Below are 57,671 nucleotides of genomic sequence, written 5' to 3' on the forward strand. Positions count from 1 at the left end.
TCGCCCCGGTGGCAATGGAAAAGCAGCTCCGCTTCGCAATCCGCGAAGGTGGCCGTACCGTTGGCGCTGGCTCCGTAACCGAAATCATCAAGTAATCGGATAATAAAATGCCCAGAGAACTCATCACGCTCGAATGCACCGAATGCAATCAGCGCAACTATGACTGCGACAAGAACAAGCGTCTTCATCCCTCCCGCGTGGAGTACAAGAAGTACTGCCCGTTCTGCCGCAAGCATACTGTTCACAAGGAAACCAAGTAAGGAAGTCCGAATAGGTCGGTAGCTCAATTGGTAGAGTCACGGTCTCCAAAACCGTTGGTTGGGGGTTCGAGTCCCTCCCGACCTGCTCACTTCCTGGAGTCATTATGCGCAAGATCCAGCAATATGTCAAGGAATCCATCGAGGAACTGAAGAAAGTTACTTGGCCTACTTGGGAAGAACTTAAGGGTTCGACTTTGGTAGTGATGCTCTTTAGCGTCATTATGGGTCTGTACATTGCCGGACTCGACGTTGGTTTCTCTTGGATTATTGACAAAATTATGGGAAGAGGTTAATTAGTATGCTTTGGTATGCCATTCACACCTTTTCCGGTCAAGAAAACAACATTAAGAAACGTATCGAGCAGATGATTGAACGCGAAGGCGTTCAGGAAAAGTTCGGCCGTATCATTGTTCCGACCCGCGAAGTGGTTTCCACCGTTCGCGGTCGTCGTCATGTATCGGTGCAGAACGCAATGCCCACTTACGTTTTCATCGAAATGGTGCTGGACGAGCTCACCCAGCATTTGGTGATGAACATCAATGGCGTCACCCATTTCTTAGGAATGACACCCACCAAGAGGGTGGCTATTCCTTTACAACAGAGCGAGGTCGATCGTCTTCTTGGAGTTGATCCTAGTGGCTCCGCGGAAGGCGAGATCCAAAATCCGTACACAATTGGCGAAAATGTCCGCATCAAGGAAGGTCCTTTCAAGGACTTTGTGGGCGTCGTAGACGAAATCATGGAAGACAAGACCAAGATCAAGGTCATGGTCACGGTCTTCGGTCGTTCTACGCCTGTCGAACTCTCCTACAACCAGGTAGAATCAGACATCGCTTAAGACTACGGTTTTGAAACGGAGATAACACAGTGGCAAAGAAAATCACAGGTTATATTAAGCTCCAGATTCCTGCAGGCGCCGCAAACCCGGCTCCTCCGGTGGGTCCCGCCCTTGGTCAGAAGGGTGTGAACATCATGGAATTCTGCAAGCAGTTCAACGCTAAGACCCAGAACGACAAGGGTATGATTATCCCGGTCGTTATCACGGTCTATGCCGATAAGAGCTTTACCTTCATCACGAAGGTATCGCCGGTTCCGGCCCTCATCAAGAAGGCTGCCGGCATTGAAAGCGGCTCTGGCGAACCCAACCGTAAGAAAGTTGGTAAGCTCACCAAGGCCCAGGTCCAGGATATCGCCCAAAAGAAGATGCCGGATCTAAACACAATCGACCTCGAAGCCGCTATGCGCATGGTCGCGGGTACTGCTCGCTCCATGGGCGTTGAAGTGGTTGACTGAGGCAGGTAATTCACCGTTACGTATCTGACAGGAAACACCATGTTCAGAGGAAAAAAATACAAGAAGATTGCTGAAAGCATCGACCGTAACAAGGCTTACGATCTTGCCGAAGCAGTCCAAATCCTTAAAAAGTCCGAATTGAAGTTCGACCAGACGGTCGAAATCCACTTCAATCTCGGTGTGGACCCAAAACATTCCGACCAAGTGGTTCGTGGCACTGTCGTGCTGCCGCATGGTACCGGTCGTCAGGTCCGCGTCTTGGTTTTCTGCAAGGACAATAACCTTGAAGTTGCAAAGAACGCAGGCGCAGACTACGCTGGTGGTGCTGACTTGGTTCAGAAGATTCAGGAAGGCTGGCTGGACTTTGATTCCGTCGTTGCTACTCCCGACATGATGCCGGTGATTAGTAAGGTCGCTAAGGTCCTCGGTCCTCGCGGTTTGATGCCTTCTCCGAAGGCCGGCACGGTTACGGTTAACGTGGCCCAGACGGTTAAGGAACTCAAGGCTGGTAAGATTCAGTACCGCGTTGACAAGGGCGCCAACGTCCATGCCCCCGTAGGCAAACTCTCCTTCGGCGTCGATCAGCTGGTTGAAAACACCAAGGCTGTGATCGATTCCGTTGTCAAGAACAAGCCTCAATCTTCTAAGGGCACCTACATTAAGAGCCTTACGTTGTCTGCAACGATGGCTCCGGGCATCAAACTTGATATGGCACTGACGCGATAGGAGACACCATGAAAGCTGTAGTTAAAAAACAACAGACTGTGGACGCGCTCGTCGAGTCCTTCAATGGCGCTACCGCCGTTTATCTGCTCAATTATCAAGGCATGACCGTAGAAAAGGACAATGCCCTTCGCAAGGCACTCGCATCTAAGGGTGTGAAGTACCACGCTGTGAAGAATACTCTTCTCAAGCGCGTGCTCGCTGCTCTTAAGGTCGAAGGTCTCGACGATTTGCTGACCGGCGCAACTTCTGTGATGGTCGGCTTCGAAGAAGATCCGCTTCTGCCTGCTCGCGAAATTGAAGCATTCCACAAAGCAAACCCCGATTTCTTGGTTGCCAAGAGCGTGTACCTTGATGGCAAGGCGATGCCTGGCTCCGAAGTCGTGAACCTCTCCAAGATCCCGGATCGTAAGGGTATGATCGCTCAGATCGTCTCCATCGCTCTCGGACCTGGCTCCACGATCGCCGGTCAAATCAAGACACTCCAGGAAAAGCTGGAAAAAGAATCGGGCTCCGAAGCTGCTCCCGAAGCCGCTGCGGAAGCTTAACAACAAACCACAAACCAAAAAATTTAAACGGAATAATCGGAGAAACACATCATGGCAACTGATATCAAGGCACTGGGCGATCAAATCGTTGGTCTTACCCTTCTCGAAGCCAAGGCTTTGGCTGACTACCTTAAAGAAACCCACGGCATCGAAGCTGCTGCCGGTGGCGCCGTCGTAATGGCCGCCGCTGCTGCCGCTCCTGCTGAAGAAAAGACTGAATTCGACGTGATCCTCGTCGAATGCGGCGCTAAGAAGATGGACGTCCTCAAGGCCGTTCGCGCTATCACCGGTCTGGGCCTCAAGGAAGCTAAGGACCTGGTCGAAAAGGCCAACAGCGTGGTTAAGGAAGCAATGCCGAAGGCCGACGCTGAAAAGCTCAAGAAGGACCTGGAAGATCTCGGAGCAAAGGTCGCTCTGAAGTAATGCTTTCACTTCATTGACTTATTATATGCCAACTGCCTGCACTGTATGTGCGGGCTTTTGGTGTATAATGTTTGTCACTATTTTTTGCTATTTTTAGATAAAAAAGCTCTTCACCGGATGAGGTATTTCAAATGACCACGGAGCGAAAAAGCTATTCCTCCAATAAGTTCCAGCTGGAACTCCCGTACCTGATCGAAGTCCAGAAGGCTTCGTACGAGCAATTCCTCCAGAAGGAAATCTCGCCAGAAAAACGTCTCAAGGTAGGGCTGGAACGCGTGTTCCAGGATATTTTCCCGATCACTGACGTCAAGGGTCTTTATTCCCTTAATTATGAAGGTTATTATTTCGGTATCCCGAAGTACAGCATCCCCGAATGCCGTGAGCGTGGCCTCACGTATTCCATGGAGCTTTACGCCACTCTTTCTCTTCAGATTTTCGAAGAAGATGGCGAAGACCGCAAGCTCAAGGAAGAAGTCAAGAACGACGTCCTTATTTGCGAACTCCCGATCATGACTGAAAACGGAACGTTCATCGTCAATGGCGCTGAACGCGTTGTCGTTTCCCAGTTGCACCGTTCCTACGGTATTAGCTTTGACGAAGAACTCCAGCCCAGCGGCCGCTCCGATTACAAGAGCCGTATTATTCCGCACCGTGGTGCCTGGGTGGAATTCAATACCGAAGGCGACACCCTTTACCTCATCATCGACCGCAAGAAGAAGCTCGCCGCAACGACCATGCTCCGCTGCATCGGTTTCGAAACGACTCAGGAAATCCTGAAGCTGTTCTACAAGAAGAGCGAAGAAGTTTCCGTTAGCGACCTCTCCAAGGAATTTGACGAAAATGGTACTTGCGTCCTCATCGACCGCATCATTTTCGAAGACGTTATCGACAAGGATTCCGGCGAAGTTATCGTTCACGCCAACGACGTGATCGACGAAAAGAAGCTCGAATGCCTCATCGAAAACAAGGTGGAAACGGTTGTGCTCCTCTCCAAGGACGAAGACAATCTCCTCATCCACTACACCCTCGCTGCCGACAAGTCCAAGTCCCGCGAAGACGCCCTCAAGGCGATCTACTCCGTGACCCACCAGCAGCAGGACGAAGCTCCGGATATGCGCACTGCCGAACTTTACTTCGACAGCCAGTTCATTTCCGACCCGCACAAGTACGATCTCGGCGAAGTTGGCCGTTATCGCTTGAACGCTAAGATTTACAGCAAGCCCGAAATCTTGAAGGTCCTCGAAGAACAGGGCGACGAATTCAAGATTCCGTCCCTCACCACGATGACCATGAGCAAGGCAGACTTCCTTGCCATCATCGAATACATGGTTGGCCTCTACAGCGATACCGAAGGTTACACCCTCGACGATATCGACCACTTGGGCAACCGTCGTACCCGTTCTGTGGGCGAACTCCTTGCTAACCAGATTTCCGTGGGCCTCTCCCGTATGTCTCGCGTCATCCGCGAGAACCTGAACCTCCACGGCGAAGACGAACAGACCACTCCGCGCGACCTCGTGAATACCCGCATGGTCAGCTCCACGGTGCAGTCCTTCTTCGGTTCTTCTCAGCTTTCCCAGTTCATGGACCAGATGAACCCGCTTTCTGAATTGACTCACAAGCGTCGTCTTTCCGCTCTCGGTCCTGGTGGTCTTTCCCGCGAACGCGCAGGCTTCGAAGTCCGTGACGTGCACTACACGCACTACGGCCGTCTCTGCCCGATCGAAACACCGGAAGGCCCGAACATCGGTCTTATCAACTCTCTCGCATCTTTCGCCGTGGTGAACCACTTCGGCTTTATCGAAACCCCGTACCGTATTGTGGGTCTCATTGACTTCAAGGATGCCAAGGGCAACATCGTGAAGATTCCGGAAGCCAAGTGGCACTTCGGTATCTTCAAGGCTTTCGTGCATGACCCGCACCTCTTCTTGGAACTTGAACTTTCCAAGAAGCAGATCGATTCCGTGCGCATGAACCTCGACATCAAGCAGCGCGACCTCTTCGAAGGTTTCGTGAACAAGGTGTTTGCGTTCAAGGATGCCGAAGGCAACGTGACTTACTACCGTAACGGTTTCACCGTCGATGATTTCAACGGCAAGGCCGATTACGAACAGGTGGGCACTGTGGTCGAACAGATCGTGTCTGACTACATCACCTTCCTCACCGCCGACGAAGAAGACGCTTTCAAGGTGGCTCCGGCTTCTACCGAACTCACCGATGACAACCGCTTCAAGGGCGACATGGACGGCTACGTGATCGTCCGCGACAAGAGCGAATACCCGCACCTCATGCGCCAGGACAGCTTCGCTCTCGACGATACCGAAACCGAACGCATTGACCTCATGGACGTGGCCCCGATGCAGATCGTGTCTGTGGCTGCCGGTCTTATCCCGTTCCTCGAACACGATGACGCTAACCGTGCATTGATGGGTTCCAACATGCAGCGCCAGGCGGTACCTCTGCTCCGCGCCGAAGCTCCGATCGTGGGTACGGGTCTCGAACGCCGCGCCGCTCTCGACTCGGGTACGGTTGTACGCGCCAAGCACGACGGTAAGGTGACCTTCGTTGACGCTCGCAACATCACCGTGCAGCGTGGCAACATGGTCGACGGCAACTTCGTGCCGCTCACCGGTCTCGGCGAAGACTACGAATTCCTCGGCAAGGATCCGATTGACAACTACGTTCTGCGCAAGTTCGAACGTTCCAACCAGGATTCCTGCATCAACCAGAAGCCTATCGTGGATGTGGGCGACTTCGTCAAGGCTGGCGATGTGCTCGCTGACGGTGTGTCTACCGACCACGGCGAACTGGCTCTCGGTAAGAACATCTTGATCGGCTTCCTCCCCTGGAACGGTTACAACTACGAAGACGCCGTTATCATTTCGGAAGAACTCGCCATCAAGGACACCTTTACTTCTATCCATATCGAAGAATACGAATTGGAAGTCCGCGACACCAAGCGCGGTCCGGAAGAACTCACCCGCGAAATCCCGAACGTCGGCGAAGACGCTCTGCGTAACCTCGACGAAAACGGCGTGATCCGCGTGGGTGCCGAAGTTTCCGCTGACGATATCCTCGTCGGTAAGGTGACTCCGAAGGGCGAAACCGAACTCTCTCCGGAAGAACGTTTGCTCCGCGCTATCTTCGGCGAAAAGGCCGGCGACGTGCGCGATTCTTCTCTGAAGGCTCCTCCGGGAATGAAGGGCGTCGTGCTCGAAACCCGTATCTTCAGCAAGAAGGACAAGGCCGACAAGAACAGCAAGGAAAAGGATCAGGAAACGATCAACGAAATCCGTTCCAACTTCCAGGCTCAGATCGACAAGATCAAGGCTTCTTGCTCCGAACACTTGTTCGAACTCTTGGGCGGCAAGGCTGCCGGTAAGGTCATGGACAACGAAACCCATGAACTCCTGATCCGCGAAGGCCAGACTTATACTGAACAGAACCTCTCCGTCATCGACGTGACGAAGGTTTCTCCGGCTTCCACTTTCGTGGTGGGCGACGACGAACTCCAGGAAAAGGTTCTTTCGCTCGTGCTCGTTGCACGCGACAACCTGGATACGCTTACCCGTACCATGGAAAAGGAAATCGACAAGGTCACTAAGGGTGACGAACTCAAGCCGGGCGTGCTCAAGAGCGTGAAGGTCTACATCGCCAAGAAGCGTTGCCTCTCTATCGGTGACAAGATGGCAGGTCGTCACGGTAACAAGGGTGTGGTCTCGAAGATCGTGCCTGTCGAAGACATGCCGTTCACCGAAGACGGTCGTCCGCTCCAGATTCTTCTGAACCCGCTGGGCGTGCCTTCCCGTATGAACATCGGTCAGGTGCTCGAAGTCCACTTGGGCTGGGCTGCCAAGACCCTCGGTTTCAAGGTTTCCACTCCGGTGTTCGACGGTGCCAAGTTCGAAGACATCTGCAAGGAACTCGAAAAGGCTTACCAGAAGAACCCGATCGTGAACTACGAAATGGATCCGGACAACAACAAGATTATCGGTAAGGCAAAGCTCTATGACGGCCGTACCGGTGAAGCATTCTTGAACCCGGTTACTATCGGTTACATGTACTACCTGAAGCTCGGTCACTTGGTGGACGACAAGATCCACGCCCGTTCTATCGGTAGCTACGCGCTCGTGACGCAGCAGCCTCTCGGCGGTAAGAGCCAGTTCGGTGGCCAGCGCTTCGGTGAAATGGAAGTGTGGGCTATGGAAGCTTACGGTGCCGCTTACACGCTGCAGGAACTCCTCACCGTCAAGTCTGACGACGTGCAGGGCCGTTCCAAGGTGTACGACGCTATCGTGCACGGCCAGAACACTCCGAAGCCGGGTGTTCCTGAATCCTTCAACGTTATGATCCGCGAAGTTCGTTCTTTGGGTCTCAATATTCAGACCAATGGAGATAAGTAATATGGTCGAAGAAATTGAACGCGACAATTCTGGCGATATTTCGATTCACCTCGCCGCTCCGGAAATGATCCGCAGCTGGTCCCACGGTGAAGTGACCAAGCCCGAAACCATCAACTACCGTTCCTTCAAGCCTGAAAAGGATGGTCTTTTCTGCGAAAAGATCTTTGGACCGGTGAAGAACTGGGAATGTAACTGCGGTAAGTTCAAGCGTATCCGTTACAAGGGTGTCGTTTGCGACCGTTGCGGCGTGGAAGTGACTCACTCCAACGTGCGCCGTAAGTACATGGGCCACATTGAACTTGCTATTCCTCTGACTCACACCTGGTTCGTCCGTAACCAGCCGTGCGTCATTGGTGCTCTGTTGAACCTTTCCACCAAGGATCTCGACAACATCATCTACTACGAAAAGTATGTTGTGATCGATCCGGGTGACGCTGACCTTGAACCGAATGCCTTGATTGATGAAGCCCAGTATCAGGACCTCACCAACGAAGGCCGTACGTTCGACGCCAAGATGGGTGCCTCCGCTATCAAGCAGCTGCTTGACCGCGTGGACCTCACTGCCCTTTCTGCAGAACTCCGCACTCAGGCTATGTCCAAGTCCAAGACCAAGCAGGAAGACGCTTTGAAGCGCCTCAAGGTCGTGGATTCCTTCCTCAAGTCTCAGCGCGACAGCTTCCGTAGCTACTACGAAGATCCTGAAAAGGCCCAGAAGGCCGACAGCCAGCAGCCCTGGCTCCGTGGCCTCGCCGAAGCCGTTGCTGAATTCAAGGCTAACTACGAAGCCAAGCACGACAACTTTGTGGTTGCCGACGCTTACGAAGAATTCCGCAAGATGTACCCGAGCGAAGCACGCCTTCTCGCTAACCAGCCGTCCTGGATGATTCTCGACGTGCTTCCGGTGATTCCGCCTGATCTTCGTCCGCTCGTACCGCTCGAAGGCGGCCGTTTCGCAACGTCCGATTTGAACGAACTTTATCGCCGCGTCATCAACCGCAACAACCGTTTGAAGAAGTTGATTGACCTCCGTGCGCCGAACGTGATTCTCTGCAACGAAAAGCGTATGTTGCAGGAAGCCGTTGACCAGCTGTTCGACAGCGGCCGTCGCACTGCCCGTACGGGTTCTGCACGTCCGATGAAGAGCCTCGCCGAACTCCTGAAGGGTAAGCAGGGCCGCTTCCGTATGAACTTGCTCGGTAAGCGCGTGGACTACTCCGGTCGTTCCGTGATCGTGGTGGGCCCGGAACTCCGCATGCATCAGTGCGGTCTCCCGAAGCGCATGGCTCTCGAACTTTATAAGCCGTTCATCATCCACCGTTTGGAAGAAGAAGGTATCGTTTATACCCTCAAGTCCGCTAAGAAGTACGTGGACGCCGAACGTCCGGAAGTGTGGGATATCCTCGAAGAAATTATCGAAGACCACCCGGTGATGTTGAACCGTGCCCCGACGCTTCACCGTCTGGGTATCCAGGCGTTCTACCCGCGCCTGATCGAAGGTAACGCAATCCGCCTCCACCCGTTGGTCTGTACTGCATTTAACGCAGACTTCGACGGTGACCAGATGGCATGCCACCTTCCGCTGTCTTTCGAAACGCAGCTTGAATGCCGCGTTCTCATGCTCTCTTCGAACAACATTCTTCACCCGGCTTCCGGTCAGCCGATTGCTGTGCCCGGCCAGGATATCGTGCTCGGTCTGTACTACCTGACCAAGCCGCGTCCGGCTCGTAAGGGTGAAGGCATGCACTTCTTCGACTCTGCCGAAGCCGTGCGCGCTTACGAAAACGGTGTTGTCGATCTGAACGCAATCGTTTACTTGAAGCTTAAGGCTGGTCAGAAGATTTACATGGGCGCCCTCGAAAAGGATGCCGTGTGCCTCCGCGAATCTGCCGACGATAACGGCAATATCGAACAGGCTGTCAAGGCTGGCGAAAAGATCAAGTTCCTTACCCTTAAGGAAGACAATGTTATCAAGACGACCGTCGGTCGTATCATCTTCAACGAATTCGTTCCGAAGGAACTTGGCTACGCCAACGAAACCTTCGGCAAGAAGGTGATTGCGAAGTCCATTGACGACCTGTACCGCCGCACCGGTAACCGCGTGACCGTGGATTACCTGGATGACCTGAAGGCCAACGGTTACAAGTGGGCTACCCGCGCTGGTTCTTCTGTGGCTATCGCCGAAATGGTGATTCCGAAGGAAAAGCAGGAAATGCTCGACAAGGCTGCCGAACAGGTTTCCCGCATCCGTAGCCTCTATGAAGACGGTGTGATTACCGACGGTGAACGTTATAACCAGACCATTGACGTGTGGTCCAAGACGACCTCCGAAGTTGCTGCCAAGCAGTGGGACTTGCTCTCCAGCGACCGTGACGGCTTCAACCCGGTTTACATGATGGCCGACTCCGGTGCTCGTGGTAGCCGCGAACAGATTAAGCAGCTGTCCGGTATGCGTGGTTTGATGCAGAAGCCGATCAAGCAGCTCGGTGGTCAGGAAGTTATTGAAAACCCGATTAAGTCCTGCTTCCGTGAAGGCCTTAACGTGATGGAATACTTCATCTCGTCTCACGGTGCTCGTAAGGGTTTGGCAGATACCGCTCTTAAGACGGCTGACGCTGGTTACTTGACTCGTCGTCTCGTGGACGTGGGCCAGGACCTCGTGATTACCGAAGAAGACTGCGGTACCACGAATGGTATTGAAGTGTCCGCATTCAAGGACGGCGACGATACCGTGATCGCTCTTGAAGAACGTCTCCTCGGTCGTGCTCCGGTGGACGACATCAAGCACCCGGTGACTGGCGAAGTGATCGTCAAGGCCGGCGAACTCGTGACCGAACGCGATCTTCCGAAGATCTCCGCTACGGGTCTTGAACACATCAAGATGCGTTCCGTGCTCACCTGCGATTCCCGCAATGGTGTCTGCTCCAAGTGCTATGGCCGTATGCTTGCTTCCGGTCGTCCGGTTGACCTGGGCGAAGCCGTGGGTGTGCTCGCTGCACAGTCCATCGGTGAACCGGGTACGCAGCTTACCCTCCGTACCTTCCACATCGGTGGTGCTTCTTCTCGTCTTACTGTCGAAAGCGACAAGAAGGCAACCGTCGATGGCCACATCGAACTCGAACAGGTCGAAACTGTCGAACACGAAGGCCAGAAGGTCGTTACCAGCCGCATGGCTGAACTCGTTATCTTTGACAAGACCGGCATCAACAAGGGTCGTTACCAGATTCCGTACGGCTCTATCCTCCATGTCGAAAACGGCGCCGCAGTTACTGCAGGCCAGGTAATGTTCGAATGGGATCCGTATAACAGCCCGATTATCAGTAACGTTTCTGGTAAGGTTGTTCTTACGGACATGGTTGAAAACCGCACCTACCGTTCCGAAACTGACGAAGTCACTGGCGTGGAAACCTGGACCGTGATTAGCGACAAGCAGCACGGCAAGAAGGACCTCCACCCGGCAGTTACCATCGTTGATTCTTCTAACACGAAGATTGGTAACTACATGCTTCCGGACGGCGCAATCCTTACCGTTAAGGCTGGCGAAATGGTGAGCGTCGGTCAGACTGTTGCAAAACTTCCGCGCGCTGCCGGTAAGACCCGCGATATTACGGGTGGTCTTCCGCGCGTGGCCGAACTCTTCGAAGCTCGCGTTCCGAAGAACAAGGCATTCATCGCTCCGATCGACGGTCTGGTCGAAAAGATCGAAGAAGTCCGCAACAACCAGGTAGTTTATATTAAGATGGATGACCAGGAAGAGAAAGTGCTGGTTCCCCGCGGCGTCCATCTGGCGGTCAACGAAGGTGACCGTGTCCACATTGGTCAGAAGATCAGTGAAGGCAGCGTGGATCCCCACGATATCCTCGACGTCCTTGGTCCTGAAGAGGTCCAGCGTCACTTGGTGAACGAAATCCAGGCGGTGTACCGCCTGCAGGGTGTGGCTATCGCAGATAAGCACATCGAATGTATCGTCCGCCAGATGATGCGTAAGGTGAAGGTCAAGGATTCCGGAGACTCCGAACTGCTTCCGGGCGAAGAAATTTCCAAGGCCCGTCTCCGCGCAGAGAACGACCGCTTGGTCGCACTCGGCAAGACTCCGGCGACCTTCACGCCGATGCTCCTTGGTATCACGAAGGCATCCTTGGCGACAGACAGCTTCATTTCTGCCTGCTCGTTCCAGGAGACCACCAAGATCCTTACCCGCGCTTCCATCGAAGGTAGCGTCGACCCGCTCCTGGGTCTTAAGGAAAACGTGATTATGGGTCGTCTTATTCCGTGCGGTACTGGCGCACGCCACCTGAGGAACGTCCAGGTGGTGGATGCCGATGCCGAACTGGATGCCGCGGCTCGGCCTATGGGTATCCAGGGCGATTACACCGGATCTGACGATAACGATATCCAGATGTTGGATAACGAAATCGGCATCAATGACGATGATGATTCGGATAATTAACCCGAGATACTTGAAAAAAATTGGAAAAGAAACTATATTTGCACTCCAAAATCTAGGAGATTAACAGTGCCAACTATTCAACAGCTCGTCCGCAACGGACGTGAACAGATCAGCAACAAGACCGCTTCCGTGGCCTTGAAGTCCTGCCCCCAGAAGCGCGGTGTTTGCACCCGCGTGTACACCAGCACCCCGAAGAAGCCGAACTCTGCTCTTCGTAAGATCGCCCGTGTGCGTCTTTCCAACAAGATGGAAGTGACCGCATACATTCCTGGTGAAGGCCACAACCTCCAGGAACACTCCATCGTGCTCATCCGCGGTGGTCGTGTGAAGGACGTCCCCGGTGTTCGTTACCACATCATCCGTGGTACTTTGGATACCCAGGCTGTGAACGGTCGTCAGAACGGCCGCTCCAAGTACGGTGTTAAGAAGAAAGGTGCCGCTCCGGCCAAGAAGTAAGGAAGGTAGAATATGTCTAGAAGAAGAAAGGCTCTCCATCGCTCCATCCTCCCGGATCCGCGTTACAAGTCCACGCTCGTTACCGAACTCGTCGGTGTCGTGCTGAAGCAGGGCAAGAAGACCATCGCTGAACAGATCGTCTATACCGCTCTCGAAAACCTCGGCCAGAAGCTCGAAGGTCCGGAATCTCCGCTCGAAAAGTTCGAACTCTGCCTCGAAAACATCAAGCCGCGTCTCGAAGTGAAGTCCCGCCGTATCGGTGGTGCCAACTACCAGGTTCCTATGGAAGTTGCACCGGACCGCGCCAAGGCCCTCGCTCTCCGTTGGTTGCTCGACGCTGCCCGTAACCGCAACGAAGCCAACATGGCTGACCGCCTTGCTGCAGAACTCGTTGCCGCCAAGAACGGTGAAGGCAACGCTGTCCGCAAGAAGAACGACACGCACAAGATGGCCGAAGCCAACAAGGCTTTCGCCCACTTCCGTTTCTAATTCTTGCATTAGCTGAGAATTATCCTAGAGGGAAGGCTCGCTGTAAACAGCGAGCCTTTTCTGTTTTGTGCAGTTAGGGTTTGCCGGAACACATACGTAGACTAAAATTCTAACACAAAAATGCCGAAATTTTGCGTAATTAGGCGTTTAAAACCGAACAACGCAAATAGTTGGACTTTTATTGCTTTTGTATACAGCGGGATTTATCTTTGCGGTAAAGGGTAAAAACAAAACACTAATGGGAGTGAAAATGAAAAAACACCTGAAATCCTTTGCCGGCATTTTGGCATCTGCCGCATGCCTTGGCGCATTCGCGACCACCACATCGATGGCTGCAGAAACCTACGCGGGAACCTTCTTTGACGAAAATGGAGCCTATTACGGTCCGGATTGCGACAAGGAAAAAAACTATTCCGGTGCTTATTACACGGGTAATTATGAGAGCCCGTTCAAGACAATCTTGGGTAAGACCGATGCAGAAATTCAGGAAAAGATGGATGCCCTCTGGAATCACTACTTTAAGGGTGATGATAATTCCAAGGTCTATTATGACAGGGGTAGCGAAGCCTACATCAAGGATATCAACAACAACGACGTCCGCTCCGAAGGCATGTCTTACGGCATGATGATTGCCGTGCAGACGGGTCACAAAGAAGAATTCGACAAGCTCTGGAACTGGGCGAAGAACCACATGTGGCACAAAAGTGGCGGCTGGGACGGCTACTTTGCATGGCAGCGTAACGACAGCGGTACTGGTGGCGATGACAACTGCGCACCTGATGGCGAAATGTACTTTATGATGTCTTTGCTTTTCGCAGCCAACCGCTGGAACGACAGCAAGTACATGGAAGACGCCCAGTACATCTTGAAAAAGATGTGGGACAACGGCCAGCATAGCCTTTTCAACCCGCAACACTATGTGATTACGTTCCAGCCGCAGGGCAACGAAAACAACTTCTCTGACCCGTCTTACGACTTGCCGGCATACGTCGATCTTTTCGCCCGCTGGTCCACCTCCAATCAGGACAAGTGGTCTAAGGCCGCGAAGGCTACGCGTGATCATTTGTACAAGTCCTCTAACACGAAGTCCGGCTTGTTCAGCGACTATAACAACTTTGACGGAACCCCGCACGGCGTAAGCTACAATGGTAACGCCGAAAAGTACATGTACGACGCCATGCGCTGCGCTATGAACTTCGGTATGGACTACTACCTGTTCGGTGTGGATTCTGCTCGTCAAGAAGAAATGGCCCGCCGCATTATCGATTTCTTTGAAAAGGATGGCTACAAGCACGCCCGCTTCAACTGGGATGGCTCTAATCCGCAGGAACAGTATACGCAGGGCGAAGCCGGTGCAAATGCAGTTGCAGCCATGGCTTTGATTAATGATTCCAAGTACGATGCCGCCGTCAAGAAAAACTTGGAGTTGGCATGGGATACGAAGTTCATGACCGGTCAGTACCGCTACTACGATGGCCTGGTGCATTACCTTGCCATGCTCCACTTGAGCGGCACCTTCAAGATTTGGAAGCCGAAGCCGACTGTCGAATCTGAAGAAAAGACCATCAACGAAACTGAAATCAACGGCGTGACCTATAATGACGGCGACAAGATCGATTACTTCGAAGGTTGCAAGCTCTACAAGGCGACTATTAAGGCTCCCGCCCAGACTGGCCCGGGTAATGATTCTACTGTTACCAACCCGGATTCTACGATTGCAATTCGTACAACCGTTGCCTTGAACAATAATGTTCGCGTGTGGTCCACCAACAGCGCAATCGTTATTGAAAACGCACCGGCAGGCACCAAGTATACGGTCACTGACCTCAACGGTCGCGTGCTCTCGGCATCGAAGATTGCAACTTCGACCCAGGAAGTCCGCCTCGCCAAAACGGGCCCGATGCTTGTCATTGTCGGCAACAAGGCATACAAGATTGTGAAATAGTAAAGTTTCTATTTAAGGCTTGTATATAAAAAGTCCCGGAAGGAAAATCTTCCGGGACTTTTGCTTTACAGGGGTGCTGAAAAAAAACGCCCCAAAAATTCGTTTGGTATTTCATTAATTTCTTACACAACGAATGGACATTTTAGGTTCATTTACTCCAAAGGAGATTCCTTTCCCATTGAACGCAACCAAATAAGAAGTATTCACATTTGCGGCCGTAGAAGTCCAATAAACGCATGAGGAGTATTCTCCAGAAACATTTCCATTCATTAGCCAATACCCGGCGGGCAAAGCATTATATCCACAATCATCTGTACCCGGCGTATAAAATGTTCCAAAGTCATCGGGACTTTTTAATCTAGACATAGCTTCTGCTCCCTCACCCATAGTAATTGACAATAATGTCCACTCATCTGTAGAAGGTACATGCCAACCTGTAGGGCAGATTGTATCTAGCAGTTCTTGATCAAATAAATCAAAAAGTTCACCATTTACATGCAACGAATAAAATCTTCCAAATGTGTCGCAGAACCCTTCAATTTTGTCATAGCACAAACTATAAGGCGCATCAAACTTCAGGTTCTCGGACATCCATACTTGGTTGCCGATAGTCGTGTACTTATAAACCTGGCCATCGCGGGCATCGGTAAAGGTACCACGGTTCGGTTCTCCGTAAGCGTTCATACCATCTGCCGGGCAAACCACCGCCGCATCGAAGGTGTCAACGGGCTCATTCAGAGCGGAGGAACTGTCGTCGCAGGCGGAAAACAGTGCGACTGAAAAAAGAGCGCTCCAAAATTTCGTTTGGTAATTCATTAATCTTTTAAGCAACGAATGGACATTTTAGGCTGATTTAGGTCACAGCCAAATTCTTTACTAGTAAGCCCGCAGCTATAAGAAGATCCCAAGTCTTTAGCTGTAGATGACCAATAAGTTGAACCCGAGTATTCAAAATAAAGATTCCCGTCCTTAAGCCAATATCCTGCAGGTAACGAGTTGAATTCACAGTCGTCAGAACCGGGTTTATAACGTTCTCCAAAATCAAGAGAACTCATTAATCTATGTCCAGCGTTATCAGCTCCTCCCATACTGTCTGCCAGTTTATTCCATTCCTCAACAGAAGGTACGTGCCAACCTGCAGGGCAGATTGTATCTAGTAGTTCTTGATCGAATAAATCAAAATATTCGCCATTTACATGCAACGAATAGAATCTTCCAAATGTATCACAAAATCCTTCAATTTTCCCATAGCACAAACTGTAAGGCGCATCGAATTTCAGGTTTTCCGCCATCCATACCTGGTTTCCGATAGTTGTGTACTTATAAACCTGACCATCGCGGGCATCGGTAAAGGTACCACGGTTCGGTTCTCCGTAGGCGTTCATACCATCTACCGGGCAAACCACTGCTGCATCGAAGGTGTCAACGGGCTCCTCGGGTGCGGAGGAACCATCGTCACAGGCAGAAAACAGTGCGACTGAAAAAAGTGCGCAAATGAGCGAGATGTTAATTTGCCTTTTCATAAGAGAATTAATGGATGAATGAGGACTATTTCGAAGAATTCAACGCGTCAAGTCTGGCCTTGGCCTCGGCAATCTTTTCCGGCGGAAACCCCATATCTTGCAACACGCTGATTGCATCGGCGTGTCCTTCGTTTTTTCCTTCGGATCGACCTGCGGCACGACCTTCGGCATGACCTTCAGCACGGGCGCGGACCCTCAGCGAGGCCAGATAATCGAGTTCTTCTTCCGTCATCACCATGTTCTTTGCCTGTTCCTTGAGAAGTTTTTCCGAGGCGGTTTTCACAAGAAGGCGCTTTATCGCTTGCGCGATGATATCGTCATCGAAATCGGGGAGGTCGTTGGATGTACCTGCGTTCTTGAGCAAGTAAAGCCAACGGTCTTCATCGGTTCTGATGTCGTCAAGCGTCTTGTTGAATCGCGTTAAATCATATAAAATATACTTCACTTTTTCGGTGATTGTCAAGCCTTTTTCGTTGCGGATAGCCCAGGTACCGCGATATTTGTCCTGTTTTTCTAGCGGAAAATCACAGACCCAAATAGCGAACGTAGGCGGTATTTCATAACGGGATGCTTCGCGTCGTGAGCGTTCTTCATCGGTGAGATCCTTTGACGATTGATTGAGGAATTCCTGATCCCATTCGTACTTGCTCTGGAGCATGAACGCACTATGCTGCAAGAGAATGCGTTCTATGAAGCGACTGTGCTTGGCCTTCTGCATTTCAACATTTATGCAGAATCCATTTGATGTCGTTGCACGGATATCGAGTTTGCACGTCTTGACTTGCGGGAAGATGATGTTGATTTCCGTATTCTTGATGGTAACAGAAGTAATGCGATTTTCGCCTTCGAATCGGAAGACTCCGTTCAAGAAACTGACCAAGGCCTTTTCGTCGTTCAGGAATGCCTTGAATGCGGCATCGTAAAGCGGGTCGAGATAGGTACGCTTCTTGATTTCTTCGTAGGTTTTCTGTTCCCAAAATTCACGGGAGGTGGTAATCGCAAATTCCGGTACACTATTTTCTAGCGTCATATGTAGTCCTTTGCCTTTTAAGGCTCGCTTTCTCAATGGAGAAAAACGGTTTAAGACCGAGTTTTGAAAAAACTCAGCCCGGTTGCAGCACGCTCCCTGTGCCATTATTTCTTGGGGGTGGGCCGAAACGTCGGCCTATCTAAAAATATCAGGTTGAAGAACTCATATGGTTCAAAAACTGATTGTGCTTAATTTAATAAAATGATTGTAGAAAAACAAGCGGATTGCTCTCGCAATAATTATTATTTTGAATGCGATTATGAAATATTTCAAAAGCATTTTATCTGCTAGCGTAGCGTTGTTTGCATCGTTGCTTTCGGCTTGTTCCGACAATGGATCTTCTGCTGAATATGTATTTGACGCTTCTGTTGTTTGTCCTGCTGAAGGGACGAATGCTTATGGCGATTCAAATCGTGGAACATTCACGGACGCCCGGGATGGACATGTGTACAAGTACACGACTATCGGGAATCGGGTGTGGATGGCGGAGAACTTGAATTACGACGATGGCGCAGGTGGTTCGAGTTGCGCGGTAAAAGATGATTGTTCTTCAAAGGGACGTTTTTACGGGTTGGCGAAATCGCTTGGTGTTTGTCCGGAAGGATGGCATTTGCCTAGCAATGACGAATGGTTCGAACTTTTTAATAATGTAGGGGGAGTGGACAGCGCCGGGCTTCGCCTTAAGGCAACTGCCGGATGGACGCCTTTGAACCCTGGACAACTTTCTAACGGAACTGACGATTGTGGCTTTACTTTGTTGCCTACACCGACTGTAGTTGTGTCTAGTAAAGGCTACGGTAGCAATGTGTATGATGGCTATGAAACTCAGTTGTGGGCGACTGATGTTGCACTTATCGAAGCACTCCTTAATGGTCGTTCACTTCGCGAAGATGATACAATGACCGGAGTGCTTTTTGAAACGCAAAATTTGGGTGTGCGGACATCTAGATATTATGGAGCGGCAATCCGCTGCATAAGGGATTGATGACCTTTATTCCTCGGCGGAAAATCTTCCGGGACTTTTGCGGATTGGTTATTTCTGTATGTGGAGCCTGTATACGCCTTGCATGTGGGTGTTGGGTGCGTCGATAGCGTGTACTCCCGGGGCAAAGTGCTGTACGGCGCTCTGCCACAAAATGCGGCCCTGGTAGTCGAATTGCACGACGCTTGCCTTTAATGCTTTGTCGGTTTGCATGTAGAGTTTGCCGTCTTGCAGGCGAAAGGAGTTGCCGGCGGCCCTCTCGGTAGGCTTGATAGCCGTGTTGCCGCTGTCGGGTTCTGCGGCTTTCATCTTGGCGATGCCGGCCTTCCAGGCGTCAACGGCGGCCTGCGAAGTGTTGAGCGCCCAGTCGCCTTCGTTGGCTTCCTTGCTCTGGCTGAACCACATCACCGCAAATACGCGGGAGAAGTCGGTGGCGAAGTGCTCGAACATGTCGGTAATCCATTCGGCCTTGTTGCCGCCCAGTTCGGAACTGGAGATTTCGGCGATGAAGAGTGGCTTGTCGATGTTCGCGAGCGCGTTGTACGCCTTCTTGAATACCTGCGTGAAAGTCTGCCAGCTGGACCAGCTCTGGCATTTGCCCCAGTTGTAGCCGTCGATGGAGATGTAGTCGACGTATTCGTCGCCGGGGTAGTTGCCGGTAAGCGTGGAGCCCTTTCCTGCGTTCGAGGCGTTGGTGGTCCAGACCCACTTGACGTTTTCGACATTTTCTTCGCGGAAGATTTTTACGATGTGGCGGAATGCTTCGGCCACGTTTGCGTCGGTGTTGCCGGCACCTTCTTTACCCACGCCCCAGTCGTACCAGTCGCCGTTTGCTTCGTGGAGAGGCCTGAGCCAGATTTCTTCACCATAGTTTTTTACGCCTTTCGCGTAGTCGCGAATATAGGTGTCTGCCTTGCCGTTCACCAGGTCTTGGGCGTTGTAGCCGTTCGCCATCCAGGTAACCACCAGCGTGGAGCCGTTGTTCTTGGCGACGTTGGCGTATTCTTCGGTTGCGTTCCAGTCGTTGATGTCGAAAAGTGCAAAGTAGCTGATCAGGTCGAGGTGCGTGCCCTGCAAATCCTGGAATGCCTGCACATTTTGCTGCGTGGGCTGCGGATACTGACCCGGGCCACCGACCCATGCGCCGACCTGGAATGCCATGGCCGCGACAGGTGCGACACACATAGAGAGGAATAATTTCTTGTTCATATAAACCCCGATAGGCATAAAATGCCAGTTGATGTTGTTTTACGTTTTAAAGATATGTTCGGGATTTTGTGAAAGATGATTTAATTGTTTATATTTATATTAAAGTGTATCTAGTGTTATAACGGAGGCGCCATGACTGTCGATGAATTTTGCAAGTGGATAGAATCGTCTGGATTCAAGGACGGCGCAAGGCTTCCATCTGTGCGCAAGGTGGCTGCGTCATTGCATGCCTCGACCTTTACGGTTTTCCAGGCGTACAAGCGCTTGGTGGAACAAGGGAAAATTTACGGAGAGCACGGTAATGGTTACTTTTGGGGCCAAAAGCCCGAAATCGTGGTAGACGCAAGCGAGCACGAGACGGAACGCCTGGAACGCCTGCTTTTAGAAGACTGGAAATCCGGCAAGATTTCGGTAGACAGTACGCTGCCGTCGATCAAGGACTTGTGCTTAGTTTACAGGACCACGTCGGGTTCCATGAGCCGTACCCTTGAAATGCTGCGTGAAAGGGGAGTGCTTGACCGCAAGGGTCGCGGGCGTTACTACTTCAAGAATACAAGGTCGTCTGCGGCCAACTTGAAGGAAATCCTCTTGATTATGCGTTGCAATCCGAATGGGGATTTTAACGGGCTTGGCGAACGTGAACTGACGTTCATGCAGAAGGTGTATGCCGAGGCGCGCCGCAACAAACTTAAAGTCAAGGCGCTCGGGTATTATGAAAAAGAGGGCCTTTTTCTAGATGCCGCCGGAAACCGGGTCAGGCTGGAGGACTGCGGCGAATACTTCGGTGCCGTCGTTTCGACCATGCTGGTGTTCAATATAAGCAAACTCTTTGCCTTGCTTGCTTGCACGCGGTTCCCGATTTCGGTGTGGTGGGAACACCCGCTGTACGACATTCCCCGCGCGTTGAAAAAAGAAAAACGCTACGCGTTCTTCAATTTGGCCTTTGGTGATTTCCCGGGGCGCGCGGTGGGGCATTTCTTGAAAGAAAAGGGAATGGAGCGTGTCGCCTTTATTTCGCCTTACCACATGAGCATGTGGTCGAGGGACCGTCTGAAAGGACTCAAGGAGGTGGGGCTCGAGGTAATCGAAGCGACCGATGCGAGCCATGCGAGCCATTTTGATTTTATGCAGGAGAAAGGGGCGCATGAACTTTTTAACCGTATTTTGCTTAAGCTGGTGAAAGAGATTCCGCCTGTAGATGCGTGGGTCGTGTCTAACGACAGGGTAGGGGTGGAACTTTTGTCGCTCGTGGAGCAGGGTAAGCTCAAACGCCCGCCTTACATGGTATCGTTTGATAATTCTAACGACAGTTACCGCAACCGTCTGGATTCCTTTGAGTTCAGCCTTGACGCCCTTGCGGAACAGTCCGTATTCCACTTGATTTCCCCGGGTGTTACTTTGTACAAAAAAGACGATTTTCGTGAACTTTCGGGGCATGTCGTGGAAAAATGACGGTTTTTTCTGCCAACCATTAATCACTAAATCTTCACATTTTTTCTTCCGACTGTCTACTTCCTACTTCCTACTTTTTTATATTTAAGGCACAAAAATTTTCACTTTAACAGAAGGTTAATAAAATGGCTAAAATCGCTAAAGTTTGGGCTCGTCAGATCCTGGATTCCCGTGGCAATCCGTCTCTCGAAGTCGATGTTACTCTTGACAACGGTATCGTTGGTCACGCTGCTGTTCCGAGTGGCGCTTCCACCGGCGAACGCGAAGCTTGCGAACTCCGCGACGGCGACAAGAAGACTTACTGCGGTAAGGGCACTCTCACTGCTGTGAAGAATGTGAACACCAAGATTGCTAAGAAGATCATCGGCATGGATCCGTCCAAGCAGACTGAAGTTGACGACGCCATGATCGCTCTCGACGGCAACCGCATGCTCAAGAACAAGCTCGGTGCAAACGCCATCCTCGGCGTTTCCATGGCTGTTTGCGTTGCTGCCGCTAAGGACGCTGGCCTTCCGCTTTACCAGTACATCGCCAAGCTCCATGGCACCAAGAAGCTCACGCTCCCCTGCCCGATGTGCAACGTGATCAACGGCGGTGCTCACTCCTCCGCTCCTATTGACTTCCAGGAATTCATGATCGCTCCGGTTGGCGCCAAGACTTTCTCCAAGGGCCTCCAGATGGTCACCGAAATCTTCCACGCCCTCAAGGCTGTGCTGAAGAAGGCCGGCTTCGACACCACCGTTGGTGACGAAGGTGGCTTCGCTCCTGGCGTTTCTATCAAGCCGGCTAAGAACAAGTTCGGTTACGAAATCACTGGCGTGATGACCCTCGAAAAGGCTCTCGACGCTTTGAAGGCTGCAACCACCAATGCCGGTTACAAGTTCGGCACTGACATCAAGATCGCTCTTGACGTTGCTTCTTCTGAATTCTGCGACAAGAACACCAAGGCTGGCAAGCCGGAAACCTACACCTTCAAGAAGAGCACCAAGAAGACTGTCAAGTCTGCCGACATGGTGAAGCTCTACGAAAAGCTCATCGACAAGTACTCCATCTTCTCCATTGAAGACGGTCTCGACGAAGCTGACTGGGCTGGCTGGAAGGTCATGACCGACAAGCTCGGCGGCAAGATCAACCTCGTGGGTGACGACCTGTTCGTTACCAACCCGACCATCTTCGACGAAGGCATCAAGGCTGGCATCGCCAACGCCATCCTCATCAAGGTGAACCAGGTGGGTTCTGTGTCCGAAACTCTCGCTGCTATCAAGCGCGCTCAGAACGAAGGCTATGCTCCGATCGTTTCTCACCGCTCTGGCGAAACCGAAGACACCTTCATCGCTGACCTCGCCGTCGGTACCGCTGCTGGCCAGATCAAGACTGGTTCCCTCTCTCGTACGGACCGCGTTTGCAAGTACAACCGCTTGCTCCGCATCGAAGAAGAACTCGGCAAGGCTGCCGTGTACGCCGGTGATCCGCGCAAGGCTTGCAAGGCCCCTGCTAAGGCTTGCAAGAAGTGCGGCTGCAAGAAGGCCAAGTAATTTCTTAAACCATTAGAATTACTAAGAGAAACCGTTCCTGGTTAACGACTAGGGCGGTTTTTCTTTTTTTTGTACAAACTAACTGTCGCATTGTGTTCTTGTTAATGGTAAAAATGCGTGATGTAATTCTCGTAATTTGTTTTTTTTACCCAATTTGCGCACGTTTCGGGAACGATATTTGTTTTAAAAAACTGTTTTTGCTTTGAAAATCGGGCTACAAAATTTATTTTTAGAAAGTAAACAGCCAATATTGGGGTTGGCGCATAAAAAGAGGTTTTATGAAACGTAAACTGTTCAAGTCCGTTCTTTCGGCCGGTGCGGTCGCCATGATTTGTGCTTGCGGCGATGACGCTGCATCTAGCAATCCTGTCAATCCGATTTCGGATAGCCCATGTGCAAGAGTTGTCGTGACTGCCAATGCGTGGGTCTTTAATACAGGTTCTGCCGACGTGGTCATTTATGCCGATGGCAATGTGACCAATGCTGTGGGACAACCGTTTGGCTACTTTGATCCTACCACGGGTGTTGTCATGGATTTGAATGGTGCACCGATTGCGACGGGTGTGGATGTTGCCGCTCTGACTGCTTGTGTGGCCAATGCGACGGTCGACCCGAATACGGGTGCAATTGAAAAGTTCAGCTCCTCCTCTGTGGCAACGAATCCGACAGATCCTACGGATCCGACAAATCCGACTTCGAGTGCGGGCATTTTCGATCCTACTGACCCGACGAATCCGACATCGAGTGCGGGCATTACGGATCCGACCGATCCTACAAACCCGACCTCTAGCGCAGGCGTTACCGATCCGACCGACCCGACTTCTAGCGCGGGCACCGAACCTGTAGAAGTGAGCTCTAGCAGCGCGGAACCTGTCAAGACGACCGGTAACCCCGAAGAAGACATCAAGAATTACCCCGTACCGACGCTCAAGAATATTCTTGGTAACGGCACTAGCGGCTGGAACACCCGCTACTGGGATGCCTGTAAGCCTCACTGCTCCCAGACGAGTACCGATGGCGAGGAAGGTAAGCCCAAAATTACTTCTCAGGAAGTTTACGAGGCTAGCCACTACACGGCACGCGTTTGCAATATTAACGATATTGAAATCCCCACCTTCACCTACAGCAAGGGCCTGGAACGTTACTGGGTAGGTATCCAAAACACCCCGAATGCATGCCAAGAAGCAGACCCAGCATCTGGCGGCGGCTTCACCTGTACCGACATGGCTCCTGTGGCTGTAAATGACACCTTGGCCTACGCCTTTGTTGCCGGTAGCGATGCGACCACCTCATGCGGCAAGTGCTTCCATTTGCAGTACGATGGTTCCTTCCATGATGCCAGCGCAAGCAATGGTGCCAAGGCAACACACAAGGCTCTTAAGGGCAAGCATATTATTGTCATGGCATCCAATATCGGTCACGATGTGAAGCCTGGCCAGTTCGATCTCATGGTACCGGGCGGTGGTCCGGGAATCTTCAATGCCTTGCAACTTCAGATTACCAAGCCCGGCATTGAATGGGGTGCTACTTATGGTGGCTTCTTGACTTACTGCCAGAACAACGACAAGTGCGGTTACGATGGAACGCTGGATTGCTACCAGACTTGCGTTAAGGAAATGTGCGACGCAGCCTTTGGTGACTCCAAGTATCCGAACCTGTTGCGCGGTTGCCATTGGTTTGCCGATTGGTTTATGGCCGCTGACAATCCGACTTACCAGTGGGAAGAGGTGGATTGCCCGCAGTACTTGATCGACAAGTACTCTACGACCATCAGCACTTCCATTGAAACCAAGATTCTGTTCCAGTCCGACTGGTCCAAATACAAGGGCGGTGACTTTATCACGACGGATGCTTGCAGCAATACTCCCAATGCTCAGGGCGAATACTGCGACCCCGAACAGTTGGCTGCTGACAAGGCCAAGACTTACTAGTCTTGGCACCCAAGAGGTTTTATGAGACGTAAGTTATTCAAGGGCTTTATCGCGGCAAGTGCGGTCGCCATGATTTGCGCTTGCGGTGACGATGCTGCATCGAACAATGCGACAGATCCGAATGCAGTCATTGACCCGGGTGCGGGCGTAATCGACAATCCGTATTCTTCGGCTGGGGTGACTGACCCGAGCAATCCGGGCAATACGCAGAATCCGACATCGAGTGCGGGCGGCACGAATCCGACCGATCCGGGCCAGACGACAAATCCGGGCGATCCGACGATTCCGACATCGTCTGCGGGCGCAACGAATCCGCTTGATCCCACATCGAGTGCGGGCTCTGACCCTGTTGCAAGCAGCGGCTCCGTGAATACGGATCCGGAACTGGGCCCCGACGGGTTCCCGACTCTTGAATCTTACGGTGCGCCTCCGGCCGAATACACCAAGGACATTAGCGCTACGGCAAAGCGCGGCTGGAATACCCGCTACTGGGACGCCTGTAAGCCGCATTGTTCCTGGCTTAAGGAAAGCTCTAACGATACGACTCGTGCAGATACGTCTTCCAACGAGGCGTTCCTTGCCGACTTTGGCACTGCACGTAACTGCAACATCCACGATGTCGAAGTCCCTACCTTTACCTTGGGTGACGTCAGTAAGGCTTGGTTCGGTTACAACGGAACCCGAAGCGCTTGCGGCGACGAAAAGGAAAAGGGCGTGTTCACCTGCACCGACATGGCTCCGATCCAGGTGACAGAGAACCTGTCTTATGGTTACGTTGCGGGCACAGCCAACAGCAAGTGCGGCAAGTGCTATCACTTGCAGTACGATGGCCACTTCGCGAACGAGATGGAAAACAACCCGCCCAGGGAAACCCACAAGGCTCTCAAGGGCAAGCACATGATCGTGATGGCCTCTAACATCGGTATGGATGTGGCTGGCGGCAATCCTAATCTTCCGGCAGGTCAGTTCGACTTGATGGTGCCGGGTGGTGGCGTGGGCGCTTTTGACGCTCTTACAACTCAGGTGAAAAAAGGCAGCGACTTTAACTGGGGTGCAGGCTTTGGCGGATTCTTGACCGAATGCCAGAACCAGCTCGGCTACGACGCTACTCTCGTTGAATACCAGACCTGCATCAAGGATATGTGCGATGCGGCCTTCGGCGATGCCGGCCTCCCGAACCTGTTGCGCGGTTGCCACTGGTTTGCCGACTGGTACATGGCCGCAGACAATCCGACCTACTACATTGAAGAAGTGGAATGCCCGCAGTACTTGATTGACCATTACATGAGCCGATACAACACCTCTCTAGAAAACAACTTCAAGAAGGTGACGGACTGGTCCACTTTCAAGGAAGGAGACGTGCTCGATACGCTCCATTGCTGGAAGGCGGGCGAAGCTCCTCCGGAAAACGGCTGGCAAAATCCGAGCGCCGGTTGCGACGTGCAATAGCTGGAATCAACGCGATTTGAATAGTCCTGCGATGTTTTCGCGGGACTATTTTTTACTTTACATATAAATGTTAATTTGTTAGATTTAGACTGTGAAAAATTCCCTGATAAAAGTATTGTTTCTTGTCTTGATTCCGTGTGCTGCGGTGTCGCAGGTGTTGCCTGCTGCAAAGGATACCAGTGTCCGCCATGTAATGACGTATGAGTTTGACTCGCCTTTGGTTTTGCTTGGCGTGGGGTGGAACTATACGCTAGACTGCAGAGATGTTTCTATCGACGAAATTGAACCTTTCTTTGAAGGTGAAGAGTGGTACGATTCCTACCGCCTTAAAGGCAAGTTCTGGAAATATTCCGGCATATCGATGGTGACGCTTGAGCTGCTTTCCTTGATTACCGGGAGCGTAAGCGCGTCGCAGAAAGGTGGAAAGTATGTTCTAGTAGGTAGTGCTGCCATGGCACCGCTTTTATGGCTGTCATTCTTTGAATATTACGAAGTGCAGAACATGAAGGTGGATAGCTATAACGCGGGTCGTGATATTCAAGAGGCCTTGATGGAGCGTGAAAAGGCCAAAGCGCAATTGCAAACGAGCAAGAAAATGCATGCGGCAGGAGTGTTTATGGCGGTGGCTTCTGCGGCTTTGATTGCGACGGGCGGTGTTGCCATGGTAAATGACAAAAATTATGGCCATTTTTTGATGATGGGAGGCGTTGTTGCCATTCCGTTCGGGGCGGTAATGATGTTAGTGTCGCATGTGGGCTATAGTTCTGCAATAATTCATTATAACCAACTGGAAGAATAATCCTGAAATTTTGTATCTTGTAGGGCATGAATAAGAAAATCCTCGCTGTTAGTCTTGTTGCATGTTCCCTTGCTTTTGCCGGGGAGCATTGGAATGTAGATGCCGGCGGGGTCTCGATGAAGTACCTGAGCATGCAGGTGTCGGCCAGGACGGCGGCCCTTTCGGGGGCGGGCGTCGCCGATGCAACCAGTGCTTCTGACATTTTGAGGAATCCGCTCTCGATGAACGGCGTGGCCGAAGCCGAGGCGGGCATCAACCACATTATTTTCCCCGAGTACACGGCCGACGATTACACGACGGCTTACGTGGTGCTCCCGTTCGAGTTCTGGAAATTCCCGCTCACGGCGTCGGCGGGTTTTGAATTCTTGGGTTACGATGGCATCGAGGGCCGCGACGAAGAGGGTTTCAAAACGTCGGAATACGGTGCTTACGCATGGGCCTTGCAGGCAGGTCTCGGTAATAGGGCCGATGCGTTCAACTGGGCCCTTACGGTGCGCTTTAGCCAGCAGACGATCGACGACGAATCGGCAATCGCCTTCTTGGGCGATGTCGGTGGCGCCTACCATGTGAACGAGTATTTTGCCTTTGGCGCAACGCTCACGAACTTTGGCTACATGAGTGATTACGATGGCGAAAAAGAAACCGCTCCGATGGCTTTGCAGGCGGGCATCACGGGAATCTTGCCGATTTCAAAACTCTTTAGCCTCGAAAGCCAGTGGAACTTGTACATGTCTGCCGACGCTTACCGCCGCGCCGATATGCAGGATCCCGAATGGCGATTCGGCGGCGAACTCGACTACATGCAGACGCTGTTGCTGCGCGTGGGTTATGCCGCTCGCCCCGATACCGAAGACGGTGTAAGTGCGGGTATCGGGATCGTGTTCGGCATGGTGAACTTTGACTATGCGTACAGCCCCAAGAAGGCCTTTGATGGTGGCTACCACTATTTGACCCTTGGCATGAGGTTCTAGCTTCCGTGCTTTCTGATTTGGTAATATAGGCATCCTCGGCTGATGCCTAATTTTTTTGCGGTGGCCTTTCGGTTGCCTTTGTTTTTTTCTAGTTCCGAATAAATCAGATTCCATTCGGGAGAACTTGAATTGCGTCGAATAGGGCTTGTATCGTAAAGGGCTGTGTCGGCGGCAGAACAGGTTTCTACGATTTCGTAGAATTCTTCTTCTAGTATTTTGGACAATGTCGTTTCGTAGGGCTTGAGCAGGGAATAGCGTTGCAGAACGTTCTTGAGTTGTCTGACGTTTCCGGGCCATTCCTTGCGTGCCAGGAGCTTGATTTCGGCAGAGGTGAGCAGGGAGCTGTCGCCGACTTCTTTCCAGATTTCTTGGGCGATTGTATTGAAGTCTTCGCGTTCCCGCAGGGGCGGGATCTTGATGGGGAATACGTTCAGTCGAAAGAAGAGGTCTTCGCGAAATCGCCCGGCGCGAACTTCGGAACGCAAGTTGCGATTGGTGGCGCAAACCAGGCGAAAGTCTACTGGCAGGGGGTCGCAACTGCCTAAGGGCATTACGGCGCGCTCTTGCAAAATACGCAACAGCTTGCACTGAATTTCGAGCGGCATCTCGCCGATTTCATCCAAGAAAAGCGTGCCGTGGTCCGCCGAGCGCACCACTCCCAGGCGCTCGTCGACGGCTCCGGTGAAAGCCCCCTTGCGGTGGCCTTCCAGAATGCTTTCGGTGAGTCCCTTGGCAATCGCCCCGCAATTGAGGGCGATAAAGGGCCCGCCCGCCCGCTTGCTGTGAGCGTGGACAAAGCGGGCGGCGACTTCTTTGCCGCTGCCCGATTCCCCAAGCAGTAGCACCGAGATGTCGGAGCTTGCCGCAATGCGTAACATGGATTCGTGTCTGTTCATAAAGCCTCTATACTATACACGCTTTTTTAGAGGCTCTGAATACCAAAAGCGCGAATAATTTACATTCGCGCCTAATTTTTTACAAAACTAGTCGAGATTCATTTTAAGGAAGCATTCCGAGAAACTGTCGTTGCCCGTATCCCTATAAAGAGTTGCAGATTCGATTTCATTTCCTTCGGAATCCCGCATCGTCTCGCCTCTCTTGTTCTTCAAGACATTTGTCACAAGGAATTCGGATTTTTCGCCATGGCATAAATCCTTGTCGACGAGTTTTTCTGAATAGTTCAGTTTGCAGGTCGTGGAGCCGTCCGAAAGTTCTATTTGGATTTCGCTGACTGTTTTGAAAAAGAATCCGTCGTAAATGGGCGTTTCGGTTGCGTTTTTGATGTCGACCGAGAACGTCTTGCCGTTCATTTCGAAGACTTGGCTGGTCTTTTCATTTTTTTTGATATTGACCTTGTTTTCTTCAATGGCACGTTGTACGCTAGAAGAATCTTTTTCGAATATGGTTTTTGCAGTAGTTAAGAGGTATCCTTCGTTGATTGCGTCATAAAGTTTTGCCATAAAAAAGGAGTTCATGAAATCGGGATTTTCATCATTTTCTTGACTTAGGTCGAGAATAGTCGTTTGAGATAACTTTCCGTCAGAGAATGTGAGTGAGAATGAGGGTTGTGACCAGGTTCCTTCGAATTTTCCTGATTTCCCGCCTATGAATACTTCTTCAATTGGCAATTTTTTGCCGTTTCGGAAGGCGGATAGCGCTAGGGAATCTCCTCGGAATTCATACTTGAGCGTATCGGGACCGTTTAGGGGTAGGCGCTCCCATACGAAATCTTCTCCAACGGCTACGCATTCGGATCTGTACGTGCTGTCGGGAATCATGATCAAGAGATTCTCTGATTCGTCGACTTGATATCGCCCTGTTTTTGTGTCGGTTTCTGTTGGCTGTGTCTGGCTATCGTTCGATGCGTTTGATGAGGAATCGTCACCGCAGGCAACAATAAAGAATACCGATGCCGCGGCGGCAATCAGCTTTTTTTTCATGATATGTTCTCCTTTAAGGGGTGTTTAGTTTGTCTGTACCGCTAAATTACTAAATCACTTTTGACGAAAAAGTAAAAGGTTTGTCCAAATTTCGCCTGGTTTCGTGACATTTTTTTGACAAACCTTGCCGTGTCTTGTCGTTTTTTCTATTATTGCCCCCGCAACGGTAAAACACCGTCGCAGACATAGACCAACATAAGGCGACCGCAAGGGCGCCGTAAACCAAAAGTGGCTGGCCAGATGGGTAGGCTTGGGCACGACGACCGTGAGGAAAGCGGTTGCGCTCGAAGCCGAGAGGTTTGGTGGCCCGAAAGGAAAAAATGAGTCAAAGAATCGTATGTAAGTTCGGCGGCAGCTCTGTCGCCGATGCAGGCCAGTTCAAGAAGATCAAGGCCATCGTTGAATCCGACAAGAACCGCAAGGTCATCGTCGTTTCCGCACCCGGCAAGCGCAATCCTAAGGAAACCAAGCTTACCGACCTCCTCTACAGCACCTACGACCTCGCCTCCAAGGGCCTCGACTTTTCGACCCCGTGGAACCTGATCCGTCAGCGCTACGACGAAATCTGCAAGGACCTCGGTCTCGAAGACAAGCTGACCGAAGACCTCGACAGCCTCGAAGACAAGCTGAAGAACCACCCCGAATCCGTCAGCACCGATTTCCTGGTGAGCCGCGGCGAATTCCTGTGCGCACGCCTCATGGCCAAGTACCTGGGCGCAAACTTCGTGGACACCTTCCCGCTGATCACCTTCGACGACAAGTACCGCATTACGCCGAAGACCTACGAAGACATCGCGAAGACCTTGTCTGACGAAAACCAGCTTTACGTGCTACCGGGCTTCTATGGTAGCAACCTCCGTGGCGAAGTCAAGACCTTCAGCCGTGGCGGTTCCGACATCACGGGCGCAATCCTTGCCAACGGCATCGATGCCGCCAAGTACGAAAACTGGACCGACGTCTCGGGCATGCTCATGGCCGACCCGCGCATCGTCGAAAATCCGCTCCCGATCGAATACGTGAGCTACCGCGAAATCCGCGAACTCGCTTATTCCGGCGCTTCTGTGCTCCACGACGAATCTATTGCTCCGTGCCGCGCCAAGAAGATTCCTATCAATATCCGCAACACGAACCGCCCGCAGGATCCGGGTACCATCATCGGCCCCACTCCGGAAGAAGCAAAGCTCCCGATTACGGGTGTCGCCGGCCGTAAGGGCTTCTCGATGATCTACATCGAAAAGTCCATGATGAACAAGGAAGTCGGTTTCGGCCGCCGTGTGCTCGCCGTGCTCGAAAGCGAAGGCCTCTCCTACGAACTGTGCCCGAGCGCCATCGACTCCATGAGCATCGTGGTGGATAGCAAGGCCCTCGATGCCGTGCAGGACGTGGTCCTCGAAGACATCACGCAGCAGATGCGCCCCGACCGTATCAAGGTATTCCCGGGCATCTCGCTTATCGCGACTGTCGGTCACGGCATGACGAACAAGATCGGTGTGGCTGCAAAGCTCTTCACCGCTCTCGCCGAGAACAAGGTGAACGTCCGTATTATCGACCAGGGTTCTTCGCAGATCAACATCATCACCGGTGTTGACGAAGCCGACACCGAGAAGGCCATCAAGGCCATCTACGGCGCATTCGTGAAATAACCTGCACTGTCATCCTGGAGGCCCAACGGGCCGATAGGATCCAAGAACATTATCGCCCCCGACCTAACAGTCGGGGGTATTTTTTATCTGTTTTCCAACTTTGTAGGCGAAAAATCTATATATAGAGTGTTTCTAGGAGTTTTATGCGTTTTATTATTTTGTTGTCTTTGTTTTCCCTGGTGGCTTTGATGGTTGCCTGTTCGGAATCGTTCACCGACCCGCGTGACGGACAAAGTTACGACATTGTGCAAATTGGTTCGCAAATTTGGATGGCCGAAAACCTGAATTACGAAATCGAAGGGAGCGCATGCCCCGAAGGTGACAATCGCAGCTGTTCCAAATATGGGCGCCTTTACGCTTGGGAAGTTGCTCGCACCGTGTGTCCCGAAGGCTGGCACTTGCCCGACAGCGCAGACTTCGAAAAACTGATGGTAGGCGTCGGTGGCGCCGATGTGGCAGGCTATGCGCTCAAGTCCACCAGCGGTTGGTTCAAGAAAGGGAACGGCTCCGACGAATTCAGCTTCAACGCTCTCCCCGCAGGCTACAGGCTAGGCAGCGAATCTGCTCCCGGCAAGTTCGATGGCATTGGCGGCTATGCCCACTTTTGGACCGCCACCGAAACGCCCGACGGCCTCGCTTATTACATGCTCCTCGATTTCAGCAGCAAGGCCGCCAAGTTCAGCGCCTTCGGAAAAGACGAAGCGCGGTCTGTTAGGTGTGTGAAGTAAACTTTATACGCGCGACTCTAAGCCGTTTAAATCTATCTTATACGTTCCCAAAACAATCTTTTCGTTGCTCAAGAACATGAGCATGTAAATGGGACAGTATAAAATGTTGTCTTTCGCACGGATGTTGTCATTGCAAAACACCACTGCCTGCTTAATTGCGTAGTTGGTCGTCTCCATAACATTCTTTAGGGCATTGTGTCGCTTGTAATCCTTGCCTGACTTGATTTCTATAGGGAGTACATTCCCGTTCTGTTCAATGACAAAATCCAGTTCGCCCTGCTTCTTGCTGTTGAAATAATAAAGATCAAAGCCGTGCGCCCTGAGTTCGGTCGCGGCGACATTTTCATAAACAGAGCCGAAATTGATATCGGGGTCGCCGTTCAAAATTTTCAGCTGGATTCCGTTTGCATATTGGCAGGTGAGCAATCCGACATCGTTCAGGAACAACTTGAATAGGTTCCGCGAACGCGAAAGCAACAGGGGTATTTTGGGTTCATCTACATTATAAACAGGGATCGCCACGCCCGCTTCTTTTAACCAGATAAAGGAATTTTCGTAATGCGAGAACTTGAGATTCTCGTTCAGTTTTTTCAGGATAAATCTCTTGTTCTGGTTGTTCAGTTCCGGCGGAATCAAGTCGAAGATTTCGTTCAGATACAACTTGTTCTTGGGGTCGTATTTGGCAATATCCTTCTTGTATAACTCAATAATGCTTTGCTGAATTTCTACGACATTCTGGATGTTGTTTGATTCCAGATACTCCGCGACTGCGGCGGGCATTCCGCCGATAACCATATACAGGCGAAAGATTGCCATCATTTTTTCATGGACAAGCGCATCAACTTCGGTTTTATTTGCGAAAGCAGAGTGGATAGATTTCAGGACTTCCGGCTGCACGCCTACCGCATTCGCAAATTCCTCCAGGTCTAGAGGGAACATTTCCTTGATGCTCAAAAAACCGACCGGCAGGGAACGGATGTCCTTGAGTTCCACTCCAAGAAGCGAACCGCTCATGACGTAACGGTACGAGCCTTCCTCGACAAGGAACTTGATTGCCGTGACTGCGTTCGGACATTCCTGGATTTCGTCCAGGAAAATCAGGGTTTCGTTCTTGACCAGCTTCGTTTCGGTGTATGCCGACAGACGGAGCAGAATGTCGGAAGTGTCGGTGCCGTCAAATATCGCCTTGGCGGCGGGCGACTCCAGGAAATTGATTTCAACGAAATGCTTGAAATGCTTTTTTCCAAATTCCCGGATCGAGCTGGTCTTGCCGATTTGCCTTGCACCTGTAACAAGCAAGGCCTTCTTGTACTTGGCGTAGAAATCGACTAAATAGTTGTCTATTTTGCGTTGAATCATAGGCTTTTCCGTTTATCCAACCTTAAAATAACTAATTTTTGCCGCTTTTCCAACCTTAAAACAACTAATTTTGTCTGTTTTTCCAACTTTATGCAAAAAAATGCTAAAACGGTACTGAAAATGACCGTTTTAGCGATGTTGAGAAACTTCTTCCATGATGCCGTAGATTGCGTCTGCCTTGGCGTTGTCGCAGTCGATAAACAGGGCTGTTTATAGAAAATGTAAAAGGTGTTTTTTGAGAGAAGGGGTTCGCCTGCGGAATGTTTATAAGTAAAAATTTCGTTTTTTCGCAAAAAAAGCCAAAACATTTTTTGGGAGTGAAACGATGGACCGTCCAATCTCCACAAAAAAACAATTTGAAGGTATTTTTTATAAAAAAAGGACAATTATGAAAATACGAATGAAATTTAATCCATCTTATCCTACGCTGGGTCGGCAATTACAAATCATAGCTCGTGTATTAGACACAGATTCAGTTCCGGGTATCACTAAAAAATTAGAACACCTTGCCAACGATCCAAGTATCAATCTTGATTCACTGATAGATGCAATAGAACAAGTATTTAAATTACCATTTGAGTATCCAAAAGTTTGTTCCGGCTCCATCGCTTCTATCTATAACATATGCGAGGAATTCATTCAGCAGTTAAAAGAAGATTTTTTCATCATCAATCAAACGAATATTAATAGATGGCCTCCCGAAACCTTCCCTAATAGAAATGAATTGTATAAATCTTTTATCCCCTTTATCTGCGGAACGATTTATGCCTTTGTCAAAGAACTATTCAAGGATGATAATTTTACAAATAGAATCCTATTGACGGAAACGCCTCTCCAGGACGGACTCAATACTATTTTGAAGAAGTGTCCGCAGTTTATTGATTGCTTTCACAATACTGAACGAGATAAAGTCCAGCGATGGCTTGCGGGCAAGCAACTTCCCAATATGGGAAATCTATTTGACGTCATCAATAAAGCAAAGGATGTTCTTGGATGTCATTACATACTGTGCTGTGAAATTGCATTTGCTTCGCAACTTCTGCAAAAAACAGCCGAAATTGCTGAACCGGTATACAAGATTCAAGATTATTTCAAATCGCTAATTGAAAATTCCTCTTCAAATAGCGAAGATTTCAAGTATGACAATATTCATCTTGGAAAATGTTCTCTACTACAAAAACACTTTATTTGTGCACAAGATGGTGTACGATATTGCGCACAACAAAATCCACCAACAACTATCCTTGCTTTAGAGCAATTCGCAAGAGTTTGTGCCACACTGCAAATCAACAGTATTGCCGTAGAATGGCGGTTTAATCTCCTTTGGGTATTGTCCCTAATTTATGAAGGTAAATTTGATGAAGCATTAGAGACGCTTAAGACCGTTATGCCCAACCTTTTTTATACAACTGATATAATTCATACAGCTATTTATGTAATAGACCCCGAAAAAAAGAAAGGGCGCAGTTTTTTCCATATTGCCTTAGCCTTAGGAGCAATTTGCGAAGATCGGCCTTTTTTAAAAATGATGAAAACCTATGGTATTGTTTTTGGACTATTCGGGAAACCGATGGAAGTCATCAAAGAATCCTATAATAAATTTCCTTACGTCAACAAAGATTCGCGAAGTATAGATGTTATCGTAGAAGATTGGGAAGTTGAACAATGGGCAAATGACTTTTTTATTCTGTTTTCAGAAAAGGATGTAAAAAACATTGACTCAATAAAAGATAAGAAAACAGATGTACATTTGCCATTATTCTTCGAAGAAGGGAAAATCCCAAAAATTCCTGTAAAACCTTACAAGACGCCTTTTAAAATATCATGGAAGACTTATCCGCAGTTAGTATGGTTTACACAAATGAATGATGTTGATGCAGTAAAAACTCTGCTTGATGCAAATGTTGATGTTAATGCGTTATCCTCTTCTGGCGAATCAGCTCTGTTGTTTGCCATCGAGAGCATGGTTTATAATACCATCCCATTTAAACCTAAAGAAGGCAAGGAAATGTTCTATTTAATAGCGTCTCATCCCCATGATCGAAAGACTCTCCTTACCCCAACCAACAAAAAGAAATTAACCTGTCTCGGTCAAGCTATATTGACTGGAGAAGTTGATGTCGTTCAAAAACTAATTGAAATGGGAGCCGATGTAAACCAGATTCAATCAACAGATCAGCAAAGCCCTTTTTATAGGGCCGTTCAATACAGTTCAATGTCAAATATAATTGATTATCATCAAAATCCGCGTTCCTGGACGCCCGAAATGCTAGATGGCATAAGACGAGGAAACGAGTTCTTTAGAAATATGACAAATGAAGAGGTTTATCGTTCTATGCTTTTGCAAAAAAACAACCCCATGTTAGAACAAGCTAAACAGTGGGTGGCTCAATATTTCAAAGAACAGCGACAAAAATGTTTATCTAAAGAGAAAATGTTCTCTATTGCTAAAATACTTCTAGAGAATGGAGCGGACCCAAACCAAAGACACGACGTCAATGGTCTTATTGGTTACACCCCCCTTATGATGGCGGCAGAAAAGAATTTAATTGATCTATTTGAATTAATGATAAAGCATGGCGGAAATCCAAACCAAACAGCACGAGACACAGGCCCATACAGTTCAACAATTTCATGCTGGGAAATAGCATATTCTTGGAAGTCAAATTCTATTCTCAAGTATCTTGAAGAAAATCGAGATCGATTCAAGTAAGAAATAAGTCTCCCTAAAAAGTCATAGCCGTGGTTCATACACCATGGCTTTTTTGTTCAAACATTTTTTGGGAGTAACTCGCTGTCTTTGGCATATTGAGTTTGGGAAGAAGAAAATCTAGTTTCTTAATACTTCGATGTTGAAGTAAACAAACAAAAGGAATCTCTATGAAATCGAATCAGTCCCAGGCTAATCTGAACCATCATGCGGACCAGATGAACCCGAACAACTATCAGTACCAAGCTCGCATGGATAATCATGCTAATCAGCTGAATCCCAACAACAAGCTTTACCAGGGAGGGAAGAAGTAAAAAATTTGGCGATGTCGAGCAACAGGATGCGGCCCATCTCTGTTGCTTCTCTAAGCACGAATTTGCCGGAGGACCCGAACCTATTACAATATAACAACTTTTCAGTTCTAATCCCCGCTACTTTCTGATTTTCCAGAAAATAAGCAAAAAAAGCCCATTTTGCCTAGATGGGCGTTGTCCCCTTTTGTCCCTTTTGCGCTTTCTAAATCTGAAATCAATGGGCAAAACCACCCAAATCAGCCAAGCCTTTGAGCTTGACCAGCAGATTGACATCTACGGTGAATAAGTCCCAACGAAAAAAATACACCACCGCAATTGCGGTTCAACAAAAAAGGAAGCTTATGAATTTCACAATTCAAACTGAGGGTTCAGTCCCTCTCAAAATTCTTGTCAAAGCCAATCGGGTTGTCGAATCCGGGAAAGTTCGCTGGCGCAAGACCCAACGCGACAGTCTGCTTAAATCCTGCAGGATTACCGATTGTTTTCGATTAATCAGAATGAGCAACTCATCAATCTTGTTGCTCATGGACCACAAACACTACAACCGCTATTTAAGCGCATAATAAAGGAGGAACTCATGTGTACAGCAGTCAATTATCTCCACGCATTGGAGAAAGAAATCGAACTCCGTCTAAACGGATACCAAACATGCGTAGCCGTTCCTGATTACATCGGTCCAAAGGAATACACCGACGAATCTGGAACACACTACAAATATGTTTATGAAATAAAAGAATCGGACCGCACAAACGCTTCATTCGAAGATATCAGCCGTTCCTTCGAAAAGGCAATAGAGTGTTACCAGGTCCCAGAGCAGGAAGTTCCCAAGGCTCAGTTACTTCCAGAAAACCTGTTAAGTATTTTCACCAGCGAGGTTCAATTTGATTCCATAACGAAAAAGAAACGATTTTTCATCGTTCTGGATAAAAAAATCAAGGACAAGCATCTTCTATGCCTTCCGCCCAGCACAATCCAAATCGCGGCCGAAATATCGGTAATGGAACATGTTAGCGGAATACGCGCCAATTTAAGCGAAATCGTCCGTAACGAAGTCGCTTCGTTTGAAGAAAGACACGCTATTCCCAAAGTCATTCCATCTGCATTGCAATCCCTTTTACAGACAGAAAATATGCAGTTACCAACGTTTGAGCCTCAAATTTTGGAAGATGGCGAATATGAGATTCTAAAGGACAACAAACGTTCCGGCAATAAAGAGCAGCGTCAATTTGTGTGTAACGTTCTGTCAACACCTGATTACACGATTAAAGAGGGACCTGCAGGTTCGGGAAAAACAACATCCATTTTGGAAACAATTATCCAGTTGGTAAAAAAGGGGAAACGTATTTTACTGGTCGCCTCTACCAATGTGGCCGTTGACAACATCCTTGAACGCTTGAAGGTGCATTTGGACAAAGCCTGCGTGATGCGCTACGGCGATAACGATAATGACAGAATTAGCCCAGACGGTAAGAAATTCATTCTTGGAAAGAATTTCTCCAAAACTGAGGCCAAAGCCCTTCAAAACCGTATCCAAAACAAACCAGAAGATAATCGTACTGCAGAGCAGCAATTCTTACTGGATAACTGCGATCCCAAAGATAACGAGATGTTTTACAACATCATCCAAGAAAACGTCCCAATTGTAGCGGGCACTACTTTTGGAGCGGCGCTTGCAGAAATGGAAAAACTTCGCTCAAAAGGCCAAACAGAAGCTCCCTTTGACTACATGGTTCTTGATGAAGCTTCCAAGACAACTGTTCAGGAATTTCTGGTACCGGCAGTTCTTTGTAAGCACTGGATTATTGTTGGTGACATCAAGCAGTTATCTCCTTATGTAAACGATGATGATATTGCCGAAAATCTTCAGATTTGCTATCCGGAGGATGTCGATAAACGAAATGAATATACCGTCGCATCGGATTCTCTGCTAGCCTCATCGGGGAAAGGTTTCCGTCAAACAGTGGTTCTTGTGGAGAAGGAAAACGAAAAAGACTCCTACTTGCCTTATCTATACCGCAAATACGCCAAGGAAAACGACATCCTCTTCGCCGATGCGGATAAACAGGAGGACATTGAAATTCTTCCCTACGCAACGATTATTGTCGGCTCCTTAAAAGCGTTTGAGAATCACCGCGATACACTCTCTCTTCGCATTACAACAGTGCGCCCAGCCCGTGACAAGAAAAGTGGACATATTCTGAACGAAGAAAAAATGCAAGAATGGGTAAGCATAGCCCGCTATAATCGCGAAGTCCTTTTTGAACGCTATGATGAAAACAAACCGAAGGAATGGCATAATGAAGTAGCGTGGCGTCTTATCCGCATGTTTGAACAGCGCGACAACAAGGTGAATGCAGACCGCAGTACTATAGCCCGCCTACAAGAGGAAATCGATAAACTGATTCCCATTAGCGACAAGGAAAACTGCAAAAAGAACCTGCATATTTTTGAGCAGATTTACCTTCCTTCTTGCATGGAGCTGTTGCTCAAGGGATACGGCGAATACAAGGACTTGGCCCTATTCCGCGGCATTCCCAAGGAAATGCTGGACCAACGCCGCATACAGCTTTCATTTCAGCACCGTTGCCATATGGATATCGCAAAACTAGCCTCCGACGAGTTTTACGATGGAAAGGCTATGCGTTCAGAACACATGAAAGGTGAGCGCGAGTGGGATTACCACCGCTTTGGAAATAAGCACAACCACTGGGAAAACATCAAGGGCCGCTGCGACCACAAGAACCGCAACAAAGCTGAACAGATATGGATTAAAAAAGAACTTGAAAAGTTCCGTGATTTCGCTAAAGCAAAGCCAAATAAAAAAGGAAAGTGGTCTGTAGCAGTGCTATCGTTCTATAAAGAACAGGCAGAAGAACTGAAAAAAATCTGCCAGTGCGTATTCAAGGACAGCGGTAAGTTCGTCACCTACAGCGCAGGCTCCGTTGATTCTTTCCAGGGCCACGAAGCCGACATCGTATTCCTTAGCTACAGCAACCAATGTCCCACCTGTTTTATAGGCGCACCAAACCGCCTAAACGTAGCAATCACTCGTGCCCGCTACATGATGGTTCATGTAGGCAACTGGCGCGCGATGAGCAAGGGGCAAGGCGCTCTCGGACGTATCGTCCAAAAACTCAAAAATGTAACCCACAACCTCTAACCATAAACAAGGAGACAACCATGATTCTCGACATCACCAATATCGTCAATTCCAATATCACCTACCGCATTGTAACGGGAGAAATCCAGTCCTTGCGTCCCAATCCGTGGATACGCGGTTTCCTGATGTACATTCAGGAACATCCGCAAGCAAACGAGCAGGATATCTGCCGCGAAATGTTCTGCGACAATGGGAAAGCCCGCTTAAGCGCCGTGAAAAACATCCTTTTCTTTTTCAAGCAGAGTGGCCTTATTTGCTATGACAAGATAAATGGCTACGAACTTACTCAGGAAGGCCTTAAAGCGTTTGAATCTAGCGAGATATGGCAAGGTCTCAAGGGCGCTTTTGCGGTTACCTTGTGGACCCCTGATTCTGGATTTGCCCCGTTTTTGCTGAATATTCAGCCAGTACCCGACCACTGGTATGATAAGGGTTCACATCCGATTGAAGACATGTCTGAGATATACGGCAAGGATATGCAAAATGTTAAACTGTGCTCTGATAAGGTGAAACTAGTCAAAATCGGTGAGATGATGCGTCAAACATACATCCAGACCGATTTCAAGGCGAAGCTTAATCCCATAAATGGCGATGTCACCATAAAGGGAACGCCTGATTCTAAAAGCAATCTCAAATCATACGACGTCCACTTCAAACTCGGCAAGGAGATGCTTGAATCGCTATGCGCCGATAATGAAGACGACGACGCTGCATAACACAAACAACCAACAAGGAGACTCTTATGTCTAAACTCTCGCCGCGTGACAATCACGCAAACCAACATAACGCCAACAAGGGCACGAGCGGTTTCAACAAACAGTACTTAGCTGTTCATAAAAACCGTTCTATTCAGATGAATCCAACCAGTAAACTATACAAGGGAGGCAAATAAGTAATTCTTAATTGTTCTTTACTCCTCAGGATTTCATCTTGAGGAGTTTTTATTCTAGAGAACAGGAATTAAGTTTCTTTTCAGCATCTTCGACATTGATTTTTTGCTTGCATTCCCATTCAACAATGTTTTTTGCGCAACTGTTTTCGTCGCTGCAATTTTGAACACAAGCAAGCATAAGTTTATATTCTATCAGAATATCATAGCGATTGCAGTCACGATATGCCTCATATCCAACTACTGCAGCTCCAGCTATGGCTGTTCCAATAGCCGCTGCCGTTTCCGGATTATCTTTAATCCAGTTTTTTGCTTTAGAAAAAAATCCCTTCTTTTCTGGGCATGGGCACATTTGCACAGAATCCTGTTTTGAAGGGGTGGCTATTTTGCTGTCGGCAAAAGTTATTGCTCCCAGCAGGCAAATTGCAATGAATAATTTGTTCATTATTAGAATCTCCTAACAATCAAATTCATCCATGCCATTCTGGTCCTTAGATGGCTTAAACTTTCGTTCTTCAATTTCTTTTTTTACCGGTTGGATAACTTCAGAACGGAAAGTTCTATAAAAATCTTTTCCCATATTTTCAATAATCCATTCGTCTGGCTTTATACGATTCTGCGAAGCGATGAAATTTTTAAGTTCTTTGAAAAATTCTATTGCTTTGGAATATCTAGATTTAATGGTTTTGAAATATTTGGCTTTATCCTCTTTTTTACATTTATTGTTTGCGCCAAGCCGGTCATTGCTTAAATCTTCATCGCTCTTAGGTCGATTTCTCCAATATTTTTTTTCTACACTACTTTCAAAATCAAAGAAATCATTCGCAATAGGGTCTTTCCCGTTTAGATTTAGTTTAATATCATTCTTTCTTTTTAACTTCTTTTCTGACAAATCTTTTGGATGTGCCTTATAAAAATCAATCACCGCATCTCGATAATTGTAGCTCTTTTTTTGAAATTTAATCTTGTAAGCTTCAAACATGTCGTCAAGTTCGTTTCTGAGTCTGCGCCACGCCAACAGTTCATCCGTACAATCTTTTTCTGTAGAACAATCACTCTGGTGATTTTCGGCTTCTCTTTTTAATGGCTGTATGACTCCATTACTAAAACGACTAAAGAAATCTGATCCCATATTTTCAACAATCCATTGCTCTGACTTGGGGCAATCTAATGTTATGAGATAGTCTTTTAGCTGTGTGAAGAATTCAATGGCCTTGGGATACCTAGACGCATTTTTCCCAATTAGCTTGTCGTCATCAGGGGTTTCGCCATGCTTGGGGCGTCTTTTCCAATATTTTTTTTCTACGCTGTTTTTATAATCAAAATTGTCAGTGTTGAATTTGCTTTTGGGATTATTTAAATAGTATTCTTTTACAGCATCTGGATAGCTCATGCCTCGTGCTTTAAGCATGTCTTCAAGTTCATTTCGAAGCTTGCGCCATGTCAACAATTCATCCATACTGCATTCGTAAAAAAGGTTCTATCTGTAATAATAATTATTATCCCTTATCGGACAAGATTCCGCTCTTCGCTCGGCCTCATTATAAGTAATTCTTTCAGAGCATTCGAACAAACGGATTTCTTCTGAGCATCTCGATGTGTTCCCATCGCATGATTCTACGCATATATTCATAAGGTGATATTCTTGCTCTAGAGAGAAAAATGCGCAATGAGTTTCAACATTTTGTTGATAGGTTTTTGTTGAGTATCCACTTTGACTACGTTCTTTTTGCGTGTTGCACGCGCTTGTTTTTATATGATCAGCACAATAACCGACGACATTAGAGTGTTGATATTTGTTTTTATATATACAATCTTCCATCATGTTGTATTCTTGTTCTAGGGAATAAATTGCACAATGCTCGCTAGATGGTTTATAGAGTATTGCATTTTTACTAGGACTTTTAGTATTGTGAACTCCAGAGACAATCCCTGCTGTCGCTATTGCAACTCCCGCTATAGCGCCAACGATTGTTGTTGTATGTTTTTGTTTGTTTTGATGATTTTTTTTAGAACGGTTTGTTTTTTCTTTAGAATTTGCTCCAACTTCCTTTTCTATTCGTTTGTTGATGGCTTCTTTTAGTTGGTTACTTTTTTTCTGTACCGTTTCTATTGATTTGTTAACTTTTCTTTGGGCGGCAGATGCTCCGCGTAAGGCAGTCTCCTGTATAGACTCCTTGGTTTTGTTTGCGAGATCTTTAGTTCTTTTTAAAAGTTCCTCACGGCCCTCCTTTGTGGACAAACCACTATCATCTGCGATCTCTTTGGCCGCTTTGGCCACTTTTTGCCCTGCTTTTTGAGCTTGCTCTTTTAGATGATTGAGTATATCCTTTTTATTCATAGACGACCTTGAATTCTAATATATAAGTTTTCTTAAAAATATGCAATTTATTCTAGGAAACCTTGTGATGAAAATCAAAGAGTCTGAAAGAGGATGCGTAGGCTGGCGGAAACCGTCTAGAAAGATATTTTCCAAACGACCAAGTAAACCCCTCCCCGACCTTAGCGCTCGGGGAGTTTTTCAATTCCATTAGCCCGCCCTACTCCAGCGCCGATTTCACATCCTCCACAATCTGCTTGGGCGTGAGGCGGTTCTTTTCCATGAGTTCACCATAGGGAACCTTGTCGTAGAATTCCTTCTTGAGGCCTTTCACGAGTACGCGCATGTCGCTGTTGCCGTAGAAGCGGGCGATCTTTTCGCCAAAGCCACCATCGATGACGCCGTTTTCGAGGGTTACGACAACCTGGTGGTCGGCGCGCAGCCCGTCTAACACTTCGCAGTCGATGCCCGTGGCAAATCGCGGGTTGATGATGGTTGCGTCGATCTCCTGCTTGGCAAGTTCCGCGGCGACTTCTTCGGCGAGGCCATAGTAACTGCCGAGACCGATGAGCGCAACCTTGCTTCCGCGCTTGTCTACTTTGTATGTGTTCAACTTGGAGTAATCCTTGTCGAATGCAACATTCCTATGCGCGACTTCGTTCGGGATGCGGATGGCCATCGGGTGTTCTGTCTGGTCAATGGCATAATCCATCATGGCGATGGCTTCTTCGACGCAGGTGGGGCAGAGGTACACCAGGTTCGGGATGTTGCTCATCATCGCGATGTCGAAAATGCAGAGGTGCGTGGTGTCATTCATGCCGTCGGCGCCGGACATGGTAATGAGCAGTGTGGCCGGGTTATTGTTTGCGCACAGGTCCTGTGAGAGCTGGTCGTAGGTGCGCTGGATAAACGTGCTGTGCGTGCTGTACACGGGCTTTGCGCCGCCCTTCGCGAGTCCGGATGCGAGTGCGACGGCGTGCTCTTCGGCGATGCCCACGTCAATGAACTGCTTGCCCGCCGCTTTGCGCTGCTCGGCAAAGAAGCCGATGCCTGCAGGAACCGCGGAATGGATTACGACGACTTTCGGGTCGGCCTTGATTTTCTTCATCAGGTATTCGCCAAGGATTGCACCGTAAGATTCGCCGTTGCCCCAGTTCACGACACCGGTGGGAATGTCGAAGGGGGCGGCCCAGTGGAAACTTTCCTTCGCGTTTTCGGCGTAGCTGTAGCCTTTGCCCTTGAGCGTGTGAATATGCACGACCACGGGCTTTGTAGAATCCTTCACTTGCTTGAATGCGGCGATAAGCGATTCGATGTCGTTACCTTGTTCTACATACAGGTAGTCGAATCCGAGGCTCTTGAAGTAATTGTTTTCGCTCTTGCCCTTCGTTTTGCGGAGTTCCGCGAGGCTCCCGTAAAGGCCGCCATGGTTTTCGGCGATGGACATTTCGTTATCGTTCACCACCACGATAAAGTTGGTGGCGTATTCGCCTGCGTTGTCGAGGCCTTCGAATGCTTCGCCCCCGCTCAGGGAACCGTCACCGATGACGGCGATGACGTTGCCCTTTTCGCCCTTGATATCGCGGGCGGTTGCAAGCCCGAGTGCAAGGCTCACGGAAGTCGAGGTGTGGCCAATCATGAAATGGTCGTGTTCGCTTTCGCAGGGTTCGGTGTAGCCCGTGACGCTCCAGTATTTTTCCGGATTCAGGAACGCTTCGGCGCGGCCTGTCAAAATCTTGTGCGTGTAGCTCTGGTGGCTTACATCGTAGACAATCTTGTCTTTGGGCGATTCAAAAACGTAATGCAAGGCGATGGTTGCTTCTACAATGCCGAGGTTCGGGCCCAGGTGTCCGCCGCAATGTGAAATCTTGTTGATGAGGGCTGTGCGGATTTCTGCCGCGAGTGCCTTGAGGCTTTCTGTGTCCATCTTTTTCACATCAGCAGGGGATGCAATTTTTTCCATCAGCATAAGTACCGCCTTTTTTTACCAAATATACAACAAAAGGACGATTGCTCGTCCTTTAAAAAGAAATTTTCTGGTTCTCGCAGGAAACAGGATGCCTTCGTGCTCACCCGCTATTTACAGGTAAATGCTTACGCCGCCGGTAACGCCCGGATAGCTATTCCCCTCGGAAGTGTCTATGAAGGTCGCAATGCCGCTGACGCTGAATTCAAGCCAGCGGTTAAGCCTGTAGCCTGTGGTGAGGTAGACTGTTGTGATGCTCGGAACATCTAGGTCGATTCCTTCTATTTGGGGGCTTGGGCTGTAAGAACTTACGCTGAGGTTGGCAAAGAACTTTTCTAGGTAAAAGCCTGCATAGAGACCGGCAAAAAGGCTTGTACTGAAATCGTGACCGTGGCTGTCGAAGCTATCGCCGTCCTTTTCTCCCGAGTATTCTATGTCGATGTACTGGTTGTATCCTCCGAGAAATACGCCGAACTCGAAATGCGAGTAGTTTGCACCCATTGTAAGGTGCGAATAGATTCCGTCTTTATAGCCTAAGCCGCCGCCAATTACAAAATTGCTTGCTTTATAGAGAAAGTCCCCCTTACCACTGAAATCGAGGCCGCCCATTTTGTATGAGGCATCCTTGAACTTTATCGGTACATCGAAAAGCCTGTCGAGATCCGGTGATTCCGAAATGTCATCGGAGATGATTATGTTCTTTTCGGCGTTGTAGTTGATTTTTCCGGTAAATCGCCATAATGAAGAGTGAGAGGCCTGCTGTGTGTTTGCCCCGTGTACTTCGGGGGCTTCGGACGCAGTCATGCGGAACTTGTGCACGTTCGTCGTGACGCACCCAGTGGAAAGCAGTACGAATATAAAGCAGAGTATGAATGATGCCGCGTGTTTAAACTTCATACAAAAAAAAATAAGTTTTTAGTCTAACAATTCCATGCGTAGCGAACGTTTTTACGACGAACGGCAAAATGTACGGATAAAGCTTACTTTATCCGTCATTTGTTGCAAATGGCTGATTTTCTAGTAGAAAATTTTCACCAAGATTGTGCCCACGATGGTCGAGACGATGACGCTCACCATGCCTGGGCGCATGAAACTGTGGTTCAATAGATACTTGCCGATAACGGTGGTGCCCGAGCGGTCGAAGTTCACGGTCGCAATGTCCGAGGGGTAGTTCGGGATAAAGAAATACCCGTACACGCTCGGTAACACGCCCAGGAGCACAGGGCCTTCGATGCCGAGGCTATAGGCGAGCGGGAGCATGGCAACCACCACCGCGCCCTGCGAGTTGATGAGCACACTCACCGCGAAGAACGCAAACGCGATTGCCCATGGGTAATGTTGCACGATGTCTTTGAGACCGCTCTGCATCACGTCCATGTAGTTCGCGAAGTAGGTGTCGGCAAGCCATGCGATTCCGTAAATGGCGACGACGGCGACCATGCCGCTTTGCCACACGGCGCCTGCCACGGCCTTCTTGGGGGCTGCCTTGCAGAAAATAACCATGAACGCCGCGGCCGTTATCATTACAATCTGGATGATGATGTTCATGGCGAGCGGCTTCATTTGCGCCACGCCGTCAATTACTTTACCTGTAGGGAACTTGGGGCGAATGTCGTGGCCCGCAATCTGCATAATGGAGAAGAATACGATGACGGCGAGAGCACCGAGGAAAATGAACACGGCGCGCTTCGCTTCCTTGGAAACTTCCTTGTCGAGCACGGAAGCGGTATTCCCGTACATGTATTCCTTCATCTGCGGGTCTTTGAGGCGGGCCTGGAATGCGGGGTCCTTGTCGAGGTCGAGCCCGCGCTTGTACGAGACGGCTGCCGCGGCCATGATCCCGCAAAGGCACGCGGGAATCGTAATCGCGATGACCTGCAGGTTATTGATGTTGAATCCGTTTGCGTTTGAGATAATCACGAACGAGGCGACGGCTGCTGCAATGGGCGAGCAGGTGATGCCGACCTGCGATGCGACGGAGGCCACGCCGCAGGGGCGTTCCGGACGGATGCCCTTCTTGAGTGAGATGTCGCAGATAATTGGCATGAGGGTGTAAACCACGTGGCCGGTGCCTACGAGAACCGTGAGGAAGAACGTGCAGAGCGGAGCCAAAATCGTGATGTGGTTCGGATGCTTGCGCAACAGGCGCTCCGCAATCTGGATCAGCCAATCCATGCCGCCCGATGCCTGCAGAATGCCTGCGCAGGTCACCGCCGCGATGATGATGTAAATGACATCGGTAGGCGGTTTGCCGGGTTGCAGGCCGAAGCCGAGCACGAGAATCGCAAGACCGATTCCCGAAATTGCGCCGAGGGCGAGGCTCCCGTAACGCGAGCCCACGTAAAGTGCCAATAGTACAATCAAGAGCTGGATAATCATGAGGGTCATAAAAGGCCTCCTTTTTATTTAGATATATATTATTTTGCAGAAAAAAGACTCCGATTGGACTTATTTTTGCCTAGGACGGCCTAAAAAATTGTATATTCTTTCCGAGACACTTCAACCAAGAGAGGAATTTATGGCAAACAAGTATGCCGGAACCCAGACCGAAAAGAACCTTCAGGCTGCCTTCGCAGGCGAATCCCAGGCTCGCAACAAGTACACCTACTTTGCAAGCTGCGCCAAGAAAGAAGGTTACGAACAGATTGCTGAACTGTTCCTGAAAACCGCAGACAACGAAAAGGAACACGCCAAGCTTTGGTTCAAGGAATTGGACGGTATCGGTGACACCGCTGCTAACCTGAAGGCTGCTGCCGACGGCGAAAACTACGAATGGACCGACATGTACGAAGACTTCGCAAAGACTGCCGAAGCCGAAGGCTTTGCCGCTCTCGCCAAGAAGTTCCGCATGGTCGCCGCAATTGAAAAGCGCCACGAAGAACGCTACCGCGCACTCCTCAAGAACGTGGAGACCGCGGCCGTGTTCGAAAAGAGCGAAGTCAAGGTGTGGGAATGCCGCAACTGCGGTCACATTGTCGTGGGCACCAAGGCTCCGGCCGCATGCCCCGTGTGTGCTCACCCGCAGTCCTTCTTCGAAGTGACCGCTGAAAATTACTAGGAGCCGAGTGTCGCGTCAGACTGCTTGCAGTCTGACATGACCGAGGCGACGAGTAATGCGCTTTAGCGCAATTATTAGTCGGTTGGCGCTTCTCGCCACATTCGTCGATAGTTGATCGATTATAATAAGTGCTCCAGGTTGAACCTGGGGCATTTTCTCTAGTGCATCAAATCACGCGTCGCCCAGACTGCCCTTGCAAGGTTGCTTTTGTTTGCTTACATTTATGCTATGACGTTTGATTTCCGCGTCATTTTGAACTGTCTGGAGAAAATTATGGTTATCAAATTAAATTCTATCCATAGAGTGGCATTTGTCGCATTGACTGCAACCGTTTTCGGGCTTGCCCTTACCGCGTGTTCCGACGACAGTTCCAGCGGCACTTCCGCTGGGGAATCCGACACAAAACCCCTAGCCGAATGTTCGGCGCCCGCTTTCCTCAAGAAGGGCGACAAGGTGGCGCTGCTATCGCCCTCTTACTCCACACCCGATTCAAACATCCAGAATACCGCCGCCGCCTTGAAGGAATGGGGCTTTGAACCTGTTATCGGCAAGAATGTGGGTAAGCTGGATGCAGGCAAGTACGCAGGCACCGCCCAGGAACGTGCCGACGACTTTATCGCTGCCCTCAAGGATACGAGCATCAAGGCAATTCTCTGCAACCGTGGCGGTTACGGCACCATCCAACTGGTGGACCTTATCGACCAGAAGCTGGTATCGGACAATCCCAAGTGGCTTATCGGTTTCAGCGACATCACCACATTGCACGCCATGGAGACCAAAGCGGGAGTCATGAGCATTCACGGCACAATGAGTTCGTTTATCGGAAAGACCCGTGGCACAGACGACAACAGCACCCTTTTGCAGGATTTGCTCAAGGGGACAGTGCCTACCTACAAAGTTCCTAAACACAAGTATAACCAGACAGGAAAAGCCGAAGGTATTCTCGTAGGCGGTAACATGGCCACCTTCGTCCCGCTGGTGGGTGCAAGCGATATCGATGTTTTCCAGAACGACGGAATCATCCTGTTCATGGAAGAAGTCGGAGAATCCCTGCACAATATAGACCGCATGTTCAACGCGCTGGAACTCCACGGCGTTATGGAGAACGTGAAGGGCGTGGTTCTCGGCGAATTCGTGGATTCGGGAACGGACTTGAATTATGAAACTACCGAAGAAATGCTATCCAAGTATCTCAAGAAATACGACATCCCGGTGATGTGCGGATTCCCCGCGGGGCACGACGACGTGAATGTTCCCATTGTCATGGGGGCAAAGGTCAAGATGGACGTGAAGGATGACGGAGCAACGCTCTCGTTCGACATGGACGGTGAAAAGAAGACAGTGGATACAGGCAAGTTGACCAATGAGCCGGTTCTTTCGAAGGCTCTCCGCAAGATGCTGGCCGGCAAAATCTTTGCCATTGAGGAATAATGAATTTATATGAAATTCAAGAAATATATCACTCTCGTCTTTAGTCTTTCGTCTCTAGTCTTATTAACCGCCTGCGGTGACGATTCTTCCTCCGCGTCGAACTCCGGCGAAGAATCCTCTGCGCTCAATATCGACAAGATGACTCTTCGCGAGAAGGTGGGGCAGATGTTCTTTGTGCGCCCCGAAGCGCTAGACACAAGCATCCACTGGGAAGCGTACGCCGACTTGCCCGACTTCAAGTTGCAGCAGGTGAACAAGACTATGACAGCCGTGAACAAGGATTACCCCATCGGCGGCATGATTCTCTACGCCCACAACATCGTGGACGAAAAGCAACTCGCGGCGTTCATCAAGGAAATCAGGCGGTTGAACGGTTCGCCCCTGCTTGCGATTGACGAAGAGGGTGGCCGTGTGGCCCGCATCGCGAACAACGAGAACTTCGACGTCCCCAAATACGAAAGCATGGAGGCTATCGCCAAAAGTGGCGACCCCAATGAAGCCTACAAGGCTGCATTCACCATCGGAAGTTACGTCAAGGAATACGGATTCGATATCGACTTTGCTCCTGTTGCCGACGTGAACACCAACCCGGATAATGTCATTATCGGCCCCCGCGCATTTTCTGACGACCCGGAAACCGCCGCCGACTTCGTGGTAAGTTACCTGAATGGTCTCGACTCAGCAAAAGTTATCGGCACGCTCAAACACTTTCCCGGCCATGGCGATGTGAAGACCGATACCCACTTCGGCTATGCCTCCACCGAAAAGACCTGGGATGAAATGCTCAAGTGCGAAATGATTCCGTTCAAGGCCGGAATCAAGGCTGGAGCGCAGATGATTATGACGGCCCACATTTCGGCCCCCAAGGTCAGCGGTGAAGACGTTCCTGCGACACTTTCGTCTGTTATCTTGCAGGACAAACTCCGCGGCGAACTGGGTTTCGATGGAGTCATTGTGACGGATGCTATGGACATGGGCGCTATTACAACGCAGTTCAGCAATACAGAAGCCGCCATCAAGGCGATTCAGGCGGGCGTGGATATTGTCCTTTGTTCCAGAGAATTCGTCAAGGTATTCGATGCCGTGGTCGAGGCTGTCGAAAAAGGCAAAATCAAAGAATCCCGCATTGACGAGAGCGTCAAGCGGATTCTTGAACTCAAAGATTTTAAAACGAAATAAAGGTGTCGTTATTCTTGTTTTGAATAATGTAAGCCTTAGTCCTTCACGCAGCGGATCGATAGTCCGCTATCCTTGAATATGGAACCGCCGCCGAAGCTAAATGTTTCGGAATAGCTCCAGATGCGGACATTTTCTACGCCTCCGAATTCGGAGTGATCTTCGTCAGCAGTCCAGAGGTAAGCCTCTCTGTCTAAATCAGCGTAGCCCGCGAAATTTTTCTTGCCGCCGAATTGGAAGTTGAATTCGGCTATGTTGTTATTCTCTTCAAGATAGGCGATAAGGATATCCGTTTCGGCATCGCTTGGAATATGGAAACCTTCGGGGCAAATGCCGCGCTGCGTGCCAGATAAAGTAGTGTATTGCTTTTGGAACTTGCTGTCGATGCCCATGGCCGCGGTCCAGCTGTAAAGGCGACCGTACTGCGCGCAGTTCGCCTCATTGTTGTCGTAGCACCAGCTTTGGCCCTTGGTACTGCAAGAAGAATAGTTCAGGTTTTCTATCATCCACGTCTGCGTATCGAAGGTTGCCACCTTGTAAATCTTGCCGTCGCGGTTATCGCATATGGAGCCTTCTTCAAGTGTTGCGGGACACTCCGCCTGGATGGCATCGGTGCAAGGCGTGTTTGTACCGCCGTTACCGCCATTGCCGTTATCGCTGGCCGAGGTGGAATCGTCGCAGGCGGTGAATGCCAATGCGAAAGTCAGGGCGCATGTAGCTGCCATTTTATAAGAACTCTTCATTGTTTCCTCACTAAGGTTTATTTGCGCATAATAGAAAAAATGCTCCCTCATGGGAGCATCTTCTGAAAAATTTTTACTGTCTACCGTCTACTTTAACTCAACCATTTCGGACTTGCCGTCGACAGTTACTTTGTACTTGCCGGGGTAGCCGCGGAACTTCACGATACCGTTTTCGTCGGCCTTGAACGTTCCGTTGGTGGTCCATACCTTGTGCCACAAGTCGTAAATGAGCTTGGCGGCGGGCTTTTCGCGACCGTCGGCAGCGATGATGCCGCCATTTTTAACCCAGTGACGGTTATCCCAGAAGCCCCATAGCACAATGCCTTCCACAGCCGGGTGGCTGAAGGCGATGCGCAGGAACATCTCGTAGCGGCGGGCCTGTTCGTCTTCGCCGAAGTACATGCCCTTCTGCCAGTCGCCAAAGTCAAGTTCGGTCACCTTGATGGGGAGGCCGAGGGAGCCGAGCTTGTCGAGGCGCGCCTTGATGAAGGCCGGGTTCAGCTGACGGTCGCCAAAATGGCATTGCACGCCGATTCCGTGTACAGGTACCTTGCGGTCAAGCATTCCTTTGACGATGTCGTAGAGGCGGTCGGTTTCGCCGGCGACAACGACGTTGTATTCGTTGATGAAGAGTCGCGCGTCGGGGTCTGCCTTATGGGCCCAAATGTGGGCGCTATCCAGCAAATCCCAGCCGCACTTGTTGAACACGAAGGGTTCGTGGAAGACTTCGTTCCATACGTCGTATTCCTTGATGCGGCCCTTGTATTCTGTCATGTCGCGGGTAATGCGTGCCTTGAGCTTTTCGCCGATATCCTTGCAGCTACCCTTGAAACTGAAATGCTTGTCGTAGCCGTAACCCTGGATACCCCACATGAGGGCGTGTGCGCGGAATCCCCAGTTGTAGTCCTTCACGTAGTCGAGGTACTGCTTGAATTCGTCGCGGCGGATTTTGCCCTTCTTGGGTTCGTATTCCGGCCACTTGAACTGGTTTTCGGGAACGCCGTACCAGAAGTACTTATTGGCGGTCTTGCGGTACCATGTTTCAACGCTGTCCTTGCTGGGGTAAAGGGCGAGTGCTGTGCCGAAGGGGAATGCGTGGCGCATGAGTTCTACCTTCACCTGGGCGCCGGGAGCCGCCTTCACGGTCAATTCCTTTTTGCGCAAGCTGTCGATGCGTGCGGCGGAATTGTTGTACCAGCTCATGTCATCCATGCCTTCGACTTTTTCGACGGCAACATCGTCCATCTGGAGCCAACCCTTGGCAAGTCCCACATGGAAGGTGATGTTATTGACGCCGTAGCCCTTTTGGTCGGCAAGGAAGATCATGGAATATTCCTTCCAGTCCTTGGTCAGCATGAACGAGGCGCTTTCTTTTTGACGCCAGTCCGGAGCGCCACCTTGAACAATTGCGTTGATGGGTACGTTGCCCTTGGCCTTAAAAGTGAGCTTGTAGTAGGCGGAGTCGGCAAGCCACTTGGGCGGCTGCAACTGGAGGCCCCAAGAAGGGTTCGGGAGTTCGGTCACCGTGAGCTTTACGCCTTCGCTGCCGTTTACGCCGAGGCCTTCGACACCGATTTTACCGTCGTACTTGGCGGGGCCATCGGGGTTGTTCCAAATGTACCAGCCGCCGTCACCGTAAGACAAGTCTCCGTTGGTGAGGAGCGGGGCGGCCAGGGTAGCAGAAGCGCCGAGGGCGCACACGGACAAGATTTTTTTGAGCATAATCATCCCTTATTTTAACATCCAAGGTAGAAAATATCCTCTTTTTTTATGGAAAGGTTTGCTAAAAACAGTTGTTTTGTATACGGCTGTATCAAGTGTTTTGGGGGCGGTATGCTTTGTTTGTCGTTGTGCGCTCAATAAGGGGCTTTCCCCGATAGGGGGGGGGTATTGCGTTTTTCTACTTTTTATGCTATGAGGAAATTCGTGATAAAAGTTCTATTCGCAACGGCGGTAGCCTTGTCTTTTTATGGCTGTGGTGATGGTGATTCCAGTAGCAGTGACAGGATCGTTGCGGTTATAGAAGAGCCTAAGATTGACCGCTGCTATGATACTTATGGCGTAGATGCTGATTCCGGATGGTCTGAAAGCATTTCTGCCGGCAGTTATCTAGAAGAAACGGTGTGTGATAAAGTGTCCGAGCGCATGAACCTTATGCTTTCTTTTTATGCAAGGTGCGTTTCGGCTGACTACAACAAAGTAAAAAATCGTTTTGATATCGAAGTCATCACCGAAAGGGGCTACAATCACCTTTGGGCCGATGTCAAGGATTGCAAGTATAAATTGGGAACCGAAGACAATTACCAGTTTAACTATTTTGTCGCAAATTCTCCCGAATGGACTTTTGACGAATGCTATTGCAAAACGGAAGACAGTGTCGCGTATTACCGCAATGTAGATTTGAGTGCCCCCGAAGGAATTTCGAGTTCCTCGGTACAGGTTAGCTCTTCGTCGCAGTTTACGAAATCGTCCAGTTCGTCTAAAGGAGCAAAAAGTTCATCGTCACGTAAAGAAGATTCCAGCAGCAGCGAATTTGTCCTTGTGACCGACGAATTCGTAGAGATCGGGACCCAGGAATGGATGACCAGGAATCTGGATATTGCTGTAGAAGGAAGTCGTTGCTATGACGATGATCCTGCCAATTGCGAAAAGTATGGCCGAATCTATACTTGGGCGCAAGCTATGGCAATCGACACTAAGTACGATCGCGAAGAACTCGGGTTCCTGATTACGCCGTATCGTGGAATTTGCCCCGAAGGTTCACACTTGCCGACGGATGATGAATGGACGGAACTTAACGAATATATCGAAGAACATCCTGAATACAAGGCGTATTTTACGAACCAGATTGGCGGTGCGTATGACTGGAAGGCTTTCTATCGGGACGAAGATGTAGAAACGGTTTTCTGGACCGCTACGGAGTACGATGTGACGGGAACGGCTTTCGGGTTTGAATTCGCATGGATTTGGGCGTATCGCAAGGACGGCTCTATCGCAAGGAGTAACCCGCACAAGTATATGGGCGCATATGTTCGTTGCGTCAAGGGCGATGGACTTGTGTTGGTGATATCTTCGAGTAGCGCAGCCGAGTCTTCTTCCAGCGATGAATCTTCATCTAGTGTCGAATCTTCTTCTAGCGAAGACATTGTAGATGATTCGTGGAAGGACTACGAATATCCCGACTTGGGACGCGTAGAGATTGGTGATCAGGTATGGACCACCAAGAATTTGGAAGTTCCTATGAAGAATAGCCGCTGCTACGCAGATGAAGAAGAGAACTGCGAAAAATATGGCAGACTGTATACTTGGGCGACGGCGATGGCGGTGAGTACGAAGTATGACCGCGAACAGTTGGGCGAAATTGAGTTGCCGTATCGTGGAATTTGCCCGGAAGGAACGCATATTCCGAGTCAAGATGAATGGCTTACCCTTTATAATTATGCTTTGAGGAACCCCGATGCAATCGCTAACTTTACAAATCAGCTTGGGGGTGAATACGAATATTACGGCAAGTATATCAAGATTGGAGAACAAGCGCTTTTCTGGAGTACGACGGAATACGATGTGACCGGTACGTCGCACAAATTTGAATATGCGTACCTTTGGGCCTACCGTAAGGATTCGTCCATAGGTATGGATAATGCACACAAATATACCGCAGCCTATATTCGCTGCATTTACAACAACTAGCTTGAGGTTTTTATGAGCATTTCGATGCAAGAAGTAATGAAACAGTCCGGCGTGGCATTCGGTACAAGCGGTGCCCGCGGCCTGGTGACGGCAATGACGGACCGCGTGTGCTATGTGTACGCGCGCTCGTTCATCAAGTACTGCGAGGCTAGCTACAAGTGCGATCACACGATTGCGATTGCAGGTGACTTGCGTCCGAGTACCGAACGCATCTTGAAGGCCTTGGTGAAGGCTGGCGAAGATTCTTCTTGGAAGGTGATTTACTGCGGACGCATTCCGAGCCCGGCAATCGCATTGTACGGTATCGACAAGGCGCTCCCGACCATCATGGTGACGGGTAGCCACATTCCGGCCGACCGTAACGGTATCAAGTTCAACCACCCGCAGGGCGAAATCACCAAGAAAGACGAACAGGGAATTGTTTCGCAGTCGGTGGATTTCGACGAGTCGATTTTCGATGCGAAGGGCATGCTCAAGAATGCCCCCGCGCTCCCGGCTGTCGAAACGGAAGCCGAAGAAAATTATTGCAAGCGCTATCCGGAATTTTTCGGTACTAAAGCTTTGCAAGGCCTCACGATTGGCGTGTACCAGCATTCCGCCGTGGGCCGCGACATCGTGGTGAAGGTGCTCGAAAGCTTGGGCGCGACCGTCAAGCCTTTTGCCCGCAGCGAAACCTTTATTCCGGTCGATACCGAAGCGATCCGTAAAGAAGACGAGGACTTGGCCCGCGAATTTGCGCACAAGGATTTCGTAGATGCCATCTTCAGTACCGATGGCGATAGCGACCGCCCGCTTTTGGCAGACGATGTAGGCATGTGGCTGCGTGGCGACGTGCTGGGCATCCTGGCTGCCCAGGCGCTAGGTATCAAGCGCATTGCAACTCCGGTGAGTTGCAACACGTCGCTCGAAAAATGCGGCTCTTTCGAGAAGATTTGCCGCACGCGAATCGGAAGCCCGTACGTGATTGCCGGCATGGAAAGCCTGGTCGATGCAAACGACGCAAGTGTCTCTGTTGCAGGCTACGAGGCAAATGGCGGATTCCTGCTGCAGACAAACCTCACGCGCAGTTTCGAAGACGGTGGCACTCGCACGCTTCCGGCTCTCCCGACTCGCGACGCGCTTCTCCCGATGATTGCCGTGATGGTGATGGTTCGCGAACAGAAAATGTGCGTGGTCGATTTGCTCAAGAAGCTTCCGAAGCGCTTTACGGTGAGTGACCGCCTCAAAGAATTCCCGACCGAAGTGTCGAAGGCAAAGCTCGCTGAAATCCGCGAAAAGAAACTCGGCGCAAAACTCTTTGGTTCGCTTACTGCAAAGCCTTCCAAGTTCAAGCCTAAGGATGGCCCGGCCCCGAAGCCGTTCCACGGCGAAGTCGTCTCGATTGATGAAACCGACGGCTACCGCATGGAATTCGATTCCGGCGATATCGTGCACCTGCGCCCGAGCGGCAACGCTCCGGAATTTCGCTGCTACGTGGAAACCGAAGCCAAGGACCGCTCCGCCGAATTGCTCGCCGGCTGCATGAAGATTATGGAATCCTGGCGCTAGATGTCATGCTGAGGAAACTCAGCATCAGCATTACTTCGCCAGCGTCATGCTGACGAAGGTCAGCATCAGCTTATCTCGCCAAATGTAATTTCCTCATTATTTTGCCAAGGAGTTCGTTGAGAATATCCTTGGCATCTTTGCTTCCGAGGTAACGCTGGATAATCAGCGTGAGCGTGAAGAGCAAAATGCCTGCAGCGCACGCGTAAACCACGAGTACCACGAAGTTTGCTTCGCGTACGAATGTGCCCGAGACGCGGTCAAGCCCGACAGCGGCTGCAATCATGATACCGAAGGCAACGAGTGCGCGCGCCATGTTCAAGAGAGCGTCTTTCATGCCGTCGGTGCCGTTTTTCTTGGCCCACATAAAGATCATCGAAATCACCTGCAGCAAGGCGCCGGTAGCGCCGATAATCGGCACGCTCTTGATGCCGAGTCCCACTTCAGGTGCGCCGAGCAGAATGTAAGCGGGAATGGTTGCGGCAAAAATGCCCGTATTCAAAAGGGTCGGGACCCACATGCGTTCGCAGGCATAAAAACTACGCACGAGCACCGCTTGCAGGCAAAGGCCAAGGCTCACGGGCAGGTACCAGCGCAAAATTTCAGAAATTGCTTCGGTGGTTTCACGCTGGAAGGCTCCGCGTTCAAAGAGAATGCGAACAGCGGGGAAGCTCAATGCCCACACGGCAACCACGGCCGGAATCAAGATGCAGAACATGCGTGAAAGGCTCTTCCAGATTTTGCGGTTCAGCTGGCCAAAATCGCCTTCTTTTACGAGGCGGGCCATATCAGGGTAGCTTGTGACACTCACCGAGAATCCAAAGACGGCCACCAGCGTGTACATCACGCGGTAAGCATAGTTCAAGCTTGAAATGCCGCTGGTACCGAAGTTTGCGCCAAAACTACGGATAATAAATTCAAGACCGAACATGGAGCCCACACCAAGCGACATCGGGAGCATCATCTTGAAATAGCGAACGATATCGGGGTGAGTCGGCTGCACCAAGAGTTCATAATGCACGCCGCCACGCCGGGCGCCTAAAATCTGCAAGGCAAAGAACCCGATAAAGGCGCCGACCGGCACGCCCCAGGCGAATCCTTCCAGGCCGTATTCCGTGCCGGTGAACTTTT

At 49.9% G+C, this 57,671-nt stretch carries 47 protein-coding genes and 1 tRNA gene (1 of these 48 running past the window's edge); 32 read left to right on the forward strand and 16 right to left on the reverse strand.

Features of this window, described 5'->3' with window-relative positions; translation table 11 throughout:
• The 14 genes from B9Y58_RS12205 to B9Y58_RS12270 form a co-directional block, all read left to right on the forward strand.
• Window positions 1-95 (forward strand): EF-Tu C-terminal domain-related protein (locus tag B9Y58_RS12205; protein ID WP_139258114.1); only part of this gene is annotated, 95 nt, incomplete at its 5' end.
• A 12-nt stretch (window positions 96-107) separates the two neighbouring features.
• On the forward strand, window positions 108-260 hold the full coding sequence (gene rpmG / locus B9Y58_RS12210; protein WP_072801172.1) for a 50S ribosomal protein L33: 153 nt from the start codon (window positions 108-110) through the stop codon (window positions 258-260).
• A 12-nt stretch (window positions 261-272) separates the two neighbouring features.
• Window positions 273-345, forward strand: a tRNA-Trp gene (locus B9Y58_RS12215).
• A gap of 19 nt (window positions 346-364) precedes the next feature.
• Window positions 365-553: a preprotein translocase subunit SecE gene (secE, locus tag B9Y58_RS12220; RefSeq protein WP_072980610.1), complete on the forward strand. Its 189-nt coding sequence runs from the start codon at window positions 365-367 to the stop codon at window positions 551-553.
• Between the two features lie 5 nt (window positions 554-558).
• Window positions 559-1,098 carry a transcription termination/antitermination protein NusG gene (gene nusG, locus B9Y58_RS12225; protein ID WP_073322889.1) on the forward strand — a complete coding sequence of 180 codons (540 nt, stop codon included), beginning with the start codon at window positions 559-561 and terminating at the stop codon, window positions 1,096-1,098.
• A 29-nt stretch (window positions 1,099-1,127) separates the two neighbouring features.
• Window positions 1,128-1,553, forward strand: coding sequence for a 50S ribosomal protein L11 (rplK, locus tag B9Y58_RS12230; protein ID WP_072801175.1), 426 nt, complete (start codon window positions 1,128-1,130; stop codon window positions 1,551-1,553).
• Window positions 1,554-1,592: 39 nt separating this feature from the next.
• Window positions 1,593-2,279: a 50S ribosomal protein L1 gene (gene rplA, locus B9Y58_RS12235; RefSeq protein ID WP_072980606.1), complete on the forward strand. Its 687-nt coding sequence runs from the start codon at window positions 1,593-1,595 to the stop codon at window positions 2,277-2,279.
• 8 nt (window positions 2,280-2,287) lie between these two features.
• Window positions 2,288-2,824 carry a 50S ribosomal protein L10 gene (gene rplJ / locus B9Y58_RS12240; RefSeq protein WP_072980604.1) on the forward strand — a complete coding sequence of 179 codons (537 nt, stop codon included), beginning with the start codon at window positions 2,288-2,290 and terminating at the stop codon, window positions 2,822-2,824.
• Window positions 2,825-2,875: 51 nt separating this feature from the next.
• A complete protein-coding gene (gene rplL, locus B9Y58_RS12245; RefSeq protein ID WP_072980602.1) occupies window positions 2,876-3,247 on the forward strand; it encodes a 50S ribosomal protein L7/L12 in 372 nt (123 codons plus the stop codon).
• 131 nt (window positions 3,248-3,378) lie between these two features.
• The gene (rpoB, locus tag B9Y58_RS12250) at window positions 3,379-7,650 is read left to right on the forward strand and encodes a DNA-directed RNA polymerase subunit beta (RefSeq protein ID WP_073057328.1); all 4,272 of its coding nucleotides are present in this window, start codon (window positions 3,379-3,381) and stop codon (window positions 7,648-7,650) included.
• A gap of 1 nt (window position 7,651) precedes the next feature.
• The gene (gene rpoC, locus B9Y58_RS12255; RefSeq protein ID WP_073057331.1) at window positions 7,652-12,097 is read left to right on the forward strand and encodes a DNA-directed RNA polymerase subunit beta'; all 4,446 of its coding nucleotides are present in this window, start codon (window positions 7,652-7,654) and stop codon (window positions 12,095-12,097) included.
• A 66-nt stretch (window positions 12,098-12,163) separates the two neighbouring features.
• Window positions 12,164-12,553, forward strand: a complete 390-nt coding sequence (rpsL, locus tag B9Y58_RS12260) for a 30S ribosomal protein S12 (protein ID WP_072980597.1) — start codon at window positions 12,164-12,166, stop codon at window positions 12,551-12,553.
• Window positions 12,554-12,565: 12 nt separating this feature from the next.
• Window positions 12,566-13,042 carry a 30S ribosomal protein S7 gene (rpsG, locus tag B9Y58_RS12265; RefSeq protein WP_073057334.1) on the forward strand — a complete coding sequence of 159 codons (477 nt, stop codon included), beginning with the start codon at window positions 12,566-12,568 and terminating at the stop codon, window positions 13,040-13,042.
• 250 nt (window positions 13,043-13,292) lie between these two features.
• A complete protein-coding gene (locus B9Y58_RS12270; protein ID WP_233247959.1) occupies window positions 13,293-14,987 on the forward strand; it encodes a glycosyl hydrolase family 8 in 1,695 nt (564 codons plus the stop codon).
• A gap of 114 nt (window positions 14,988-15,101) precedes the next feature.
• On the opposite strand, the gene B9Y58_RS12275 is transcribed toward B9Y58_RS12270, so the two are convergent.
• Genes B9Y58_RS12275 through B9Y58_RS12285 form a run of 3 tightly spaced genes read right to left on the reverse strand, consistent with a single transcriptional unit; the run spans window position 15,102 to window position 17,540 of the window.
• A complete protein-coding gene (locus B9Y58_RS12275) occupies window positions 15,102-15,803 on the reverse strand; it encodes an FISUMP domain-containing protein (protein ID WP_073057337.1) in 702 nt (233 codons plus the stop codon).
• Entirely contained in the window at window positions 15,803-16,510 is a 708-nt protein-coding gene (locus tag B9Y58_RS12280) for an FISUMP domain-containing protein (RefSeq protein ID WP_073057340.1), read from the reverse strand. Before B9Y58_RS12280 ends, B9Y58_RS12275 begins: the two co-directional genes overlap by 1 nt.
• A 25-nt stretch (window positions 16,511-16,535) precedes the next feature.
• Complete coding sequence (locus B9Y58_RS12285; RefSeq protein WP_073057344.1) at window positions 16,536-17,540, reverse strand: Rpn family recombination-promoting nuclease/putative transposase; 1,005 nt, start codon at window positions 17,538-17,540, stop codon at window positions 16,536-16,538.
• Between the two features lie 259 nt (window positions 17,541-17,799).
• Here B9Y58_RS12285 and B9Y58_RS12290 point away from each other — a divergent pair, with 259 nt between their 5' ends.
• On the forward strand, window positions 17,800-18,525 hold the full coding sequence (locus tag B9Y58_RS12290) for an FISUMP domain-containing protein (protein WP_073057347.1): 726 nt from the start codon (window positions 17,800-17,802) through the stop codon (window positions 18,523-18,525).
• A gap of 48 nt (window positions 18,526-18,573) precedes the next feature.
• Here the strand turns inward: B9Y58_RS12290 and B9Y58_RS12295 are convergent, their stop codons facing one another.
• Entirely contained in the window at window positions 18,574-19,731 is a 1,158-nt protein-coding gene (locus B9Y58_RS12295; RefSeq protein ID WP_073057350.1) for a glycoside hydrolase family 26 protein, read from the reverse strand.
• 132 nt (window positions 19,732-19,863) lie between these two features.
• On the opposite strand from B9Y58_RS12295, the gene B9Y58_RS12300 reads away from it, so the two are divergent.
• The 6 genes from B9Y58_RS12300 to B9Y58_RS12325 all read left to right on the forward strand — a co-directional run bounded on the left by B9Y58_RS12300 (window position 19,864) and on the right by B9Y58_RS12325 (window position 27,868).
• Window positions 19,864-21,183, forward strand: a complete 1,320-nt coding sequence (locus B9Y58_RS12300) for a GntR family transcriptional regulator (protein ID WP_073057356.1) — start codon at window positions 19,864-19,866, stop codon at window positions 21,181-21,183.
• A gap of 125 nt (window positions 21,184-21,308) precedes the next feature.
• Window positions 21,309-22,718, forward strand: coding sequence for a phosphopyruvate hydratase (eno, locus tag B9Y58_RS12305; RefSeq protein ID WP_073057359.1), 1,410 nt, complete (start codon window positions 21,309-21,311; stop codon window positions 22,716-22,718).
• Between the two features lie 278 nt (window positions 22,719-22,996).
• A complete protein-coding gene (locus B9Y58_RS12310; RefSeq protein WP_233247960.1) occupies window positions 22,997-24,649 on the forward strand; it encodes a glycosyl hydrolase family 5 in 1,653 nt (550 codons plus the stop codon).
• 21 nt (window positions 24,650-24,670) lie between these two features.
• A complete protein-coding gene (locus tag B9Y58_RS12315; RefSeq protein WP_073057362.1) occupies window positions 24,671-26,098 on the forward strand; it encodes a glycosyl hydrolase family 5 in 1,428 nt (475 codons plus the stop codon).
• Window positions 26,099-26,189: 91 nt separating this feature from the next.
• A complete protein-coding gene (locus tag B9Y58_RS12320) occupies window positions 26,190-26,897 on the forward strand; it encodes a hypothetical protein (protein ID WP_073057365.1) in 708 nt (235 codons plus the stop codon).
• Window positions 26,898-26,923: 26 nt separating this feature from the next.
• Entirely contained in the window at window positions 26,924-27,868 is a 945-nt protein-coding gene (locus B9Y58_RS12325; RefSeq protein WP_073057367.1) for a PorV/PorQ family protein, read from the forward strand.
• On the opposite strand, the gene B9Y58_RS12330 is transcribed toward B9Y58_RS12325, so the two are convergent.
• Together B9Y58_RS12330 and B9Y58_RS14455 are read right to left on the reverse strand one after the other, a co-directional pair.
• On the reverse strand, window positions 27,865-28,764 hold the full coding sequence (locus B9Y58_RS12330) for a sigma 54-interacting transcriptional regulator (RefSeq protein WP_073057371.1): 900 nt from the start codon (window positions 28,762-28,764) through the stop codon (window positions 27,865-27,867). The genes B9Y58_RS12325 and B9Y58_RS12330 overlap by 4 nt on opposite strands.
• 87 nt (window positions 28,765-28,851) lie before the next feature.
• Window positions 28,852-29,808 carry a hypothetical protein gene (locus B9Y58_RS14455; RefSeq protein ID WP_143154709.1) on the reverse strand — a complete coding sequence of 319 codons (957 nt, stop codon included), beginning with the start codon at window positions 29,806-29,808 and terminating at the stop codon, window positions 28,852-28,854.
• 320 nt (window positions 29,809-30,128) lie between these two features.
• Between B9Y58_RS14455 and B9Y58_RS12340 the strand changes: the two genes are divergently transcribed.
• Both B9Y58_RS12340 and B9Y58_RS12345 read left to right on the forward strand, forming a co-directional pair.
• Window positions 30,129-31,451, forward strand: coding sequence for an aspartate kinase (locus B9Y58_RS12340; RefSeq protein WP_072801208.1), 1,323 nt, complete (start codon window positions 30,129-30,131; stop codon window positions 31,449-31,451).
• A 143-nt stretch (window positions 31,452-31,594) separates the two neighbouring features.
• Window positions 31,595-32,179: a fibrobacter succinogenes major paralogous domain-containing protein gene (locus B9Y58_RS12345; RefSeq protein WP_073057378.1), complete on the forward strand. Its 585-nt coding sequence runs from the start codon at window positions 31,595-31,597 to the stop codon at window positions 32,177-32,179.
• A 3-nt stretch (window positions 32,180-32,182) separates the two neighbouring features.
• On the opposite strand, the gene B9Y58_RS12350 is transcribed toward B9Y58_RS12345, so the two are convergent.
• On the reverse strand, window positions 32,183-33,538 hold the full coding sequence (locus B9Y58_RS12350) for an ATP-binding protein (RefSeq protein ID WP_073057382.1): 1,356 nt from the start codon (window positions 33,536-33,538) through the stop codon (window positions 32,183-32,185).
• Between the two features lie 325 nt (window positions 33,539-33,863).
• Here B9Y58_RS12350 and B9Y58_RS12360 point away from each other — a divergent pair, with 325 nt between their 5' ends.
• The 4 genes from B9Y58_RS12360 to B9Y58_RS12370 all read left to right on the forward strand — a co-directional run bounded on the left by B9Y58_RS12360 (window position 33,864) and on the right by B9Y58_RS12370 (window position 40,438).
• Window positions 33,864-36,251, forward strand: coding sequence for an ankyrin repeat domain-containing protein (locus B9Y58_RS12360; RefSeq protein WP_109639797.1), 2,388 nt, complete (start codon window positions 33,864-33,866; stop codon window positions 36,249-36,251).
• Between the two features lie 167 nt (window positions 36,252-36,418).
• A complete protein-coding gene (locus B9Y58_RS14780) occupies window positions 36,419-36,562 on the forward strand; it encodes a hypothetical protein (RefSeq protein ID WP_199220977.1) in 144 nt (47 codons plus the stop codon).
• 577 nt (window positions 36,563-37,139) lie between these two features.
• Window positions 37,140-39,722, forward strand: coding sequence for an AAA domain-containing protein (locus B9Y58_RS12365; protein ID WP_085534936.1), 2,583 nt, complete (start codon window positions 37,140-37,142; stop codon window positions 39,720-39,722).
• A 20-nt stretch (window positions 39,723-39,742) separates the two neighbouring features.
• On the forward strand, window positions 39,743-40,438 hold the full coding sequence (locus tag B9Y58_RS12370; RefSeq protein ID WP_073057395.1) for a hypothetical protein: 696 nt from the start codon (window positions 39,743-39,745) through the stop codon (window positions 40,436-40,438).
• Window positions 40,439-40,663: 225 nt separating this feature from the next.
• Here B9Y58_RS12370 and B9Y58_RS12375 read toward each other — a convergent pair whose 3' ends face one another.
• From B9Y58_RS12375 to B9Y58_RS12400, 6 genes are all read right to left on the reverse strand, one after another.
• Entirely contained in the window at window positions 40,664-41,056 is a 393-nt protein-coding gene (locus B9Y58_RS12375) for a hypothetical protein (RefSeq protein WP_073057398.1), read from the reverse strand.
• Between the two features lie 12 nt (window positions 41,057-41,068).
• Window positions 41,069-42,070, reverse strand: coding sequence for a hypothetical protein (locus B9Y58_RS12380; RefSeq protein ID WP_073057401.1), 1,002 nt, complete (start codon window positions 42,068-42,070; stop codon window positions 41,069-41,071).
• Window positions 42,071-42,091: 21 nt separating this feature from the next.
• Complete coding sequence (locus B9Y58_RS12385) at window positions 42,092-42,952, reverse strand: ribosome-recycling factor (RefSeq protein ID WP_073057403.1); 861 nt, start codon at window positions 42,950-42,952, stop codon at window positions 42,092-42,094.
• 199 nt (window positions 42,953-43,151) lie between these two features.
• Complete coding sequence (locus B9Y58_RS12390) at window positions 43,152-44,900, reverse strand: 1-deoxy-D-xylulose-5-phosphate synthase (RefSeq protein WP_073057406.1); 1,749 nt, start codon at window positions 44,898-44,900, stop codon at window positions 43,152-43,154.
• Between the two features lie 111 nt (window positions 44,901-45,011).
• Window positions 45,012-45,794 carry a hypothetical protein gene (locus B9Y58_RS12395; protein ID WP_085534937.1) on the reverse strand — a complete coding sequence of 261 codons (783 nt, stop codon included), beginning with the start codon at window positions 45,792-45,794 and terminating at the stop codon, window positions 45,012-45,014.
• A gap of 120 nt (window positions 45,795-45,914) precedes the next feature.
• Window positions 45,915-47,285, reverse strand: a complete 1,371-nt coding sequence (locus B9Y58_RS12400) for an anaerobic C4-dicarboxylate transporter (protein ID WP_073057412.1) — start codon at window positions 47,283-47,285, stop codon at window positions 45,915-45,917.
• A gap of 130 nt (window positions 47,286-47,415) precedes the next feature.
• Between B9Y58_RS12400 and rbr the strand changes: the two genes are divergently transcribed.
• The 3 genes from rbr to B9Y58_RS12415 all read left to right on the forward strand — a co-directional run bounded on the left by rbr (window position 47,416) and on the right by B9Y58_RS12415 (window position 50,565).
• A complete protein-coding gene (gene rbr / locus B9Y58_RS12405) occupies window positions 47,416-47,955 on the forward strand; it encodes a rubrerythrin (protein ID WP_073057415.1) in 540 nt (179 codons plus the stop codon).
• Between the two features lie 273 nt (window positions 47,956-48,228).
• Window positions 48,229-49,386 (forward strand): S66 peptidase family protein, encoded by a 1,158-nt coding sequence (locus B9Y58_RS12410; RefSeq protein WP_085534939.1) that lies wholly within the window; start codon window positions 48,229-48,231, stop codon window positions 49,384-49,386.
• Between the two features lie 9 nt (window positions 49,387-49,395).
• Window positions 49,396-50,565 carry a glycoside hydrolase family 3 protein gene (locus B9Y58_RS12415; RefSeq protein WP_073057418.1) on the forward strand — a complete coding sequence of 390 codons (1,170 nt, stop codon included), beginning with the start codon at window positions 49,396-49,398 and terminating at the stop codon, window positions 50,563-50,565.
• Window positions 50,566-50,600: 35 nt separating this feature from the next.
• Here B9Y58_RS12415 and B9Y58_RS12420 read toward each other — a convergent pair whose 3' ends face one another.
• Both B9Y58_RS12420 and B9Y58_RS12425 read right to left on the reverse strand, forming a co-directional pair.
• Window positions 50,601-51,287: an FISUMP domain-containing protein gene (locus B9Y58_RS12420; RefSeq protein ID WP_158278359.1), complete on the reverse strand. Its 687-nt coding sequence runs from the start codon at window positions 51,285-51,287 to the stop codon at window positions 50,601-50,603.
• 105 nt (window positions 51,288-51,392) lie between these two features.
• Window positions 51,393-53,027, reverse strand: coding sequence for an endo-1,4-beta-xylanase (locus B9Y58_RS12425; RefSeq protein ID WP_158278360.1), 1,635 nt, complete (start codon window positions 53,025-53,027; stop codon window positions 51,393-51,395).
• Between the two features lie 192 nt (window positions 53,028-53,219).
• Here B9Y58_RS12425 and B9Y58_RS12430 point away from each other — a divergent pair, with 192 nt between their 5' ends.
• Both B9Y58_RS12430 and B9Y58_RS12435 read left to right on the forward strand, forming a co-directional pair.
• Window positions 53,220-54,995 carry an FISUMP domain-containing protein gene (locus B9Y58_RS12430; RefSeq protein WP_073057426.1) on the forward strand — a complete coding sequence of 592 codons (1,776 nt, stop codon included), beginning with the start codon at window positions 53,220-53,222 and terminating at the stop codon, window positions 54,993-54,995.
• Window positions 54,996-55,007: 12 nt separating this feature from the next.
• Window positions 55,008-56,543: a phosphomannomutase gene (locus tag B9Y58_RS12435; protein WP_073057428.1), complete on the forward strand. Its 1,536-nt coding sequence runs from the start codon at window positions 55,008-55,010 to the stop codon at window positions 56,541-56,543.
• Between the two features lie 70 nt (window positions 56,544-56,613).
• Here the strand turns inward: B9Y58_RS12435 and murJ are convergent, their stop codons facing one another.
• Window positions 56,614-57,671, reverse strand: partial view of a murein biosynthesis integral membrane protein MurJ gene (gene murJ, locus B9Y58_RS12440; protein WP_073057431.1) — the 3' portion only. 535 nt of this gene lie beyond the right edge of the window; 1,058 of the gene's 1,593 nt are visible here — the last part of the coding sequence; its start codon lies beyond the right edge, outside the window; it ends in the stop codon at window positions 56,614-56,616.

This window comes from Fibrobacter sp. UWB15, assembly GCF_900177705.1.
Lineage (GTDB): Bacteria > Fibrobacterota > Fibrobacteria > Fibrobacterales > Fibrobacteraceae > Fibrobacter.

Bases quoted from the DNA above. Each gene is read 5' to 3' on its own strand.
- rpmG (WP_072801172.1), top strand. From the start codon at position 108: ATGCCCAGAGAACTCATCACGCTCGAATGCACCGAATGCAATCAGCGC.
- secE (WP_072980610.1), top strand. From the start codon at position 365: ATGCGCAAGATCCAGCAATATGTCAAGGAATCCATCGAGGAACTGAAG.
- nusG (WP_073322889.1), top strand. From the start codon at position 559: ATGCTTTGGTATGCCATTCACACCTTTTCCGGTCAAGAAAACAACATT.
- rplA (WP_072980606.1), top strand. From the start codon at position 1,593: ATGTTCAGAGGAAAAAAATACAAGAAGATTGCTGAAAGCATCGACCGT.
- rplJ (WP_072980604.1), top strand. From the start codon at position 2,288: ATGAAAGCTGTAGTTAAAAAACAACAGACTGTGGACGCGCTCGTCGAG.
- rplL (WP_072980602.1), top strand. From the start codon at position 2,876: ATGGCAACTGATATCAAGGCACTGGGCGATCAAATCGTTGGTCTTACC.
- rpoB (WP_073057328.1), top strand. From the start codon at position 3,379: ATGACCACGGAGCGAAAAAGCTATTCCTCCAATAAGTTCCAGCTGGAA.
- rpoC (WP_073057331.1), top strand. From the start codon at position 7,652: ATGGTCGAAGAAATTGAACGCGACAATTCTGGCGATATTTCGATTCAC.
- rpsG (WP_073057334.1), top strand. From the start codon at position 12,566: ATGTCTAGAAGAAGAAAGGCTCTCCATCGCTCCATCCTCCCGGATCCG.
- B9Y58_RS12270 (WP_233247959.1), top strand. From the start codon at position 13,293: ATGAAAAAACACCTGAAATCCTTTGCCGGCATTTTGGCATCTGCCGCA.
- B9Y58_RS12275 (WP_073057337.1), bottom strand. From the start codon at position 15,803: ATGAATTACCAAACGAAATTTTGGAGCGCTCTTTTTTCAGTCGCACTG.
- B9Y58_RS12280 (WP_073057340.1), bottom strand. From the start codon at position 16,510: ATGAAAAGGCAAATTAACATCTCGCTCATTTGCGCACTTTTTTCAGTC.
- B9Y58_RS12285 (WP_073057344.1), bottom strand. From the start codon at position 17,540: ATGACGCTAGAAAATAGTGTACCGGAATTTGCGATTACCACCTCCCGT.
- B9Y58_RS12290 (WP_073057347.1), top strand. From the start codon at position 17,800: ATGAAATATTTCAAAAGCATTTTATCTGCTAGCGTAGCGTTGTTTGCA.
- B9Y58_RS12295 (WP_073057350.1), bottom strand. From the start codon at position 19,731: ATGAACAAGAAATTATTCCTCTCTATGTGTGTCGCACCTGTCGCGGCC.
- B9Y58_RS12300 (WP_073057356.1), top strand. From the start codon at position 19,864: ATGACTGTCGATGAATTTTGCAAGTGGATAGAATCGTCTGGATTCAAG.
- eno (WP_073057359.1), top strand. From the start codon at position 21,309: ATGGCTAAAATCGCTAAAGTTTGGGCTCGTCAGATCCTGGATTCCCGT.
- B9Y58_RS12310 (WP_233247960.1), top strand. From the start codon at position 22,997: ATGAAACGTAAACTGTTCAAGTCCGTTCTTTCGGCCGGTGCGGTCGCC.
- B9Y58_RS12315 (WP_073057362.1), top strand. From the start codon at position 24,671: ATGAGACGTAAGTTATTCAAGGGCTTTATCGCGGCAAGTGCGGTCGCC.
- B9Y58_RS12325 (WP_073057367.1), top strand. From the start codon at position 26,924: ATGAATAAGAAAATCCTCGCTGTTAGTCTTGTTGCATGTTCCCTTGCT.
- B9Y58_RS12330 (WP_073057371.1), bottom strand. From the start codon at position 28,764: ATGAACAGACACGAATCCATGTTACGCATTGCGGCAAGCTCCGACATC.
- B9Y58_RS14455 (WP_143154709.1), bottom strand. From the start codon at position 29,808: ATGAAAAAAAAGCTGATTGCCGCCGCGGCATCGGTATTCTTTATTGTT.
- B9Y58_RS12340 (WP_072801208.1), top strand. From the start codon at position 30,129: ATGAGTCAAAGAATCGTATGTAAGTTCGGCGGCAGCTCTGTCGCCGAT.
- B9Y58_RS12345 (WP_073057378.1), top strand. From the start codon at position 31,595: ATGCGTTTTATTATTTTGTTGTCTTTGTTTTCCCTGGTGGCTTTGATG.
- B9Y58_RS12350 (WP_073057382.1), bottom strand. From the start codon at position 33,538: ATGATTCAACGCAAAATAGACAACTATTTAGTCGATTTCTACGCCAAG.
- B9Y58_RS12360 (WP_109639797.1), top strand. From the start codon at position 33,864: ATGGACCGTCCAATCTCCACAAAAAAACAATTTGAAGGTATTTTTTAT.
- B9Y58_RS14780 (WP_199220977.1), top strand. From the start codon at position 36,419: ATGAAATCGAATCAGTCCCAGGCTAATCTGAACCATCATGCGGACCAG.
- B9Y58_RS12365 (WP_085534936.1), top strand. From the start codon at position 37,140: ATGTGTACAGCAGTCAATTATCTCCACGCATTGGAGAAAGAAATCGAA.
- B9Y58_RS12370 (WP_073057395.1), top strand. From the start codon at position 39,743: ATGATTCTCGACATCACCAATATCGTCAATTCCAATATCACCTACCGC.
- B9Y58_RS12375 (WP_073057398.1), bottom strand. From the start codon at position 41,056: ATGAACAAATTATTCATTGCAATTTGCCTGCTGGGAGCAATAACTTTT.
- B9Y58_RS12380 (WP_073057401.1), bottom strand. From the start codon at position 42,070: ATGGATGAATTGTTGACATGGCGCAAGCTTCGAAATGAACTTGAAGAC.
- B9Y58_RS12385 (WP_073057403.1), bottom strand. From the start codon at position 42,952: ATGAATAAAAAGGATATACTCAATCATCTAAAAGAGCAAGCTCAAAAA.
- B9Y58_RS12390 (WP_073057406.1), bottom strand. From the start codon at position 44,900: ATGCTGATGGAAAAAATTGCATCCCCTGCTGATGTGAAAAAGATGGAC.
- B9Y58_RS12395 (WP_085534937.1), bottom strand. From the start codon at position 45,794: ATGAAGTTTAAACACGCGGCATCATTCATACTCTGCTTTATATTCGTA.
- B9Y58_RS12400 (WP_073057412.1), bottom strand. From the start codon at position 47,285: ATGACCCTCATGATTATCCAGCTCTTGATTGTACTATTGGCACTTTAC.
- rbr (WP_073057415.1), top strand. From the start codon at position 47,416: ATGGCAAACAAGTATGCCGGAACCCAGACCGAAAAGAACCTTCAGGCT.
- B9Y58_RS12410 (WP_085534939.1), top strand. From the start codon at position 48,229: ATGGTTATCAAATTAAATTCTATCCATAGAGTGGCATTTGTCGCATTG.
- B9Y58_RS12415 (WP_073057418.1), top strand. From the start codon at position 49,396: ATGAAATTCAAGAAATATATCACTCTCGTCTTTAGTCTTTCGTCTCTA.
- B9Y58_RS12420 (WP_158278359.1), bottom strand. From the start codon at position 51,287: ATGGCAGCTACATGCGCCCTGACTTTCGCATTGGCATTCACCGCCTGC.
- B9Y58_RS12425 (WP_158278360.1), bottom strand. From the start codon at position 53,027: ATGCTCAAAAAAATCTTGTCCGTGTGCGCCCTCGGCGCTTCTGCTACC.
- B9Y58_RS12430 (WP_073057426.1), top strand. From the start codon at position 53,220: ATGAGGAAATTCGTGATAAAAGTTCTATTCGCAACGGCGGTAGCCTTG.
- B9Y58_RS12435 (WP_073057428.1), top strand. From the start codon at position 55,008: ATGAGCATTTCGATGCAAGAAGTAATGAAACAGTCCGGCGTGGCATTC.